At 60.6% G+C, this 57671-nt stretch carries 50 protein-coding genes and 2 pseudogenes (2 of these 52 cut by a window edge); 21 read left to right on the top strand and 31 right to left on the bottom strand.

Annotated elements, in window-relative coordinates; all coding sequences use genetic code 11:
- Together traF and traA are read right to left on the bottom strand one after the other, a co-directional pair.
- Window positions 1-55, bottom strand: the beginning of a protein-coding gene (traF, locus tag FBZ99_RS23375) for a conjugative transfer signal peptidase TraF (RefSeq protein WP_145635103.1). It extends 512 nt beyond the left edge of the window; 55 of the gene's 567 nt are visible here — the first part of the coding sequence; the start codon lies at window positions 53-55; its stop codon lies beyond the left edge, outside the window.
- Window positions 52-3375: a Ti-type conjugative transfer relaxase TraA gene (traA, locus tag FBZ99_RS23370; protein WP_145635101.1), complete on the bottom strand. Its 3324-nt coding sequence runs from the start codon at window positions 3373-3375 to the stop codon at window positions 52-54. The genes traF and traA overlap by 4 nt, the downstream gene beginning before the upstream one ends.
- A gap of 251 nt (window positions 3376-3626) precedes the next feature.
- Here traA and traC point away from each other — a divergent pair, with 251 nt between their 5' ends.
- From traC to traG, 3 genes are read left to right on the top strand one after another with little or no spacing between them, the layout of a single operon-like run.
- On the top strand, window positions 3627-3935 hold the full coding sequence (gene traC, locus FBZ99_RS23365) for a conjugal transfer protein TraC (RefSeq protein WP_145635099.1): 309 nt from the start codon (window positions 3627-3629) through the stop codon (window positions 3933-3935).
- Window positions 3936-3939: 4 nt separating this feature from the next.
- Entirely contained in the window at window positions 3940-4155 is a 216-nt protein-coding gene (gene traD / locus FBZ99_RS23360; protein ID WP_069610808.1) for a type IV conjugative transfer system coupling protein TraD, read from the top strand.
- Window positions 4142-6079: a Ti-type conjugative transfer system protein TraG gene (gene traG, locus FBZ99_RS23355; protein ID WP_173002566.1), complete on the top strand. Its 1938-nt coding sequence runs from the start codon at window positions 4142-4144 to the stop codon at window positions 6077-6079. Before traD ends, traG begins: the two co-directional genes overlap by 14 nt.
- A 397-nt stretch (window positions 6080-6476) precedes the next feature.
- On the opposite strand, the gene FBZ99_RS23350 is transcribed toward traG, so the two are convergent.
- From FBZ99_RS23350 to FBZ99_RS23330, 4 genes are all read right to left on the bottom strand, one after another.
- Window positions 6477-6821 (bottom strand): hypothetical protein, encoded by a 345-nt coding sequence (locus tag FBZ99_RS23350; RefSeq protein ID WP_113421294.1) that lies wholly within the window; start codon window positions 6819-6821, stop codon window positions 6477-6479.
- A 65-nt stretch (window positions 6822-6886) separates the two neighbouring features.
- Window positions 6887-7741, bottom strand: a complete 855-nt coding sequence (locus FBZ99_RS23345) for a DUF932 domain-containing protein (RefSeq protein ID WP_145635097.1) — start codon at window positions 7739-7741, stop codon at window positions 6887-6889.
- A 446-nt stretch (window positions 7742-8187) separates the two neighbouring features.
- Window positions 8188-8499: a DUF736 domain-containing protein gene (locus FBZ99_RS23340; protein WP_145635095.1), complete on the bottom strand. Its 312-nt coding sequence runs from the start codon at window positions 8497-8499 to the stop codon at window positions 8188-8190.
- A 967-nt stretch (window positions 8500-9466) separates the two neighbouring features.
- Window positions 9467-10054, bottom strand: a complete 588-nt coding sequence (locus tag FBZ99_RS23330) for a TetR/AcrR family transcriptional regulator (RefSeq protein ID WP_162748852.1) — start codon at window positions 10052-10054, stop codon at window positions 9467-9469.
- A 248-nt stretch (window positions 10055-10302) separates the two neighbouring features.
- Here FBZ99_RS23330 and FBZ99_RS23325 point away from each other — a divergent pair, with 248 nt between their 5' ends.
- From FBZ99_RS23325 to FBZ99_RS33230, 4 genes are all read left to right on the top strand, one after another.
- Complete coding sequence (locus FBZ99_RS23325) at window positions 10303-11565, top strand: HlyD family secretion protein (protein ID WP_113421297.1); 1263 nt, start codon at window positions 10303-10305, stop codon at window positions 11563-11565.
- Window positions 11562-13145 carry a DHA2 family efflux MFS transporter permease subunit gene (locus FBZ99_RS23320; RefSeq protein WP_233790123.1) on the top strand — a complete coding sequence of 528 codons (1584 nt, stop codon included), beginning with the start codon at window positions 11562-11564 and terminating at the stop codon, window positions 13143-13145. Before FBZ99_RS23325 ends, FBZ99_RS23320 begins: the two co-directional genes overlap by 4 nt.
- Window positions 13146-14279: 1134 nt before the next feature.
- Entirely contained in the window at window positions 14280-14786 is a 507-nt protein-coding gene (locus FBZ99_RS23315) for an HIT family protein (RefSeq protein WP_145635093.1), read from the top strand.
- Between the two features lie 619 nt (window positions 14787-15405).
- The gene (locus tag FBZ99_RS33230; protein WP_173004651.1) at window positions 15406-15576 is read left to right on the top strand and encodes a hypothetical protein; all 171 of its coding nucleotides are present in this window, start codon (window positions 15406-15408) and stop codon (window positions 15574-15576) included.
- 186 nt (window positions 15577-15762) lie between these two features.
- Here FBZ99_RS33230 and repC read toward each other — a convergent pair whose 3' ends face one another.
- The 3 genes from repC to repA all read right to left on the bottom strand — a co-directional run bounded on the left by repC (window position 15763) and on the right by repA (window position 19428).
- Window positions 15763-16986 (bottom strand): plasmid replication protein RepC, encoded by a 1224-nt coding sequence (gene repC, locus FBZ99_RS23310; RefSeq protein ID WP_145635091.1) that lies wholly within the window; start codon window positions 16984-16986, stop codon window positions 15763-15765.
- 187 nt (window positions 16987-17173) lie between these two features.
- Window positions 17174-18208 carry a plasmid partitioning protein RepB gene (repB, locus tag FBZ99_RS23305; RefSeq protein ID WP_113390869.1) on the bottom strand — a complete coding sequence of 345 codons (1035 nt, stop codon included), beginning with the start codon at window positions 18206-18208 and terminating at the stop codon, window positions 17174-17176.
- Window positions 18205-19428: a plasmid partitioning protein RepA gene (gene repA / locus FBZ99_RS23300; RefSeq protein WP_069614999.1), complete on the bottom strand. Its 1224-nt coding sequence runs from the start codon at window positions 19426-19428 to the stop codon at window positions 18205-18207. Before repA ends, repB begins: the two co-directional genes overlap by 4 nt.
- 355 nt (window positions 19429-19783) lie before the next feature.
- Here repA and FBZ99_RS33605 point away from each other — a divergent pair.
- A pseudogene (locus tag FBZ99_RS33605) lies at window positions 19784-19993 on the top strand (IS6 family transposase); the annotation flags it as partial.
- Between the two features lie 70 nt (window positions 19994-20063).
- On the opposite strand, the gene FBZ99_RS23290 reads toward FBZ99_RS33605, so the two are convergent.
- The 4 genes and pseudogenes from FBZ99_RS23290 to FBZ99_RS23275 all read right to left on the bottom strand — a co-directional run bounded on the left by FBZ99_RS23290 (window position 20064) and on the right by FBZ99_RS23275 (window position 22962).
- Window positions 20064-21248: a serine hydrolase domain-containing protein gene (locus FBZ99_RS23290; RefSeq protein WP_246661180.1), complete on the bottom strand. Its 1185-nt coding sequence runs from the start codon at window positions 21246-21248 to the stop codon at window positions 20064-20066.
- 57 nt (window positions 21249-21305) lie between these two features.
- Window positions 21306-21516, bottom strand: a pseudogene (locus FBZ99_RS33600) (integrase); the annotation flags it as partial.
- 275 nt (window positions 21517-21791) lie between these two features.
- Window positions 21792-21959 (bottom strand): hypothetical protein, encoded by a 168-nt coding sequence (locus FBZ99_RS33225; protein WP_156090777.1) that lies wholly within the window; start codon window positions 21957-21959, stop codon window positions 21792-21794.
- A gap of 106 nt (window positions 21960-22065) precedes the next feature.
- The gene (locus FBZ99_RS23275; protein ID WP_145635086.1) at window positions 22066-22962 is read right to left on the bottom strand and encodes a LysR family transcriptional regulator; all 897 of its coding nucleotides are present in this window, start codon (window positions 22960-22962) and stop codon (window positions 22066-22068) included.
- 90 nt (window positions 22963-23052) lie between these two features.
- On the opposite strand from FBZ99_RS23275, the gene FBZ99_RS23270 reads away from it, so the two are divergent.
- Entirely contained in the window at window positions 23053-24024 is a 972-nt protein-coding gene (locus FBZ99_RS23270; protein ID WP_145635084.1) for a nitrilase family protein, read from the top strand.
- A gap of 27 nt (window positions 24025-24051) precedes the next feature.
- On the opposite strand, the gene FBZ99_RS23265 is transcribed toward FBZ99_RS23270, so the two are convergent.
- Together FBZ99_RS23265 and FBZ99_RS23260 are read right to left on the bottom strand one after the other, a co-directional pair.
- Window positions 24052-24672 carry a class GN sortase gene (locus FBZ99_RS23265; protein WP_186450330.1) on the bottom strand — a complete coding sequence of 207 codons (621 nt, stop codon included), beginning with the start codon at window positions 24670-24672 and terminating at the stop codon, window positions 24052-24054.
- Window positions 24669-26927, bottom strand: a complete 2259-nt coding sequence (locus FBZ99_RS23260; RefSeq protein WP_145635082.1) for a marine proteobacterial sortase target protein — start codon at window positions 26925-26927, stop codon at window positions 24669-24671. Before FBZ99_RS23260 ends, FBZ99_RS23265 begins: the two co-directional genes overlap by 4 nt.
- Before the next feature lie 170 nt (window positions 26928-27097).
- Here FBZ99_RS23260 and FBZ99_RS23255 point away from each other — a divergent pair, with 170 nt between their 5' ends.
- Window positions 27098-27859: a helix-turn-helix domain-containing protein gene (locus FBZ99_RS23255; protein WP_145635080.1), complete on the top strand. Its 762-nt coding sequence runs from the start codon at window positions 27098-27100 to the stop codon at window positions 27857-27859.
- 8 nt (window positions 27860-27867) lie between these two features.
- Here FBZ99_RS23255 and FBZ99_RS23250 read toward each other — a convergent pair whose 3' ends face one another.
- Window positions 27868-28617 carry a 2OG-Fe(II) oxygenase gene (locus FBZ99_RS23250; protein WP_442966505.1) on the bottom strand — a complete coding sequence of 250 codons (750 nt, stop codon included), beginning with the start codon at window positions 28615-28617 and terminating at the stop codon, window positions 27868-27870.
- 234 nt (window positions 28618-28851) lie between these two features.
- On the opposite strand from FBZ99_RS23250, the gene FBZ99_RS23245 reads away from it, so the two are divergent.
- Entirely contained in the window at window positions 28852-29361 is a 510-nt protein-coding gene (locus tag FBZ99_RS23245) for a cytochrome P460 family protein (protein ID WP_145635077.1), read from the top strand.
- Window positions 29362-29517: 156 nt separating this feature from the next.
- Here FBZ99_RS23245 and FBZ99_RS33220 read toward each other — a convergent pair whose 3' ends face one another.
- A complete protein-coding gene (locus FBZ99_RS33220) occupies window positions 29518-29673 on the bottom strand; it encodes a hypothetical protein (RefSeq protein ID WP_173004652.1) in 156 nt (51 codons plus the stop codon).
- A gap of 125 nt (window positions 29674-29798) precedes the next feature.
- On the opposite strand from FBZ99_RS33220, the gene FBZ99_RS23240 reads away from it, so the two are divergent.
- On the top strand, window positions 29799-31082 hold the full coding sequence (locus FBZ99_RS23240) for an epoxide hydrolase family protein (RefSeq protein WP_145635075.1): 1284 nt from the start codon (window positions 29799-29801) through the stop codon (window positions 31080-31082).
- Window positions 31083-31239: 157 nt separating this feature from the next.
- On the opposite strand, the gene FBZ99_RS23235 is transcribed toward FBZ99_RS23240, so the two are convergent.
- Window positions 31240-32391 carry an MFS transporter gene (locus tag FBZ99_RS23235; RefSeq protein WP_145635073.1) on the bottom strand — a complete coding sequence of 384 codons (1152 nt, stop codon included), beginning with the start codon at window positions 32389-32391 and terminating at the stop codon, window positions 31240-31242.
- 262 nt (window positions 32392-32653) lie between these two features.
- Here FBZ99_RS23235 and FBZ99_RS23230 point away from each other — a divergent pair, with 262 nt between their 5' ends.
- A complete protein-coding gene (locus FBZ99_RS23230) occupies window positions 32654-33568 on the top strand; it encodes a hypothetical protein (protein WP_145635071.1) in 915 nt (304 codons plus the stop codon).
- Between the two features lie 115 nt (window positions 33569-33683).
- Here FBZ99_RS23230 and FBZ99_RS23225 read toward each other — a convergent pair whose 3' ends face one another.
- Both FBZ99_RS23225 and FBZ99_RS23220 read right to left on the bottom strand, forming a co-directional pair.
- Window positions 33684-34895 carry an MFS transporter gene (locus FBZ99_RS23225; RefSeq protein ID WP_145635069.1) on the bottom strand — a complete coding sequence of 404 codons (1212 nt, stop codon included), beginning with the start codon at window positions 34893-34895 and terminating at the stop codon, window positions 33684-33686.
- An 11-nt stretch (window positions 34896-34906) separates the two neighbouring features.
- On the bottom strand, window positions 34907-35731 hold the full coding sequence (locus FBZ99_RS23220) for an aldo/keto reductase (protein ID WP_145635067.1): 825 nt from the start codon (window positions 35729-35731) through the stop codon (window positions 34907-34909).
- A 168-nt stretch (window positions 35732-35899) separates the two neighbouring features.
- Between FBZ99_RS23220 and FBZ99_RS23215 the strand changes: the two genes are divergently transcribed.
- Window positions 35900-36808 (top strand): LysR family transcriptional regulator, encoded by a 909-nt coding sequence (locus tag FBZ99_RS23215; protein WP_145635065.1) that lies wholly within the window; start codon window positions 35900-35902, stop codon window positions 36806-36808.
- A 75-nt stretch (window positions 36809-36883) separates the two neighbouring features.
- Here FBZ99_RS23215 and cueR read toward each other — a convergent pair whose 3' ends face one another.
- Window positions 36884-37333: a Cu(I)-responsive transcriptional regulator gene (gene cueR, locus FBZ99_RS23210; protein WP_113355845.1), complete on the bottom strand. Its 450-nt coding sequence runs from the start codon at window positions 37331-37333 to the stop codon at window positions 36884-36886.
- A 399-nt stretch (window positions 37334-37732) separates the two neighbouring features.
- Between cueR and FBZ99_RS23205 the strand changes: the two genes are divergently transcribed.
- Window positions 37733-39208 carry a multicopper oxidase family protein gene (locus FBZ99_RS23205; RefSeq protein WP_145635062.1) on the top strand — a complete coding sequence of 492 codons (1476 nt, stop codon included), beginning with the start codon at window positions 37733-37735 and terminating at the stop codon, window positions 39206-39208.
- Window positions 39209-39472: 264 nt separating this feature from the next.
- Complete coding sequence (locus FBZ99_RS23200; protein WP_145635060.1) at window positions 39473-40807, top strand: acetyl-CoA hydrolase/transferase family protein; 1335 nt, start codon at window positions 39473-39475, stop codon at window positions 40805-40807.
- Window positions 40808-40962: 155 nt separating this feature from the next.
- Here FBZ99_RS23200 and FBZ99_RS23195 read toward each other — a convergent pair whose 3' ends face one another.
- The 4 genes from FBZ99_RS23195 to FBZ99_RS23180 form a co-directional block, all read right to left on the bottom strand.
- Window positions 40963-42054, bottom strand: coding sequence for a porin (locus FBZ99_RS23195; RefSeq protein WP_113396260.1), 1092 nt, complete (start codon window positions 42052-42054; stop codon window positions 40963-40965).
- 392 nt (window positions 42055-42446) lie between these two features.
- A complete protein-coding gene (locus tag FBZ99_RS23190; RefSeq protein ID WP_442966507.1) occupies window positions 42447-43634 on the bottom strand; it encodes an adenylate/guanylate cyclase domain-containing protein in 1188 nt (395 codons plus the stop codon).
- 48 nt (window positions 43635-43682) lie between these two features.
- A complete protein-coding gene (locus tag FBZ99_RS23185; RefSeq protein WP_145635056.1) occupies window positions 43683-45290 on the bottom strand; it encodes an MDR family MFS transporter in 1608 nt (535 codons plus the stop codon).
- A 77-nt stretch (window positions 45291-45367) separates the two neighbouring features.
- A complete protein-coding gene (locus FBZ99_RS23180; protein ID WP_113354630.1) occupies window positions 45368-46594 on the bottom strand; it encodes an HlyD family secretion protein in 1227 nt (408 codons plus the stop codon).
- Between the two features lie 136 nt (window positions 46595-46730).
- Here FBZ99_RS23180 and FBZ99_RS23175 point away from each other — a divergent pair, with 136 nt between their 5' ends.
- Together FBZ99_RS23175 and FBZ99_RS23170 are read left to right on the top strand one after the other, a co-directional pair.
- Window positions 46731-47633, top strand: coding sequence for a LysR family transcriptional regulator (locus FBZ99_RS23175; protein ID WP_113354631.1), 903 nt, complete (start codon window positions 46731-46733; stop codon window positions 47631-47633).
- A 125-nt stretch (window positions 47634-47758) separates the two neighbouring features.
- Complete coding sequence (locus FBZ99_RS23170) at window positions 47759-48202, top strand: hypothetical protein (protein ID WP_145635054.1); 444 nt, start codon at window positions 47759-47761, stop codon at window positions 48200-48202.
- Between the two features lie 72 nt (window positions 48203-48274).
- On the opposite strand, the gene FBZ99_RS23165 is transcribed toward FBZ99_RS23170, so the two are convergent.
- The 3 genes from FBZ99_RS23165 to FBZ99_RS23155 form a co-directional block, all read right to left on the bottom strand.
- Window positions 48275-49282, bottom strand: coding sequence for an ABC transporter permease (locus FBZ99_RS23165; RefSeq protein WP_145635052.1), 1008 nt, complete (start codon window positions 49280-49282; stop codon window positions 48275-48277).
- A 128-nt stretch (window positions 49283-49410) separates the two neighbouring features.
- Window positions 49411-50952, bottom strand: a complete 1542-nt coding sequence (locus FBZ99_RS23160; protein ID WP_145635049.1) for a sugar ABC transporter ATP-binding protein — start codon at window positions 50950-50952, stop codon at window positions 49411-49413.
- Between the two features lie 102 nt (window positions 50953-51054).
- Entirely contained in the window at window positions 51055-52011 is a 957-nt protein-coding gene (locus tag FBZ99_RS23155) for a sugar-binding protein (protein WP_113333353.1), read from the bottom strand.
- Window positions 52012-52381: 370 nt separating this feature from the next.
- Here FBZ99_RS23155 and FBZ99_RS23150 point away from each other — a divergent pair, with 370 nt between their 5' ends.
- Together FBZ99_RS23150 and FBZ99_RS23145 are read left to right on the top strand one after the other, a co-directional pair.
- A complete protein-coding gene (locus FBZ99_RS23150; RefSeq protein ID WP_246661179.1) occupies window positions 52382-53524 on the top strand; it encodes a LacI family DNA-binding transcriptional regulator in 1143 nt (380 codons plus the stop codon).
- Between the two features lie 57 nt (window positions 53525-53581).
- Window positions 53582-54913, top strand: coding sequence for a hypothetical protein (locus FBZ99_RS23145; protein ID WP_145635047.1), 1332 nt, complete (start codon window positions 53582-53584; stop codon window positions 54911-54913).
- Window positions 54914-54947: 34 nt separating this feature from the next.
- Here FBZ99_RS23145 and FBZ99_RS23140 read toward each other — a convergent pair whose 3' ends face one another.
- Genes FBZ99_RS23140 through FBZ99_RS23130 form a run of 3 tightly spaced genes read right to left on the bottom strand, consistent with a single transcriptional unit; the run spans window position 54948 to window position 56660 of the window.
- Entirely contained in the window at window positions 54948-55520 is a 573-nt protein-coding gene (locus tag FBZ99_RS23140; RefSeq protein WP_145635045.1) for a hypothetical protein, read from the bottom strand.
- On the bottom strand, window positions 55510-56073 hold the full coding sequence (locus tag FBZ99_RS23135) for a hypothetical protein (RefSeq protein ID WP_113421540.1): 564 nt from the start codon (window positions 56071-56073) through the stop codon (window positions 55510-55512). The genes FBZ99_RS23140 and FBZ99_RS23135 overlap by 11 nt, the downstream gene beginning before the upstream one ends.
- Complete coding sequence (locus FBZ99_RS23130; RefSeq protein ID WP_145635043.1) at window positions 56070-56660, bottom strand: hypothetical protein; 591 nt, start codon at window positions 56658-56660, stop codon at window positions 56070-56072. Before FBZ99_RS23130 ends, FBZ99_RS23135 begins: the two co-directional genes overlap by 4 nt.
- Window positions 56661-56862: 202 nt before the next feature.
- On the opposite strand from FBZ99_RS23130, the gene FBZ99_RS23125 reads away from it, so the two are divergent.
- Window positions 56863-57671: the 5' portion of a LacI family DNA-binding transcriptional regulator gene (locus tag FBZ99_RS23125; RefSeq protein ID WP_145635041.1), read on the top strand. Its footprint extends 196 nt past the window's final position; 809 of the gene's 1005 nt are visible here — the first part of the coding sequence; the start codon lies at window positions 56863-56865; the stop codon falls past the right edge of the window.

The following is a 57671-nucleotide window of genomic DNA, read 5'->3' as shown; positions in this document are numbered from 1 at the left end:
GGATGAGTTTGTTGTGTCGCCTTGCTGGCGCCATCTTCAAGACGGGCATGATCATGTCAGCGACATCCCCTGGGTCTTGCTCTGGCGAAGCGTCTCGGCCTGTTTGACTGCTTCGACCGTCCGCTCATGGGCGCTGAGTTGCTGCGCCGCGCGCATCAGGCTCCAGGCAGATTGGACTTCCTCCTTCTGAGCAGAGTTCATGCCCCCAGTGACCGTCTTGAAGGTTTCCCCGTTCGTATCCTTGGCGGCCAAGGGCAGGAAGGTCCGTTCGCCGAAGCGCTCCGTGACCGCCTTGGCAAATCCCTCCAGTTCCGCCTTCACCATTTTGTCGGCAAGCGCGAACTCGAGCGCCGACGGAAGATCGTTTCGATCAATGGCGTCGCGCACCCGTTCAAGCGTCTGGCGCGCACTTGGCGACAGCGCCGGAATGTCGATCGAGACCTTGCGACGAGCCGCCATTTCATCCGCCTGATAGCGCTGTTCTGCGTGGCTGCGCTGACGCATGTAATCGCTGAGACTCTGCGCCAGGGCTGGCACATTGCGCTCAGCCCGCTCACGGTCCTGCTTGTCGGCGCGGCTGGCGAGCAAGCCCGATTTCCCGTTGAGGGGGCCAAAACTATCCGGTTGGTTGGCGATCTTCGCAAGCGTCGTTTTTGCGATCGCTTCATCCTTCAGCAAGGCGTCCACATTGACTGATCTGAATGCGGCTTCCGGCTGCGCGTAGACCAGATGGAAGCGGGTCGACACGTCATCCCATTGCTTCTTCAAGCCGGGATCGGCTTCGACCTTTTCGGCAATCGCCTGCTCGACGGTTTTCGTGGATGTCGCGATGCCGGCAACCATAGGGCTGGCCTCCTTGCTGCTTTGGGAGTGGGTCGGTTTGGTGCTGGCACCAACGCCGAGTTTGGCGCCGACGGTGAGGAGCCGGTGGGCAAGATCGGCCAGTTTCTGTTTCTGGCGGATCGTCCATTCGAGCCGGTCGCGAACAACCGTTCTGGCGACGTTGACGATATGCAGGCCGCGTCCTTCGGCAAAACGCAGTGCTTGGCGATAGAGGCTGCCCTTCTCGTAATCGAGCGTGGCTTCCTTGGCTTGTCTGCGTGATAGGATCTCGACGAGGCCGCCGGCGAATGCGAAGGACCGGGTACCGTAATAAATGCGGAGATCCTCGCGATGACGCGTCATCGCTACATAGGTCAGATGCCGATCGAGGGAGAGTGACGCGAGCACCTTCACTCGGTCGACGGTGGCGCCCTGGCTCTTATGAATCGTCGTGGCATAGCCATGGTCGAGATTGCTGTAGAAGCGCTGTTCGACGGTAATCCGCCGGCGATGCTCACCTTCGCCGATCTCGGCGACAATGCGGTTTTGAGCGGCTTCGACAACCTTGCCGAGCATGCCGTTCTTGACACCGAGCGATCCTTCATTCTTCAGGAAGACGATCTGGTCGCCGCTCGCGAAGTTGCGGTGCCCATCCTCCGTCCGGAATGCAAAACCTTCGCCAAGGATGCCACGCTCGACGAGCTCGCCCCGTGCCATGCCGTTCAGTTTTCGCACATCACGCCGAAGGTGGGCGAGGATCAATGTCGTCTTCGTCGGGTCAAAGTCCCGACTCCAATCGGCGATAAGCCTATCGGCTGCCTCGTCCTTCAGCGTCAAACCGATCATTCGATCATGAGCGGTATAGGCAGCGATAGCCTTGCGGATATTGCCGCGAGCGAGATTGAGCGACGCATCGCGCATCCATTGCTCGCGCTGGCGGTAGATGGTCTCGAGCTCCGCATAACCGATACGGTCGGCGATCGCGCGAAACGCGGCTCCCGCTTCGATTGGCTGAAGCTGTTCGGGATCGCCGACCAGGACAAGCTTGGCGCCGGCCTTCGTCACCGTCTCGACCAGCTGCGCCATCTGCCGCGACGACACCATGCCGGCCTCGTCGAGAACGAAAACCGTCCTTGCGTCGAGTTGGTTTCGGCCTTGGCTCCAGCGAAGCTCCCAGGACGAAAGCGTGCGCGAGGCAATCCCAGCTTCCTTCTCCAGCCCTTCGGCGGCCTTGCCGGCAAGCGCGCCACCGACGACACGATAGCCGGCGGCTTCCCACGCCTCGCGCGCCGCCTTCATCATCGTCGTCTTGCCGGCGCCAGCACGGCCGATGACAGCTGTGATCCTCTCGGATCCAGCGACATGCTCGATCGCGGTCCTCTGCTCCTGCGACAGTCGGGAATGGTGCTTGAACGTCGCCGCCAACACGGCTTCCCGAACACCATGCGAGGATCGTGCCGACAGCCACATGGCACGGCTGGCCATCTCGGCTTCCAGCCGGATCAGTTCGCGCGTCGTGTATTTGGCCGGCACCCGGGCGCCGCTCGCAAACGCGATCCGCTCGCCTTCGAGACAGAGCGCTTCGGGGCTCTGCAGGACACGAACCATCAGATTCTGGAACAGAACGGCATCATCGATATAGCGATGCAGGATCTTCGCGACATCCTGGCTATCGAAGACGCTCCTTTCCCGGGTTATCAGCTCGAGGACGATCTCCGGCCGGCGCTGGATGCGTCTTGCGTTCTCACTTCGCCGCACCTCCTGCAGCTCGATCCGTTCGAGCTTTGGCGACAATGGCGATGATTGTGCTTTCGCCCGCTCCGCCTTCCGGTCAATGGCCGTCGCGCCGACGCCGACATGGATGGTCGGCTCCACTTCGACACTCTGTTTTTCGAAGGAACGGCCATCGACGCGAATGTCGAGGCCGGCCATCGCCAGATGCCGGTTCTGGCAGGCGAACCATCCGTCGCGAAAGGAATTGAAGTCATCGAGGCTTCCGGCCCAGAGTTCGTAGACGATCTTGCCAGAGTGGTTGCGGATCGGATTGCCGTCTGGCCCGGGAACCGCGACCTTCTTGGCACCGAACCCGTCTTCGGTCAGCGGCCTCAACGTCGTCATCAGATGTACGTGCGGGTTGCCCGGCGCATCATGATAGACCCAATCCGCCACCATTCCCTTGGCGGTGATGTGCCGTTCGACGAAATCGCGAACAAGCGCGATATTGCGCTCGGCCGTGAGTTCGATCGGCAGCGCGATCGTGACATCCTTGGCGAGCTGGGCATCGGAACGTTTCTCGAAATCCTCGACCTTGTTCCAGAAGGCTTCCGACGCGCCCGACACCGAGCGATCGGCGATCATCGACCGCAACCATTCCGGTGCGTCGGTTGGAATGACGAACTCCTCATGCAGGAGGCCCTGCTTGCGGGTATAGTCGATCGTCCGCGCTTCCCGCTCGTATTCCATTTTCGCGCAGTGGCGATAGGCCGCCGACAGCACCGCGCTGCGGCCGGAGCCGCGGGCGACGACGCTGACGGAGAAATGAGGCACGGCCACGACGGTCTGGGCTCCCGGTTGCGGACAAAACCAATGCTTGCGTCGGGAGCGGGCCTCGCCGGGGCGAAAAGCTAAGCGTCGCGACAGCGACGTATAATTGCGCCCTTGGAACCCGCTCCTTCGGAACGGCAGGGATCATTCACCAAAGCATCGCCCTTGGCGATTGTAGGATTCACAGTAGTGCCTTCGCTACTCGAGTTCCGGAAACTGGCCTTGAAAGACACGCTTTCTCAGCCAGGAGACGATCGCAAATGAAGAGACCTTCCTCGAAAATCCGCGACGAAATCGCCAGACTCCAGGAACAGCTCAAGGCCGCGGAAACCCGCGAAGCCGAGCGGATCGGCCGAATTGCCCTCAAGGCTGGTCTTGGAGAAACCGAGATCGATGAAGCGGAGCTACAGGCGGCCTTCGAGAATATCGCGCAACGTTTTCGCGCAGGCCAAGATGGCGGGAGTGGGGCCACGACCGGCGGCGAAAAAGGCGATGGAAAAGGCACCACGGGTACGCCGACCGCGATGGTCCCGCCTGGCGCGGCTCAGGGCGGCGGTCGCGAGGCTTGATCGGATGGCGAGAACGACGACATCCGATGCCCGCAAGAAGGACACACGCGAGAAAATCGAACTCGGCGGCCTGATCGTCAAGGCTGGCTTGCGATATGAGAAACGCGCGCTTCTGCTTGGAGCGTTGCTCGAACTGAACGCCCGGCTGAGGTCGGACGAAGGCGAGCGGGCGCGGCTGATCGCGATCGGTGTGAAAGCGTTCAGCGATGACGGCGAATAAACTTGCTCTCCTCGCCGCGCCGGTCGTGCTGATGATGCTCGCCGTCCTCGGCACGGCCGGTATCGAGGATTGGCTATCGGCCTTTGGAAGGACGGAGGCCGCGAGGTTGGCATTGGGTCGCGTGGGCATCGCGACGCCCTATGTCACCGCTTCGGCCATCGGCCTGACCTTCCTGTTCGCGAGCACGGGCGCGACCGGCATCAAGTTCGCGGGTTGGGGCGTTGCCGCCGGGAGCATGGTGACGATCCTGATCGCGGCGATACGCGAGACGACACGTCTCATCTCATTCGTCGGTCAGGTTCCGGCGGGTGGGTCCATCGCCGCGTATCTCGACCCCGCAACGATGATCGGCGCGGTGGCCGCATTGATGGTGGGAAGTTTCGCGCTGCGGGTGATGCTCATCGGCAACGCCGCCTTCGCCCGCGCCGAGCCGAGGCGTATCCGAGGGCGCAGGGCGCTGCATGGCGAGGCCGACTGGATGAACATGCGGGACGCGGCGAGGCTTTTTCCCGACACCGGCGGCATCGTCATCGGCGAACGCTACCGCGTCGACAAGGATAGCACCGCGGCGCGTCCCTTCCGCGCGGGCGACGCCGAGAGCTGGGGCGGCGGCGGCAAGGCATCGCTGTTGTGTTTCGACGGTTCGTTCGGATCGTCGCACGGTATCGTTTTCGCCGGTTCGGGCGGTTTCAAGACAACGTCCGTGACAATCCCGACGGCCCTTAAATGGGCCGGCGGCCTTGTCGTGCTGGACCCCTCGAACGAGGTCGCGCCAATGGTGCGCGGGCATCGCGAAGCCGCCGCGCGCTTCATCCGCCTTCTCGATCCAAAGGAACCCGAAACCGGGTTCAACGCGCTCGATTGGATCGGTCGGCATGGCGGAACCAAGGAAGAGGATATCGCCTCGGTCGCATCGTGGATCATGAGCGACAGCGGCGGCCCGCGCGGCGTCCGCGACGACTTCTTCCGCGCATCGGCGCTTCAGCTGTTGACCGCGCTGATCGCGGACGTCTGCCTATCCGGGCATACCGACACGGCGAACCAGACCTTGCGCCAGGTTCGTTCGAATCTGGCGGAACCAGAGCCGAAACTGCGCGAGCGACTGCAATCCATTTACGAGAATTCCAACTCGGATTTCGTCAGGGAGAATGTCGCCGCCTTCGTCAACATGACCGCGGAAACCTTTTCTGGCGTCTATGCCAACGCGGTCAAGGAAACGCACTGGCTGTCCTACGCCAACTATGCCGCGCTCGTGTCGGGTTCGACTTTCTCGACCGACGCGCTCGCGGATGGCAAGACCGATGTGTTCATCAACATTGATCTGAAGACGCTCGAGACGCATGCCGGCCTTGCGAGGGTGATCATCGGATCGTTCCTCAACGCGATCTACAATCGCGACGGCGCGCTGGAGGGCAGGGCGCTCTTTCTCCTCGATGAGGTTGCCAGCCTCGGCTACATGCGAATCCTGGAGACCGCTCGCGATGCCGGCCGCAAGTATGGCATCACGCTGACGATGATCTACCAGTCGATCGGGCAGATGCGCGAAACCTATGGCGGCCGCGACGCCGCGAGCAAGTGGTTCGAAAGCGCGAGCTGGATCTCCTTCGCGGCGATCAATGATCCCGAGACCGCCGACTATATCTCGAAACGCTGCGGCATGACCACGGTCGAGATCGATCAGGTCAGCCGCGGTTCCCAAGCGAAGGGTTCATCGCGAACGCGTTCGAAGCAGCTGGCCGCCCGGCCGCTGATCCAGGCGCATGAGGTTCTTCGCATGCGAGCGGACGAGCAGATTGTGTTCACGGCCGGGAACGCGCCACTTCGGTGCGGCCGTGCGATTTGGTTCCGGCGGGATGACATGAAGGCCCGCGTCGGCGCGAACAGGTTTCATCGCGACGGGAAGACGTTCGAAAGACCTGACTGATCGAACCGACGCGCGGTCCAAGAAGCAAGGCCGATCCCCAAAAAAATGAAGAGCATCGGAGAAATCAGCAGGGCGCCGGCCGCCGGCCGGGATTTCGGGAATTCTCGACGCGCGAGGAGCGGACAAAGGGCAGCCGTGGGAGCTTCAACATCGTGGCCCGAAGGGAAAGCGGGACCGACTGCCCCGCTCCTCGCGCTCCGCTTTTTCAGGGGCGGGCGGGGAGCATCGAGGGGTGGGGCGCGAGGGGCACCCCTCGACCTGTCGCGCTCGGCTTGGAGAGCGGCGCGGGACAGGCAAGCCGCCGACAAACCAATCTAGCCTCATCAATGTCGCCAAGGGCGCTGGCGCGATCTTCGCCGCTGCTCGCCTTCGATGCTAATCGGCGGAAAGAGGCGATTTAGCCCTGGTCGTTTTTCTTCGATGTCGCGACCGCCAGGGCCTCGTCTGCCTCCTTGGAGAGTGTAACGAGCTCGAGGATCGGGCGAGGGGCCGAACAAAACGCGAGGCGATCGCGCACGATGCAGGAAAAGCCGCTATCGGTCGAAACGCGAAACCCTTCCGGGATCTCCTCCTCAAACCATCGGTCACCCGCTTCGATGCAGTCGCGAATATCGTTCAAGGTGACGAAGGACGCGCCACCCCACGACGAGGGAACGCGCCCGTGAATTGCGTTGGCCAATGCCATGGGACGAACATGCCCGTTGATCTCCCGCGAATTGGAGATGGGATGAACAGTGTTCATTGGTATTTTCTCCGATAGAATGGACATGAATGTGAAGCGCCGCCAGGGCGGCGGCGCTCCCGCGATCACCGCGCGCTTTTCAAGGCCGCCATCCTTTCCCCGAGCAGCCAAAGCGCCTTGTTGAGCTTGATGTCCTGATCGATACCGTTCACGGCGCGGGATTTCACGCGACGGCGCCTGCCAAGATCGTCGCGGCCAACACCACGCAACCCGCCCTTGATGGCGTTTTCCTGCACGACGTTCCAGACTGTCCAAAGATCGTCGGCTCGGTCGTCATGACGGCGGGGGATAAGCAACTGTTCGGCCTTGATCGGCGTCGTGGTCTCGCCATCCTTGTCTCCAAAGCGCAGGACATGGGCGGCGTCCGCGAGAATATCCCTCTCATCACGGTTCAATCGCAGGGTTGACCAATCCTGTGGGGCGACAAGCGTGCGTTCGGCCTCGCCAAGCACGCGATAGGTCCCCTCGATAACCTTGTGCTGGACATCGCCGGAATGGCGAACCTTGATGGCATCGATGGTGCCGGTCCGCGTCACCAGGGAATTGAGGCAACGAACCCGAAACAGTCCCGCCATCAATTCATAGGCGCTGGTGCCGTCATTGGCATTCTTGAGGAGGATTTCGCAAACGGTATCGCCGACATTGTAAACCTTGCCGTCGTCGATGCGGCGCAAGCGGATCAGATGCTTGGTGAAGTCGGCTTTTCCCTCAATGCGACTGTGCGACTGCTTCGCCCCGACCGGCATGAAGCCTTCCCGGACGAGACCCCGCAGAATCTCGATGGTGGGAATAGGCCGGAAGCGTTCCGACCGGCTTTCATGGGCGGTCACCGCGAAAATGGAAGGGGCAATGCGGCGCATTTCGGCTTCAGTCAGCGCGCGGCCAGTGTCGAAACGCGCGGTCTCGGTATAGATGCTCATTGTCAGTCTCCATTGGTTAGGGTTGCCATCCGCAGGGTAAGCCCCTCGGGCGAAGCCTCCCCGGTCTTGCCTGGGGAATGGCCTCTGACATTCCCCGGGACAGAGAGGGGAGGGCGAAAGCCCGCCCCACGGCGGCGAACGGGACTGTCAAGCGGCGTGGCGCGGAAGCCGGGGTATCTTCACGGGTCCGCTTGCGGACTGGCGCGGAAGATGAACCGGCTTCACGGGCCGCTTGACCGGCCTGAGCGGCGATGTCAGGGGCGAGCAAATTGAAGCGGCCCGGCACGGGCCTCATCAACGGATGCGTCAGCGCTGCGTTCGATAAACGACCGTTATCGGCGGAAGAACCGGGTGGGTGCCATCAACATCGAACGCGCTCCTTCGCGGAATGCGCCTCGGCCAGCAAATTGAGAAAAGGCCCCGCCTGATTGGCGGGGCCCCGGATCTCAATCGCGGTTCGGGCGGGACCAGATGAGCTGGTAGCCATCCTCGCCTTCGACCTCCGTGAGCATCGCGTAGATCGGGGAGGGGAAGCTCGGATCGTCCAGCTTGACCGAGAGATAGTCACGGTCGCTCTCGTTGGAGCGCTTCTGCCAGGCGGCGCCGAGCTCAACCGGACCGGCGTAGACGCGGAAGTGCGGACCCTTGTCGGAGGGGCTTTTCACGCGGGTAATGCGTGCCTTTACGTTGAGGGCGAGGGTGCGGATTGAGCCGACGAAGCCGCTTTCAGTCGAAGTGAAGGTGCCGATGGTAGCCATTTTCCTATTCCTTTTGCTGTTTCGAGCCGCTCCATTGCGGCTCGATGGCAGTCACAAAGGCCGGGGACGATCAGACCGCACCCCGTGGGGCCGGAACACGGTGGAGGGCGGCGCGGAGAGACTTTCTTGTCTCGCGAGGAATGACGGCGAAGCCGGAAGGGGATGAAAGTCTCGTGGCACCGTTGCGGGAAGATGAGCGAGGCGCAGCCGTTCTCCGGTCAGACCTGCCCCATCGAGCCCGCATGTGGAGCCGCGGCGAATTGGCGAGGGAATATGACGTTGGCGATCAGCACGGGGAAATTTCCGACAGATGGCCATGTCCGGCTCAACTGGACCGCCAGACTGACATGAAGGCATGCGCATTCCCTCGCGTGACGTCCGGCGAGGGTCGCGCTCGCGGGGCAAACTCGCAGTCATGGAGTTGCCGCGCGATTGGTCGCTTGGAGGAAAACCGCTTTAGCGCACAAGACCGTTTGTCACCGAGTCCAAGCACTCCCGGAAGCGGAGACCCAACACTCCGGATCGGTCGATCTCGGGGGAAATTGGATCTCAGCACCACGGAAAGGCCACGTGACCCCGCGAGCCGGCGAGGAAACCGGCACCACCAAGAGCGGCGGCCGGCATTGACGCCCCATCCGGCATGAAGAGCATCAAGCCGCCTTCCAAGCGTCCGCCATGGGCCGCGGTCGGTGGAGGCACCCCCGCTGTCGAGCGCGCGGCCAGCCCATCGACATGTTCTCGCGCTATCGCGAGCGCTTGCGGGAGCGGCTTGGACAGCACCGGAGACGCTTCGGCCGGCACGCTCGGACCTGACTGAGGCTCACCGGCGGGCTCCGTTTCGCTGGGAGCTGCCTTGACGCCGCTGTCGCGCCCTGCTCACCCGCGCGGCGGGCCCCGCGAGGAACGATTTACAGGCAGCGCCGGAATATCTAGGCCTGTTGCCGCGATCTCGCGAAGGCCATGACCGTCAAACGCCGCTGTAGCCGCAGCCGCGTAGGAAAAAAGTGGCCGCCTCGCGTGCATGATCTTCCATTTGTGTCTTCACGGGCGTGAGATCGGCATGAAATAGCGAAGAGATCATCATCGGCAGCAACACCAGATCGATGAAGTATCGGGTCGTGGCTTCAAGGCTGGCCGGCGCGAAGGCGGGCAATGGCTTGAGTTCCTCGGCCTCCGCCAACTCCGCCACGAGTTTCATCGCGGTAGCCGTTCCGTGTGCTCGCATGGCGTAGTGGATCGTCGTCGCCAGATCCGGATGGCGGGTCGCTTCACCGATCACGCTGCGTATGAGCCCGATGGTCTCCGACCTTATGGCCCGCTGGAGGATCAGGACCCCCGCGGATTGGAAGCGTTCAAGAATGCTGCCCGATGTGGCGGAGGCGACCATCTCGCCGGATTTTTGCGCCCAACGGATGACGACTTCCCTGAACAAGGTCTCCTTGTTGATGAAGCGCGCATAGATGCTCGGCTTGCCGGCCCTCGCCACCTCGGCAATCTCGTCGATGCTGGCGCCCTCATAACCTCGAGCGATGAAGACCTGGAGCGCGGCCTGCAAAATTCTGTCCTCGACTTCCCCCGCCCTCTCCCTCGGGGGGCGCCCACGTCGCGTCGCATTTGTCTTCCCCGGTATAATCTGGGGTTTTGCCATCTCTCGCGGCATGACGGACCTCACTGTTTTTTGATTGGCTCGGACGCGGTTTAGCACCCTCCGCGGCTCTTGACTAACACTCCGATCAGTTCTACGTCAATATTTTAATTGAACGTTTCGTTTCAATTTAAGCCTAGTGACGGAAGAAGTAGAAGATGAGCACGCCTCAGGATGAGACCCTCGGAAAATTAATCGTACTGGAGCCGAAGAGCGCCGGTGCCAAGGTAAATCATGAGCAAGGCGGCCTGCCGGCCGAACAGGAAAGAGCGGAAGCACCACGACCCGGCGATAAAACCCTATCCCTCGACGAAAACGAGACGCCGGAGCCGGATGATCCCGGTCATGAGGATGCGACTGGCAGCCCCTCCCGGCGCCGGTGGGTGCTCCTGATCGGCGGAAGCGCACTTGCCGCGGCGGCGGTGGCGGCCTTTCTCTATTGGGACGACGCCTCTCATTATGAGAGCACCGACGATGCCTTCATCGCCGCGCGTCAATATGCCATCACCTCTCGGGTAGCCGGCTATATTTCTTCCGTCCCGGTCACCGACAACCAGCACGTAGCGAGTGGCGAGGTAATCGCCCGCATCGATGATCGCGACTACCAGACGGCTCTTGAGCAGGCCCAGGCGCAGGTCGCAGCGGCGAACGCCAATATCAAGAATACACAGGCGCAGAAGCGGGTTCAGCAAGCGAATGTGGAAGAAGCCGAGGCGCAGGTCGCACAGGCCGAGGCCAATCTCGTCTTCGCCCAGCAGCAGAACGACCGCTATCAGGGATTGGTGAAGAGCGGCTCCGGCACTCTTCAGGAAGCGCAGCAATATACCTCGCAACTGCACCAGCAGCAGGCCGCGCTCAACACCGATCAGGCTTCGCTGACCGCCGCGCGGCGTCAGCTGGATGCCTATGACTTCCAGATCGCCAACGTTGAGGCCACTCTCAAGCAGGATCAAGCCCAGCTCGACCAGGCCAAGCTCAATTTATCCTACACGACGATGGCGGCGGCTCAGCCTGGTCGAGTGGTGCAGTTGTCGGCCGGCGACGGCGAATATGTGCAAGCGGGCACGAATCTGGCGATGTTCGTGCCGGACAAGCTCTGGGTCACGGCCAACTTCAAGGAGACCCAGCTCGATCATATGCGTCCAGGCCAGCCGGTAACGCTGACGATCGACGCCTATGGGGGACGTACGATCCATGGCCATGTCGCGAGCGTGCAGCCGGGATCGGGAACGGCATTCTCATTGCTTCCCGCGGAAAACGCCACTGGCAACTATGTGAAGATCGTCCAGCGCGTTCCCGTGAAGATCGAGCTTGATGACGTGCCGAGCGATCTCGCGTTGGGCCCCGGCATGTCCGTCGTCCCGACGGTGCGCACCGATGCCAGCCCCTCTTTGTGGGAAAGCCTGAGGAACGTGTTGTGAGCACGAACGCTGCCGCCGGATCGGCGCCGAACCCTTGGATCATCGCGATCGTCGTCGCGCTTGCCAGCTTCATGGAAGTGCTTGACACAACCATCGCCAATGTCGCGCTGAACTATATTTCCGGCGGCCTTGGTGTCAGCCAGGACGAAGCGTCCTGGGTCGTCACCACCTACCTCGTTTCCAACGCCGTGATCGTGACGGCCACGAGTTATCTCGTGCGAATTCTCGGCCGTCGGACTTTCTTTCTCGGCTGCCTCGCACTCTTCACCATCAGCTCCGTTATGTGCGGCTTCGCGCCCAATCTGCAATTCCTCCTGCTTGCCCGCATCCTGCAGGGTATCGGTGGCGGCGGCATGGTGCCGGTCGCGCAATCCATTCTGGCCGACAGCTTTCCACCTGAAAAGCGGGGGCAGGGCTTCGCCCTGTTCGGCGTAGCCGTCGTCGTCGCCCCCGTGGTCGGGCCGACATTGGGCGGGTGGCTTTCGGATAACTTCTCATGGCACTGGTGCTTCCTGATCAACGGCCCCGTCGGCGTCTTGACGCTCGCCGCCGTTGCCATGCTGATCAAGGAGCCGGTGGGCGCCAAGCAAGAACGTGCCCAGAAACGCGGGCGGGAGCCTGGCTTCGATTGGATCGGCTTCGGGCTAGTCGCCACCTTCCTTGGAATGCTGGAGCTGATGCTCGACAGAGGACTGGAGGACGATTGGTTCGGCTCCAGCTTCATCGTCGTGGCGGCAGTGATCTGCGCGCTTGCCTTCCTGCTGATGATCCCCTGGGAACTGCGGCACCGAAATCCGGCCGTCGACATCAGGATGCTGGTCGGTCGTCAGTTCGGCACCTGCTTTCTGGTGATGATGGCAACCGGCGCGCTGCTGCTCGCCACGACGCAATATTTGCCCCAGCTGGTTCAGCAGAATCTCGGCTACACGGCCACATGGGCGGGGCTGATGCTGTCGCCCGGCGGCGTAGTCACCATGGTCATGATGTTCGTGGTCGGTTTCCTCTCATCGAAAATACAGCCGAAATATCTGATCGCGATCGGCGCCGGCTTCGTCGCCCTGTCGATGTATCAGGTAACCAGCGTCTATGGCGCCGTGGGTTTCTGGTATCTCGCCGCGGCCCGCATGCTGCAGGGGATTGGCCTGCCATTCATCTTCCTGCCGATCACCTCGGCTTCCTACGACGGAATTCCCGCTAGCAAGACCGACCAGGCCTCCGCGCTGCTGAACGCCGCCCGCAATACCGGCGGATCGATTGGCGTGTCGTTGATTTCCAACATTATCACCCATCGCGAACAGTTTCACCAAAGCCGCCTGGTGGAACACATCATCCCGTCGAACAGCGCCTACCAGGATACCTATGGTCAGTTGAGCAGCTATTTCATGGCGCAAGGAAGCTCACTTTCCACCTCCCATCAACAGGCACTCGCCTGGATCAATCAGCAAATTCAGAGCCAGGCTTCGTTTCTTTCCTATGTCGATGCTTTCTGGGTCCTGACGTTGATCTCGCTCGCGGCCATCCCTCTTGCCTTGACGCTGCGCAACGTGACGCTCGGCAAGAAGGCATCCATGGGACATTGACGCGCCGTCACTCCCGGCCGGAGTTTTCGAGGCGACGGGAGTTCCGACCGGGACGAGCCGGCCGCGCATACTGTGAGCGCAACCGTTCATCCGGCCATTGCGATGCATCGACGGTCTTCCGGAACAAAACCCTGACAGCTGTCAGGGTTTTGGCCCAAGCTCGCCGGAGGGGTGACGCGAAGTATATCGCCTCTGTGTCGGTCGCCGGGCGACGCGCACCTACCAAAGACCGCCCTTCTAATGGCCACTGTTTGAAAAACCCTGACAGCTGTCAGGGTTTTCGCGCGTCCACCAAAGCCAGACCACGCTCGCTCCAGCGAGAGAGAACTCCCAACTTCAAAGTTGAAGGTCGCCTCCAACCGCCCGTGATCATTACCTGCGAATATCGCCATTACCGCTACTCGCGCTCAGCGAAGTTCCAACACGTCCATCGAGCATACGCGGCTTTCCTCGTGGCGATCCTGGCGCATCCTGCCGCCAGGTCGCAATGCCGCGTTGATTACCGCGAATTCCATCACCCGTGGCCGCGAACTCGGACACCCTGGAACAGCCGCGGCAATGTTCGCAAGCCGCGCCGACCGACGTGCTCGGGATGAACGGCGCGCCTGCTCTAGCAGCCGAGTTCCTCGCATGGATACGATGGGCGGCAGCCCCATCTGGTCCATCGAGGCCTGTTCGCCTGGCGTTCATTCGCTCGCGATCCGACTTTCCGCGCGACTTTTTCATTCGCCCGTCCAATCCGGGAATCTTGCTGTTCCATGGAGCTTTCTTCCGGCAGCTCGTTTACGGCGGAAAGCAGTATCATTGCGCGCCCGGTGGTGCTTCCGACGACCTTTCCGGCCGTCGGCGTGCTCGGCCGCCGCAGGATGCTGCTTGCAGACAGGGATGGACATCTATTGGGGCGCACGGGAGAGCCCGCGATCGTCTTGCCGGAGCGGTCTCTTTCACCTCGACCGCCAGCCCGGCAGCAGCTACGCAACCTTCGCAATCAACGCGGGGCCTATATATTCGCCACTCAGCTTCGGCCATCGAAAAGCCAGGAAAACTTCAGCTTGCCGGTTCTGGCCAATGTTATTCACGCCTGGCCAGAAGCATAAATAGCTGACGAATAACAGCTGACACGAAGGAGAAGACATGACGACTGCTTCACGATTTGTGATCGGCGAGAGCGACGGATGGCTTGTGAGCCACCGCGCGAATTCGGCGCTCCCCGGCTATCTCATCGTCGCGTCCAAAGGATTGGCCAATGACCTCTTCGATTTACCCGATGGCGCGCTGCGCGAGATCGGCCCGCTGCTGGCGCTGTCTCAAGCGACCCTGAAACGAGAGCTGGGCGCTCCACGCGTCTATATCGGCCGATATGGCCACATTCCCGGACTTCCCTTTCATTTCCATGTCATCCCCATCTACGATTGGGTGGAGAAACTGTTCTGGCGAGATGGCCGATATCGGATCCTCGGACAATTGGCGGAGGGGGAGGGGGAGACCGGGACGGACGGGGCGGAACTGACCCTATTCGTCTGGCGGGAGTTCTGCGAACGCCGGCGGGCGCCTCCGATCGAGGGACCGAGCGTTTCTAAGACCATCGCTCTCCTGCGCGAGACGATGGGGTATCCCCTGCGGGCCATCGAGTCTGGCTAACCGACAATTTCCTTGACTAATCGGCCTGGTTAGCGTGCTATATTGCACGAAGCGGACGAAATGCTTCGCTTCTCCTGCCCAAATTCGGCACCGCCTAAATATCCGATTTTCAAACAGAATTTTTCCATCGAGAAGCTATCGCGGTATTAGCTTCCATCAGCCATACAGTGTCGACTGAAGCTTCTGACGCATGGAAACGCGTTGTTCCGCGAGCGGCAATCCCGCTCCCGGGACGGGGTAAAACAGCCCGCCGAAGGGCATTTCGGTCAGCTTCTTGGATGAATTCCGCCCAGATTCGCCAATTACCAGATAGCCCGGACCGATAAATCTCCTGGAAGTTCGTGCTCGCGCGCTACCAAGGCTCCAGTTGCGGCCGGCGAGTGGTAGGCCAGCGGCGAGAGATCGGGCGATAAATGCGATCGGCCGGGACCGAGTTTGGCCAATGTACCTCAAACCACGCTCCCTTCGCGTTCACCGCGGACGGCTCCTCGATCGGCGCGATGTCCAAATCGCCTTACAAAATTGTAAGGGTGCTATTCATTTTCGGTTAAGTCTCGATCGGTCATCAAGGTCATGCGTGAACACGCAGCATCAACCCCCAATGCTTACGAGGTTTAACATGAAAAGCCTGCTTCTCTCTTCCGTGATCGCCCTGGCATCCGTTGTCGCCGTCAGCGCTCCCTCTCAGGCAGCTCCATTCCATCGTCATCACCATGATTGCTTCGTGAAAACCGTGAAGCATAAGGTTCATGGCCACTGGGTCATTCGCAAGGAACGCGTCTGCCGGTAATCCACGGCCCGGATCCGAGCCGCCGGCAATCACCGACGGTCAATGGAACGGCCATGGCTGAAAGATTGGCTTTGGCCGTACCATTTGCTGAAAATGACATATCATGCCGCCCACTCGGTAACGCTCGGGCCCTGGTTCAAGGGCCTATTACAATCGTGGATATGCTGGAAGCCGAGCAACCATCCGTCATGAAACCCTCGATTTGGTAGCGCCGTCGCCGATATTTGCTCGAAGCAATGCCATGAGCGCGGGACCAAGTGAAAATTCACCCCGCGTCGCCTTGGAAGTAAGATCTCGCAGATACGCGCCAGCCGAATTGATATGCCCAGATCGCTCGAGGATGCACGCCATCGTCGCGGCGGCGTTTTCCGGCCCCATTATCTCGCAAGCATCCTGATAGGCCGAAGCACCGACGCCCAGCATCGATCGCACGACGACAGCCGCGGACATCAGGTCCCGCCAGTTGTTGATACCGCCCGTCGGTCCATAAGAGCTTATTTCTGGGCATGCCTTCAGCACGAGGCTTAACGGAAAGATCCGCATCGGTTCTTTCCGCGACCTGTCTCTTTCGATGGACCTCGTTTCCAGCTTTGTTCGAAAGCTTGGTTCAAGTTCATTAAGGGATTCGGGATTCGAACTCTGTATGTGCTGCTCATCCTGGGCATCATTGGTGCTATAATTTTCAATTTTTTGCTGCGTTTCCAAAAGGTTGATGATCTCGCGGCGAAGAAGCTCCATGTCTTCGAGAATGCAGACGATCTCGCGGATCGTCGGTGAACGAGGAATGCGGGCGACAATGGCGTTGTAGCTATCCTCGATCAGCGACCAGTCGCCACCGATGCCTTCCCCGCAGGCCGCCGCGATCAATTTGCGGACGTCGCGCCGGCAGATCGTCAGGCTTTCCTTGGCGCGGCGTAGCGCCATCCGTTCCGCCACGACCTGCTGGGCCATGATTGCGAGTTCCTCCGCGCGCGCCAGCAGCGGTGAGACATCGAAGCCGAATGCGTTTTCGATCTCGCCCGTCCTGCCTTTTCTCGCATAGCGCTTACCGTTGGCGCTATCCTTTCTGACGATCAGGCCAGCCTCGACGAGAAGCGCGAGGTGCCGGCGAAGCGTGGCGCCCGCGATGCCGTGAGCGCGCAAGGTCAGCTGCGCGTTGGATGGAAAGACAACAAGCTGGGCGTCCTGGCGCAGCTCGCTTTCCGGATGGAAGCTCAACAGGGCGTCAAGCACGGCAAGGCTGCGATCCTGCAATCCGAGTTTTTGCCGCGCTTCGGATACGTCTCGAAAGACTTTCCATTTATCGACCGACTTGCCGGGTTCGATCCTGTTCACGGCGATCTGTCGCCGAAGCAGGGCAAGCGTCATTGGCCGCCGCCCAAAAGGCGTCGTTACACTTCCATTCTGCATTTTCCTCACCTTCAAGAGGCAAAAGAAATACGATCACCAAAAACGGTGCCAAAGACTCTTGACTGGGATTCGAGGAAATGCGATTCTTCAGTTGCTACATTGAAGAGAAGGCTTCCACGACGGCAACGTTTGGGGGCCTTTTTTCTTTTGCTAGGTTTCCTTTCCAATCAGAAAACCCTGACAGCTGTCAGGGTTTGCGTTTGTCTCTCGAACGAGTGAAACGCTCGACAAGGTCGGGCAGCTCCTCCTCGACAAATCTTACGAATTCCGTACCCAATTTGCCCTCGGCGGAGATTCGAACCTCCCGGGGCGAGGTCATGAACACACCAAGCCTGGCTCCCGATCCATCGGAAATCGCGATCTGGGTGTTGCGCGCCTCGGGCGAAGGCTTGATCGCCTTCAATGCCACCTGAAATCGCTGGTCCGAGGTTTCATCGGCGTCATTGACGTCGGAGAGAGCGGCGCGCACCACCTCAAGGGCATTGGGGGCCGCGGATATTGTCTTGGCCAACTCCAGCCAACGCGGTCGACCAACCTTCGGAGCCCTGCCAATCGCTTCGATGATATCCGCCGGGATCGTGCGATAGACGCTCCGCATTCGCGCGAGCTCCGCGTCCTCGATGGAAAGAGCCGCGTAGATATGGCGTGCCTTGATGCCCGCATCGTCCATGCGCGAGGCGAACAAGGCGCGTTCAATCCATGTCAGATCTTGACGACTCGCGTTTTCAATACCCTGGGCCAGCACCAGGTCGAGATCGGATATCTCGACCTCTATGGCACGCACCGCGCGGCCGAGCTCGAGGGCGGCACGCCATCTGCGATGGCCATAGACAACCTGATACCGATCGCTCGAGGTGGGGTGCCGTCGAACCTGGATCGGAACCTTTTGGCCTTCCTCCTCGATGGAGCGTTTGAATCTCTCGAAATCACCCGGATCGTCGTCGGGCAGGCGATCCGGATAGGGCGAGGCATCGATCACATGTGGATCGAGATCCTGGATCCAGCCTTCGCCGGATTCGACAATGGCGCGCAGTCGATCGCGCTCCGCGCGGATATCGCCGATCGCGCGATGCGCCGCGCCGATCACCCCGGCACCGACGCGTACAGGCTGCGCGGGGACAGGGCTGGAAGGCGACGGTTCTGGCGTGCTCTCGCCGCTTTCCAATTCGGCCGAAAGCAGGCCGAAACTGGCGACGATGGATCGTCTCGGGCTCTTGCTCATTCACGCCCCCAACTTGCATTGATGAGATGAACGATGGCTTCGTTGACGGCGTCGACGGCCTCGCGGGCGCGCTTGTGCGTGTCTCGGCCGATCTGCCCCATCTCGAGTTCGTAGAGGGAACGCTTGGCGAGCCCCGCGGCCTCGACCGCGGTGCTCTCGATCGCCGTCGGCAAGAGAACATCGGTACCGAAGAGATGACGCAGCATCGCGACGACTTGCGATTGCGGCGCATCATTCGGGTCGTGGCGCGTGATCAGATAGCGGATGAAATCCTGGTCGAGCTGCGCGCCGCTTTCGTCGAGCACGCTGATCAGATCGCCCATCATGAGCAGGAACTGGCTCATCGATGCCACGTCCAGCATGGCCGGATGCACTGTGATGATCATGCTCGTGGCGGCGTAGATGGCGCTAAGGGTCAGAAATCCGAGCGACGGCGGCGTGTCGAGGATGACGATGTCGTAATCCTCCTCGACCTCGGCAAGCGCGAGCTTCAGGCGCTCGAAGAAGATGGCGCCGGAGCCGGACCTTTGGGCGAGAACCCGCGGCGTCTCGTGCTCGTACTCCATGACTTCCAGGTTGCCCGGAATGAGATCGATGCCGTCAAAATAGGTTTTGCGGATGATTTCGCGGATCGAGCGCCTCTCGGTCGCCTCGTATCTGAGCGCCGCATAGATGGTTTCGTTGGCGCCGACATCGATTTCCGGCTGGGCGCCGAACATGGCCGAAAGCGAGGCCTGCGGATCGAGGTCGAGCGCCAGCACGCGATAGCCATGCAGCGCGAGATAATGCGCGAGGTGAACGCAAGTGGTCGTCTTGGCGCTGCCACCCTTGAAGTTGGCGATCGCCATCACCTGCAGATGTTCGCCTGGCCGGCGCCGAGGCAGGAAGCGAAGGGCTTCCGCCGGCTTCTGCTTGGCGAACAGCTCCCGCAATTCGTTGATCTGGGCAAGCGTGTAGACGCGGTGATTGTTCTCCAACCTGCTCGGGGTGGGGCCTCGGCCCTCGCTCGACATCAGCTTCAGGGTCGAATCCGGGATCGAGGTCAGCTTGGATACTTCATTGGTCAGGAACTGGCGCAGCATCTTCTCGGATTTCGGCGGATACATCCGCGTTCTGAGCTGCTGGAGCTGACCAGACAGCACAGTCGCATGGCGCGCGATCTTGCTGCCTGCGTTTTCCTTTGAAGGAGCTATAGTCTCCGTGCGGTTCGCTATCGCCATTTGTCCCTCTTGGCGGCCTGTCGCCGGTTTGCCGACCTTTGCCCGCCAGAAGGTAGAACACGATTCTGTCAGGCCGTCCAGAGATTAACGGTTAATGACCGGTTAGCGTGTGACAGCCAAGACCTTGGCCTTTGCCATTTAATGCACTGCTTTTCTTCAATTTTCCGCGGTAAGTCGCCGAAGACGATCGCAGCGATGACTCACACCTTTTGATAGCAAGGCGCGGCTACCGTCGATCGTTCGACGCATATCCGGCTAAGATTAGCGACGAGAATCACTCTACCGGCGTGGGTGAGTCGCCCTCGTTGGCGCCGGCTTAACGACTTTGTCTTGAAGGAGCCGGTATTTGCTGCCCATGACCGAAGCCCAGCCTGCTCACTTCGAACGCCACCCTTTTCCCGCCGAGATCATCGCCCATGCGGGGTGGCTTTGTCACCGTTTTCTGTTTAGTTTTTCGCCATGTTGAAGACCTGCCGGCCGAGCGCGGTATCGACGTTTCGTTCCAGACCGTCACAGAATGGCGGCGAAGCTCGGTCTAGAATTCGTTCCGCAGCTGCCACGGCAAGACCGTAACGGTCAAGCTTCCGTCGAGCCGCTAGCTCTTGGAACCGATAGATGCTTTCGCGCCGGAAGCATTAAACGCCATAAATCGCCCGAACGATATCTCGTGGAAAGGCTCCCATGCAGCCTTCAACCGCCGTGTTGGACATGATCGCCGCCGAAATGCCTTCCAAGGGATCGATGAACCAACTGTGTCCATAAACGCCGCCCCAGCTTACCGATCCCTTCGCCATTGGAACCTCCGCCAAGATGGGATCCCGGATCACCGCACCCAAAAAAGAGAATCCTTCTCCTGGTTTGCCCGGGCGCGGGATGTCGCCAATCTGGTTGAGAAGCGCCGCCCTTGCGGTCTCCGCCTTCAAGATGGGCGCGCCGCCGCCGCGAATGGCTTCGAGGAAGGTGATTAGATCCGGCGCCGTGCCCACCATGCCCGCTCCGCCGGATTGGAAAGCCTTCGGATTGAACAGCCTCGTCGGCGCAAAGGTAAGCGGGTTGCCGCTATCATCCGGAACCAAATGGCGATCGCTCATTCTGACGGCCGTCGGAGCTGCATCGGCGTAGGGCGTGGCAAGTCGCTCAGGATCGCTCACCGAAAAACCGGTGTCGCTCATGCCCAGCGGTCCCGTTACATGAAGACGCACCGCCTCTTCCAGGCTGCAAGCCTCGATCCGCGCTATGACCGCTCCAAGAACGTCAATGGCGATCGAGTAAGACCAAAGTTTGCCCGGTGCGGCCAGCAGCGGAAAGGTCGACAGTCGAGTGAAGTTCTCCTCGAAGTCGAGATCCGTGTCGGCGAGGCCAGCGTTGAACATCCGCTCGGGCGGTGTTGTCTTGGGATCTGCTCCATAACCGAGACCTGCCGTGTGAGTGAGCAGGTGCTGGATGGTTATATCGGCGATCTCTCCATCTGGCTGCCGGGGCCGGAAATAGGGGAGATAATCTCGGGCTCGATCGCTAAGCGCCAGCCGGCCCTTGTCGACAAGAGCCAGGGCCGCCGCCGCCACGAGCGGCTTGGTCACGGAAGCGAGACGGAATATCGTCCGCGTATCGGTGGCTTTTTGGGTTTCTCGATCGGCATAACCAGCAGCGTGGCTATAGACGGTCTCTCCGTTTTGACGACGATCACGACAGTGCCGACGATCTTGCCGGACGTGATCGCCTTTTCGATAACCGCGTCGATCCCTGTCTTCATCGCAACCATCCTCCCCGTGCTCCCGAATAAGCGGTCGTAGAACCGCATATTCCAGCTTGGTTCGCAAGGCGGCGCGGCGCCGATAGCGTCGTGTCGAGCTACAAGCGAAGCCGGATACCGTGACCTAGACGATCAATCGAGCCGCCGGGCCGTTCTTCCGCACGGCATTGTTGTAATAGCTGGCGGCCTGCGCGACTGACTGACTTATGCAGGGACCGCTCCATAGCCTCCCGTTGGGGTATGCCTCGTTCGGCCGCCTCGGTCAGATAAGCCGAGCGCGGGCCGTGTGCCGGGAACGCCTCTGGATCGAGGCCCGCTTGGCTGTGACGCGTTCTTCATAAAAGCACATGTGATCCGCGGATCATCGCCAGTTTCGCTCCAAGGCCATCAATACCTGGCGGTAATCGCTTCGCCGATCAAGGCGTGAAATTCAGGGCGAACTACTATCGCGTCTCAAGCACGGTTAAGACGGCGCCACCTTTCGACACCGCCTCAGTGTAAACATCGCGCGAATATCCGTTGTGGACGAATCATCACCATCCCTTGTCGAAAGGCGGGTCGGCTCTACTTTGCGAATCATCAATGATTTGTGGGGGTTAGTGATTTTGAGTTATGATTGGAGCGGCGTCAGGACCCGGCGCATCAAGGCGATCAAAATGGCGGTTTCCGTGGGGATCGCCTTGGCGATTCTCGGCACTCCGACGATGCTTTGGCTGCATGGTTCGTTTTGACCACCAAGGCGCTTGAACCGTCCGCGGACGACGCCGAGCAGGTTCATGTCTAGCGCCTTTCAGACAATGGGGTTGGAATGCATAATCCCATTCTTGGCGATGAGAGCGGTCGCTTTCATCGCGCAATGCCGATGCGTTAGGCCTTTAACTCGATTACCAGTCGGCCTGCGAGCCGTGGAATTCCAGATTCTTCGATACATGATCGATGAAACGGGCCAACAGCGGGCTCGCATGTTCGCGATGCCAGCAGATCCCAACCGGCCATCTTGATTCCGGTCCGGAGAGAGACTGTTTGTGGCTGGACCCCGCCAATGCCTGCACGCCACGCCAGGGCAGGAATGCTGCGCCCAGGCCGGCGGAAACGATGGCGTGCACGGTTAGTATGTCGTCGGCATATTGGGCGATGCGAGGCTCGAAACGGGCAAGCGAACACCAGCGCCTGATCTGATCATCCAGTCCCGGTCCGCGCGATGGCGAAAGCGCCACGAAGCCAAGCTCGTTCAACTCCGCCAGCCGATCCTGGGCCGGTATTGTCACCCCGCTTGGAAGCACCAGGGCCAAGTGCTCTTCGATAATGGGCATGAAGGCCAGGCCGCTATCCTCCTCCGGCGCCCGGCAGAAGCCGATATCAAGCCTGCCGTCGAGCAGGCGCTGATGCTGTTCCCGCGACGGCAGATCGTTGAGCGTGATGCTGCAATCGGGTGTCGTCGCACGAAAGCCGGCGATCAGCCGCGGCGCCACGACAAGGGTCGATATTCCAAATCCGATATCGAGGTATCCGGTAAGGCCGGCCATGGCGCGATGCATCTTCCGGTCGACATCGTCGTTCAATTGAAGAAGCGGGCGTGCTTCGCGCCGCAGAAGTTCTCCGAGAGGTGTCAGTTTGGCGCCATGGCGGCCACGCTCGAACAATGCTCCGCCGATCGCGGCTTCCAAGGCTTGAATCTGCTTGGTCAAGGTCGATTGGGTGACGAACAGTTTCGCCGAAGCCTTGCCGTAGTGGCCGGTGTCGATCAATTGAACGAAGGATCGGAGGAGCTTTATTTCCATTCTGTCCAGGAATAATTTCAATCAATAAAGTCATTTTACGAAAGAAAAGCCGCATGGTCAAATTGCTTCATAGCGAAAGGAGCAATCGACATGGCGCTCAAGATTTCATCCGTGCAGTTTCAACATCGGGCCAATGACAAGGCCTTTAATCTCTCTCGCGTGGAGCATTTCACGGAAGAAGCCGTGCAGGCCGGCAATCAGCTTGTCGTCTTTCCCGAGATGTGCATCTGCGGATATTGGCATGTTCCGAAACTCGATAGCTCTGCGCTGCGGGCGCTGGCGGAGCCGCTCTCCGGTCCTTCGATCAGCCGGGTAGCCGCGCTCGCGCGTAAGAAGGGCATCGCGATCGGCGCCGGCTTCCTGGAATTGGGTGAAGACGGAAAGCTCTATAACAGCTACGCGGTCTGCATGCCGGCTGGCCCCATCCATTGCCATCGCAAGCTGCATGCCTGGGAGCATCGCCTCATTTCCAGCGGCGATGCCTTCACGGTCTTCGATACACCTTGGGGAATTCGGGCCGGCATCCTGATCTGCTGGGACAATAATCTGATCGAGAACGCGCGGGCGACCGCGCTGCTTGGCGCCGAGCTCTTGATCGCGCCGCATCAGGCTGGCGGCGGGCATTCGGTTAGTCCGCACGGGCTGAAGCGGATACCGGTCGAAAAATGGATCAATCGCCACGAAGATCCGGAGGCGATCGAGGCCGAATTTCGAGGACCAAACGGTCGGGAATGGTTCATGCGCTGGCTGCCGTCGCGCGCCCACGACAATGGAATGTTCCTCGTCTTCAGCAATGGCGTCGGACAGGATGAAGACGAAGTGCGCACCGGCAACGCCATGATCCTCGATCCCTATGGTCGGATCCTGGCCGAAACCTGGGCGGCCGCCGATGCGAGGGTGAGCGCTGAAATCGATCTGGCCTTGCTCGACAAGTGCACGGGCCAGCGCTGGATAAGAGGCCGCCGTCCGGAGCTCTATGGTATCCTGACGCAAACCAACGCCAACGGTCTCGCCCCAATGGATGCGCGTTACTCGGAAGCGTCTACCCGCACCGGCGGGTAGGGTTGATTTCCATATCCTGGCCGTCGTCTATTTACCCGTCGTTCCTTCGAGATCGGCATAGACCAGATAGCGCAGCGGTCCCGAGGTCACGGCGTCGAAGGGAAAGCAGGTCGCCAGCACGAGATGGACGCCGCGCGCGTTGGGGTCGATCTCTGCTTCATCCCAGCGGGCAACGGCCATGCGGGTCACGCGGAAAGTGAAGGTCCGACCATCGCTGCGTGTGATGCGGATACGGTCGTTCACACGGATATCTTTCAGGAAAGTGAAATGGGTATCGCGGTGCGCCGCATAGACGGCCGTACCCTCTTGGCCCGCTTGCGGGGTATTGTCGAGATGACCGGGGCCGAAGGCAAGCGCCTGTCCGCTCGCACCCTTGAGCGCGATGGCGGAAACGCCAAGGCGTGGAACTTCGATACGCGCCACCGGCCAGGTGTCGGCCCAGCTCCAGGGCTTGACCGGTGCGCCTGATATCACGCTCTCGGCGAATGCGCGCTCCAGCAGAAGCTGCGCCAAGGCCGCCTTGGCGTAGATCCAACCCCCCTGTGCGGCGAGGAAGAGACCGGCGGCGATGAGAATGCCGGCCGCGAAAGTCAGGAGGGAGCGCGCTGGCGCGCTCCCGATGGTCTGGATGCGAGTGGCGGCGATCATGCCCGGCTCCTTCGCGATGCGAGGACCAGCAGCGAAGCTCCACACAGAAGGGCAAGCAATCCCTGGAGAATGAGAAGCATTCCGGGCGTTGCGGTCTGCGGCAGCGAAACGCTGGCCGGAGCCGGCGCGGAGATGGGTTCAAGCTCCGCATCGCCATCCACACCCTGCGACTTATCAGCTGTCTGCTGATGTTTGTTGTCGGCTTTCGCATCCCGCGCCGCACCGATGCCGAGGAGCTTGTCGTAATCCCAGCCCGCGGGAAGCTGCAATGGAATGTCGGCCTGTGTCAGCGGCGCGTTTGCCGGGCGCAGACGCTTCGTATCGACAGCGACGAGACTTGTGAGGCGCGTGACCAGATGATGGTCGAGTGCCAATCGCAGGATACGCTTGTCGGCATCAGCCTGCGTGATCTTGCCGAGCGTGAGATTGACCTCGGCGTCATCGATCTGGCGGCGAGCCCAGATCTTCGAGATGCCCTTGGCATTGCTTGCCTGGTCGAGCGGCAGGGAGATCGTCCACGCGCGATCGCCGATCTCGCCGCTGACGGTCAGGGTTCCGGCTGCCTTTCCCATCCGGGCCGCCAGAACCAGCGGTTCGCCATGGTAGATGTCGGGCAGGAGATTGGGCGACAGGTTGACGTTCTTTTGCGAAAAGGCGGCCGCGACGTCGGTGACAGCCGGGTTCTCCAGCTTGTCGAAGAGGGCGCGCATGTGCTCGTTCACCTCGGCGACCGAACCGATGTGGGTGAAGCTGCCCTGGCCTAGTTCGGCGGCGCGGTTCATCAGGTACGTGTTCGGCGCCGAGCCGATGCCGACCATGAAAATACGAGAGCGTCCCCGCGATTTCGCGATCGCATCGAGAAGCTGCTGCTCGTTGCTGACCTCGCCGTCCGTCAGGAACACGACCTGGCGCAATCCGCTGGCCTGGTGGCTGTCGTCGAGCGCTGCTTGAAGCGGCGGCAGCATTTCCGTTCCGCCAGCAGCTTCCAGGCCGGTGACGAAGCGGCGGGCCGAGGCGATATTGTCGGCCGTTGCCATCACCGAATCGGAGAAGAATTTGGTCATCGTGTTGTCGAAGCGAATGACATTGAAGCGATCGTTCGGCTCGAGCCGGGACAGGGCATAATCGAGGCTCGCCCTTGCCTGTTCGATCGAGGTGCCGCCCATCGAACCGGAATTGTCGATGACGAAGACCACTTCGCGGCCGGCCTTTCGCGGCGTCGCCACCGCCGGCGGCATTACATAGGCAAGCACATAGTCATCCTGGCCGACATGTTCGCGGAAGAGGCCGACGCTTGGCATATTGCTCGCGACGGCGCTCCATTCGAGCACGAAGTCGCGATCGGCGGTCGCATCGCCATCAAGGACGATCCGGCGCTCGGCGTCGGTGACTTTGTCGATCTTGACCGCGTGATAGAGGCTTTTGACGTCATCGAGCGGGAAACCGGCGTTGAGATTGACCTTGAGGGTGACAGGGTTGGTGCGATCGCCGCCAGGAGCCATCAGGGGTGCCGAGATGGATTTGTCGCTGACCACACGCGATGGGCGCTGTTTGGACTGACCCCAGCCGGCCTTTAGATCTGCCTGCTGCGTGATGGGCGATGCGTCTTGCGGGCTGTAGCGCGGTGCGACGACGAGCGGCACCCTTAGGGAGAAGCGACCGTCCGCCAGGCGGACCGACTGCTGATATTCGATCTGCACGACGATCTTTTCATGCGGGCCAATATTCGCGACCGCATTGGCGAAGACATTCGGGCGCTGCTGTTCAACCAGGGACGCCTTCTTTCCTTCCTTGCGCGCTTTCTCGTATATGGCACGCGCGGCCTGCTTCTCCTTGATATCGGCGACAACGACCCGGTTGCCGACGATCATCTTCAGGGAATAGACCGCGCTGTCTTCCGGAAGTGGAAATACGTAGAGGGCTTCGACCCATTTGTCGGTCGTGTTCTCGAATGCTTGCGTGAGCACCGCGCGTGCCGTCGGTCCGTTGACGTCGAGATCGACATCGGTCGCGAGCCGGGGTGCCTCGATATATCTTCCCTCTTCCTTGGTCTGAAGAAGAAGGCTGCCCGCGCCCATTTCGTTTGGCGTGACGAAGGCTGCGGGTTGCGCGCGCGATTCCAGGGGATGCAGGAGCGCGAAAACGACGGCGAGTACCGGCAGCAGAATGGCATTGCTGAACCAGAGCAGCAGGCCGAATCCGATGAGGAAATTCTGCCGCTTCTGGTAGCGCGAGACGTGTGGTGAGGCTGACATGACAGGCTCCTTAATCGCTGGTGGAATGACTGAAGCCATTGTGAACAAAGGCTATTTTCTCGCCAGCGTAAGCTTTGCCCTCTTTCGTCCGCATCTTGCCGCAAACGGTCTTGCCGGTTACGGCCATGTGTGGAATTGTGAAGAAAATTACGTAATCAGGAAACGAGTGAATGGTCCAGGGCGACCCCTATTTGTCCGACAGCCAGAACAGCGCCGTGGCGGCGCGGGTTCGCGAAGAGATCGCCCGACGGCGCATTTCCAGGCAACGTCTTGCCAATGATGCGCGCATTAGCCTTTCGACCTTGGAGAAGGCTCTTTCGGGCCACCGGCCCTTCACGCTGGCGACCCTCATCCGGCTGGAGCAGGCGATGGGCGTCGTGCTGCGGGAACCGGCGGGAACACAAGCACCTGTCGTCAAGGACAGGCCCGGCCATGCCCCCGAGGAACTTGGTGCCTATTCCCGCGCCTCGGTTTCCTGGCTGGAAGGCACCTACCTGACGCTCCGTCCGTCCTTCGGCGATGCGAAGGCGATTTTCGCCTATTGCACCGAGATCGCCTGGGATGAAGACGGGACCTGCCTGAGCTTCCGCGAACGCGAGCGCAGCGACGCCTCGTTTTCACAGCAGGGCTCGGTGTCGGTGCCGCACTTGTCGGGGCATATCTATTTGGTCACGAATTCGTCGGGGCAGTATCGCATGGCGATATTGTCGAGACCCAGTATAACCGGCGAGATGTTCGGCTTGCTGACGACATTGCGCGCCGGGCAGGGCTCGCATCTCACACCCGTCTCGACGCCGCTCGCCCTCCTGCCGATGGCGGCATTCGCGCAACCGTCGCTGGGCCGCGTCCTGGCGGGCGATCAGAATCACCAGGCATATTCGGCCATCATGCATAGAATTACCGGAGAAAATTACGCCGGCTTCATCGGGTAGGGGCGCCCTTAGCGGGCGTCATGAAAGATGATGCCGACAGTGTGGCGCTTGCCTGAGCGGACCCGGCTTACCCCGTGCCTGAGATTGACACGGTAGTTCCCCTTGGTTCCCCGCACGGGCCGATTATGGACTGCGAAGGCGACGGCATCACCTTGTCGAAGCGGCACGACGTCCACGCGGCTTTGCATGCGCGGCCGCTGTTCGGTCAGGACAAACTCACCACCGGTGAAATCCCGCCCCGGCTCGGACAGCAGAATGGCCACCTGGATTGGGAAAGCGAGTTCGCCGTAGAGGTCCTGATGCAGGCAGTTGAAGTCTCCCGGCACGTATTGCAGCAGCAGCGGCGTCGGACGCCGCTGACCGGCCTCGTGGCATTGCCTCAGGAAGGCGGCATGCTCATCGGGATAGCGTTCCTCAAGGCCCATGCGTTCATTCCACCGGTTTGCGATATCGGCGAGACGAGGATAGAGCGCGGTGCGCAATCCACCGAGAAGCCCTGGCAGCGGATAGTTGAAATAGCGATATTCGCCTCTTCCGAAACCGTGGCGCGCCATGATGACGTGGCTGCGGAAATGACGCTCCTCGGGATAAAGGCCGGAGATTGCGTTGCATTCATCGGGTGCGAGAAGCTTCGGAAGGACGGCGCAGCCGAAGCCGTCAAGTTCTCCCGCCAGCGACGGCCAATCATAGGCGTCGACCCGGGCCACGATGGGGCTTTCCAAGGAACCCGGAGCAAAAGTAGAGATCGATACGTTCATGTTCATATCCTCGGTCTGGGCGGGCTTTCGAGGGCGTTCGAGGCCTGCGAATGCCGCGATAACCTGGAGCCTAGCGCCCGAACCGGAGCTGCCGCCACCCGATTTCCGATGAGCGGCTCACACGAATGGGCCTCGCCGGCTACATTGCGATACAATCGCGCCGTTTCCTGAAATCTCGCGGATACAATTCCAGGCGATCTTCCCGCGAGATCATCCATCAGGCAGGAGGCCAGAATGAAATTTGCGTTCCTCGGTGCATTTGCCGTCTCAAGCCTTGCCGTCGGCATCGCCGCTTCGCAATCGGCAGGTTCAGCAACGCCGCCGGAAAATGCCTCGCCGATCTATGGTGTGACCATACCGGAAGGCTATCGGGACTGGAAATTCATCGCGCCCGCGCAGGAAGCTCCGCCGCTCGATGAACTTCGCGCCGTGCTCGGTAACGATATCGCCATTGAGGCCTACAAGAAGGGCACGCTGCCTTTCCCGGATGGCTCGATCCTCGTCAAGCTGGCCTACAAGCGCAAGCAATCGACGGAGTTCGCGCCGGCAACGGTGCCGGGAGCGCCGACGACGGTTCAGGTCATGGTGAAGGATTCCAAGAAATATCCGGACAGCCACGGTTGGGGTTTCGGGCGGTTCGTCGATGGCAGGCCGGTCGATATCGCCCAACATGAAACTTGTCTCAGCTGCCATGTCGGTAACGTTAGGGATCACGATTACGTCTTCACGCGCTATGCGCCGTAAGGTGCGCTAACGCGATTAAGTGGAATTTGCCGGCCTGATCTCAACATAGGCGGCCGGCCGGCTATCCATGGTTCTCCTCCCGCCGGGATAGCCGCCTCTATTTGGCCGATGGGCGAGCGTTGCTCCGAGCAAGCAGCCATCGAACCGCTTCCATCTTCACGGAAGACAACTTTCAAAAACCCGCGCAATCTCCACGGTGCCGCCTCGGGAGAGGTCTCCAAATTCTTCTTCGCCGGCTAATTGGGCAGGTTCCGGAATTCCGGCCTGCATTTTGTCGGTGGCAAAGTCAAAGCGCGCAGTTCTGTATTCCATTGTAGCCTCGGTCGATCCGGACACGGAAGGATACAATTTGACTGGGTTGAGCACACAACCGGGATACACGCCGAAAGCAAAACTTCGCGGCATTCAACAAACCTCCCAACCTTTTGGAGATCCTGATGTCGCCTTTATCCTTCTCAATGAACAGACGTGCCTTTGTGACCGCCGCTGCCGTCGCTGGAGCAGCGTCGCTCCTGAAGCCTGCCATGTCCTTTGCCGCATCGGACGCCTTGCCTGATGGTGTGAAGCCGTTCAAGGTCCATGTTCCCGACAGCGCGATCGCCCAGTTGAAGCAAAGGCTTGCGACGGCACGCTGGCCGCTCAAGGAAAATGTCGCTGATGATTCTCAGGGCGTGCAGCTCGAGCGTCTGCGCGATCTCGTCGAATATTGGGCCGACGGTTATGATTGGCGAAAGGTGGAACAGAAGCTCAATTCCCTGCCGATGTTCGTGACCGAAATCGACGGGCTGGATATCCACTTCATTCACGTGCGCTCCCGGCACGAAAACGCGATGCCGCTGATCATGACCCATGGCTGGCCTGGCTCGATCCTGGAAATGCTCAAGGTGATCGATCCCTTGACGAATCCGACAGCGCATGGTGGCAGCGCCGAAGATGCCTTTCATCTCGTTGTGCCATCGATCCCCGGTTTCGGCTTCTCCGGTAAGCCGACGGCGAGGGGGTGGGGCTCGGACCATATCGGCCGCGCTTGGGGCACGCTGATGCATCGTCTTGGCTATGAGCGCTTCGTCTCGCAGGGCGGCGACTGCGGCTCCGTCATCTCCCAGCGCATGGCGCTTCAGAACGTACCGGGATTGCTCGGTATCCATCTCAATATGCCTGGGATCGTCCCCAAGGAGATTGCCCATATTCTGGCTGCTGGCGATCCCGCTCCGGCCGATCTGACGGATAAGGAGCGTGCCTGCTTCGACAAGTTGGCGGAGTTCTACCGCGATAGCTCGGGCTATGCCAACATGATGGTCACCCGTCCGCAGACCATTGGTTATTCGCTCGTCGACTCGCCGGTGGGTTTGGCTGCCTGGATCTACGACAAGTTCGCCACCTGGACTTATAGCAACAAGCAGCCGGAAAAGGTCCTGACCCGCGACGAGATGCTGGATGACATCTCCCTTTACTGGTTCACGGAAACCGGAACCTCCGCGGCCCAGATCTATTGGGAAGACCATTCCAACAATTTCAATGCCATCCAGATTCCGACCCTGCCGGTCGCGGTCAGTGTCTTCCCGGGCGAAATCTACCAGGCACCAAAGACCTGGACCGAGCGCTGCTATGGCAACCTGATCTACTTCAACGAAGCTGACAATGGCGGGCACTTCGCGGCCTGGGAGCAGCCGGCGATTTTCACCAACGAAGTCAGGGCGGCATTCCGCTCACTCCGTTAAGCGGACAAGGCGTCTGACGTGGTGAAGGCACCCGCAGGCAAGCGATGCCCCACGCTTGGCCGCGGAAGAGGGGGAAGCGCATAGCCTTCCCCCTCGCCAGCCGATAACGGATGCTGGCTGATTTGATCCAGCCGATTCTCGCTAGATCGCTGAGTCCTTACGCAAAGGCGCTTCGGCGTCCAGAAAGCGAACCCACACCCATCAGGCCGGCCAGGATAACCGGGATGCATACCAGATACGCCGTGCGAATGCCCGCGTGTTCGGCAATGAATCCAAGCAAGGGCGGCGCCAGGAAGAAGACGACAAAGGACATCTGGCCGAGGGCCGCGACGTTGACATGGGCCGGGCGGTCAGTGCGCTGGGCGGCGGCCGAGACCACAAGCGGATAGACCGCGCTGCAGCCGGCGCCCATGAAGGCAAATCCCAGAAGCGCGACGTTGGGGTGAGGTGCCAGCCAGACGGCGCAAAGCCCGGTTATCGCCAGGAGCATCAGGGAAAGCGCGACGCAGCGGGAGCCGTAGCGATCGACGAACCCGTCGGCGAACAATCGCGTCAGTGCCATGAAGAAGGTGAACAGCGTCAGGCCGAGGCCGCCGACGAAGGGCTCGACGTGAAAGACGTCGCGCATGTAGATCGCCGACCAGTCGATGCCAGCACCCTCGACCAGGAATGCCGCGATGCCGATGACGCAGAGCGGCAAAAGGCCGAGCGTCGGCAACGCGATGTGATGGGTCTCGACATGATCCTCGGTCGGGCGGGCCGGCGCGTTGCGCATGCCGGCAATGGTAATCGAGCCGACGATGAGGACGAAGATAAATGTCAGGCCGAGATGCACGTGCATCGGCACGCCCTCCTGCCGGATCACCGACGACACGAGTGCCGTCACAAAGAAACCGAGGCTCCAGAACCCGTGCGCCCGACTCATGACGCCGCGGCCGAGCTGGGCCTCGATGCGATCGATCTCGACGTTGAGATTGATCTCCAGCGCACCTGCCAGCAATCCCTCGCAGAAGAGGACAGCGAAGACCAGCGGAGCCCAGCCCATCCACGGCACGAGCGCGAGGGATGCGGAGGTTCCGAGCACGGTGATGAATGCCGTCTTGCGCGTGCCGAGGCGTGCGACGATCGGGGAGACGAAGGTGAGTGATATGAGCGCGCCGATCGCCGCACCGATCAGTGTCAGGCCGAGCTCGGATTTGTCGATGCGCAAGGCATCCTGCAGATCGGGAAGGCGCGAAAGCATCGCGCCCATCGAGACCGCGAAGAGGAAGAAGCAGACATAAATTCGCTGCTGCGGTTCAAGACGCATTACGGCGCTCCAGGGAATCTGAACACGAGGGATGGAAAGGGTCTATCTGAAAGCAACCTGCGCTGGCAATACGAAGGCTCTTAATTCATCAGACAAATTAGAAGCGTGGGCTAATTCGGCAAGTGCGCGCGACCGATCAGAAACAAAACCCGCGACTGGACAAAAAAATTCGCCGACCTAACTCAGCCGGCGGGACACGCATAAATCGCATCGCTCTCATTTTTCATCCTTCGTCAACAGATCAGGAAACGGCAGATCAGATATGGGATTAGCACCGCTCACCAGGCCGGCGGGCCAGACGTCGCAAACGGATTTGAACAGCTACAGGCTGATACCGCTCTCCAGTTGCCCGATTCTAGGCAGCAGTGCGGCATCGGGACTGCCGTCCGGCGTCGTTTTTTCCGGCCGGTCCTTCGAAGCGGCAACCGACAACCCCCTATCCTGCTGCGGCCGCTATAACCTGAGGAACAGTCTGCATCAGGGCGTAGCGGCGATTGGCGATGACGGACATCTGATCTTTGCCGTCAACAGCTGGGTGAGCGGGCAGCGCTGCACGGTCATGGGTGCCTTCGACCCCATGGGCAAGCCTGTCGCGCCGACCAGACCCCAGCAGGATTTGCTTGGAAAATATTTCCAGTCGCCCGAGCGTCCCATCGTTCTCGATTCAAAGGCGAAGAGCGACATCGGCTTCAAGACGAATGGGCTCAATCCGAACGTTGGCGTCTATGTCGGCAACAAGACGATCATCTTCGACGTCAAGGCACGGTCGTCGGATGGTAAGACCGAAGGCAGCGCCACGATCACGACCGATTTCAACGGCAAGGTTCAGGATCAACTCTACGAGCTGTCGACCAAGGGTAACAATTCGTCCCTGAGTGGCAGCTATGAACGCAGAGGCACCCAGACAGCGGAGAGCCTGAAAGCATCATGGGACAAATGGTCCTTGGAGGGCAAGCATTCCCGGGATGGCACAAGCAGGAACCGCGAGCTCAATCTTTCCTATCGCGCCACGGATAAGATAACGATCAAGGCCTCCTGGAGGCCGGACGTGAAGCCGCCATCCACGCCTCCGCGCATAAGCGACTATTCGATCTTCTCGGCCACCAACCCCAACCCGCCGCCGGCTCCTCCGAACTATAGCAACTACATGATCACGCTCGAAATCAAACTGCCCTGAGCAAGGCTGTTTCAATTGAGTTAGGCCGTCCGCGGCGAAAGACCGTGGACGGCTTGATTTTAGCGGGCAGGGCATCGAGAAATTTTGATGCTTGATACGGCGGCCAGTGGATTGATCATGCGCCACAATTTGCCGGCAGCGACGACGGCTTGCGTGTGCCGATCAACACCAGTGCCAGGCCGGCGGCGGCCAGCAGACCGCCGGCGATCGAGACCGCCGCATAGCCAAAACCAAGGCTGATGACGGCGGCACCCGTTGCGGCTCCAAGGGCGTTACCAAGATTGAAGGCTCCGACATTGATGGAGGAGGCAAGGCCTGGCGCTTCCGCCGCCGCTTCCATGACGCGCATCTGCACGGGCGGAACGATCGCGAACGCCGCGCCACCCCAGAGAAGCAGGCCAATGGCGGCTCCTGCGTGGGTGATCATTGCCAATGGCAGCGCGAACATGATGGTCGCGAGCAAGGCCAGGAAGATCTTGGTCGCGCCGTCGAGCGACCAGTCGGCCAGTCGTCCGCCAAGCCAGTTGCCGATCGTGAAACCGATGCCGATCAGCACCAGTCCGAGGGTCACGAAGCTATTGGAAGCGCCGGTGAGTTCGGTAAGCGTGGGAGCGACATAGGTGTATAGCGAGAACATCGCGCCCGCGCCCATGACGGTGGTCGCCATGGCGATGAGAACCGTAGGATGGGTGAGCACGGCCAGTTCCCGCCTGATATCAGGCATGGCACCGCGCTCGCCTTTCGGAAGAGCGATCCAAAGCGCGGCGATGGCGGCGACACCGATCAAGGCGGTTCCAGCGAAGGCCATGCGCCAGCCGATCGCCTGACCGACCCAAGTCGCGGCCGGCACGCCGCCGATATTGGCGATCGTCAACCCCATGAACATGGCGGCGACCGCGCTTGCCTGTTTTTCCTTCGTTACCACGCTTGCCGCCACGACGGCACCCAGGCCAAAGAAGGCGCCGTGGTTGAGGCTGGTGACGAGCCGGGCAAGCAGCAACGTGAAGTAGCCCGGCGCCATCGCCGACATGAGATTGCCGATCGTGAAGATGCTCATCAGCAGCATCAACGCCGTGCGCTTGCCGAAGCGACTGAAGGCGAGCGTCATGAAGGGGGCGCCTACCATGACGCCGATCGCATAGGCACTGATGAGGAGGCCTGCCGTCGGGATCGAGACATCGACCCCCTTGGCGATGACCGGGAGAAGTCCCATCGGCGAAAACTCTGTCGTGCCGATGCCGAAGGCGCCGATCGCAAGCGCGAGAAGAGCCCATCGGGCGTGAGAGGGTGTTTGGGCCTTTTCGGCCGTCGAAATCTTGGCGTCCATGTTGAAACTCCTTAGGCGTCCCATTGGGGCGCGAGGCCGGGTGGGCTGACAATACGGCCATCGGGGCGGGCGAGAGCGGCGATGGCGATCATATCGGCCTCGTCGAGATTGAAGTCGAAGATCGCGATGTTCTCCTTGACGCGCTCGGGATTGGCGGTCTTGGACAGTGCGATATGGCCCTGCTGGATCAGCCAGCGCAGCCCGACCTGCGCGGCGCTCTTGCCGTATCTGGCGCCGACCCGCTGCAATACTGGCTCTTTCGGCACGGCACCGTCGGCCATGCCGTAATAGGCGGTGATTGCGACATCGTTCGCTTTCGCCGCCGCGATAAGGGCCTGTTGAGGCAGATAGGGATGGATCTCGACCTGATTGGTCACGATCGGCGTGCTGGAAAGTCTGGCCGATTCCCGCATCTGCGCGATATTCTGGTTGCTGACGCCGACGAAGCGGGTCTTGCCGGCGGCCTTGACGGCGTTCAGCATTTCGATCTGGTCGGCGACCGGCACCTTGTCGCCCGGCCAGTGCAGCAGCAGGAGATCGACACGGTCGGTCTTGAGCTTGTCGAGGCTCTCGTCAACCGAAGCGGCGAACTTCTCCTTGCTGTAATTGTCGACCCAGACCTTGGTGGTCAGGAAGAGGTCGTCCCGTCTTGCGCCAGCCGTTTGCAAGGCCCTGCCGAGCGCTGCCTCGTTCTGATAGATCTGCGCCGTATCGAAATGACGGAAGCCGGCTTCGAGCGCGGCCGGGATGACACGCTCCACTTCCGCATCCGACATGCGGAAGACGCCGAAGCCGAGCGCGGGAATTGCAGCGCCGTGGGCGGTAACGGTGAGCATCGAAAACTCCTTTTTGAAAATCTCGACGGCCTTGGCCGCCTTGAATGGATGCCGCGCCGGATTTGAAGGCGCGATTTCTTCGGCCTATGAAATAGAGAGAGCATCCGCGCTTGATAATTGGGCAGCTTTTCACATTATTTGTGAAACCAAATCAAAAATAGGTGCTCCATGGACAATCGCGTCGGGGAGATGCAGGTATTTCTTCGGGTGGTGGAAGCAGGCAGTTTTTCCGAAGCGGCGCGCCTGCTGCGCATGACACCGTCCACCGTCAGCAAACTGATCTCACGCATCGAATCCCGGCTCGGCGTTCGGCTTGTCGAACGCTCGACGCGACGGCTATCGCTGACCCTGGAGGGGCGGATCTACTATGAGCGCAGCCAAGCCCTGCTGCATGATCTCGACGAGGTCGAGCAGGAACTGGCGCAGGGCGCGACGTCGACGGGCGGCGCTGTACGGGTCAACATTTCCGTTGCCTTGGGCGTGCTCGGACTTGAACCGCTCTTGCCGGAATTCTGGCAGAGTTATCCCAATGTCGTCGTCGATCTCTCGCTGTCGGATGAAATCGTCGATCTTTATCTCGACCGTACCGACGTCGCTTTTCGGGTCGGGGCCTTGCCGGCGTCAGGCATGATCGCGCGCCGCATCGGCATTGCCCGCCGCAAGATCGTCGCCGCGCCCAGCTATCTCGATCGCCATGGAATACCGCTGACCGTCGATGATCTCTCGCGGCACAATTGTCTGGGGTTCAATTTCCGCCGTCTCGCGCCCGTCTGGCCGGTAAGGGAAAGCGGCCGCATCGTCGATCGCGCCATGACGAGTTCGCTGCTCGCCAATAATGGCGAAACCGTGCGGCGCATGGCGCTGGCGGGTGTGGGGCTTGCCCGCATGGGGGACTATCACGTCCGCGCCGACATCGCGGCCGGCCGTCTCATCGAGGTACTCGCCGATGTCGTCGAGCCGGATGAGGAGCAGATCCATGCGGTCTTTCTCGGCGGCGCGCGCATGCCGCAGCGCGTGCGCGTCTTCCTCGATTTCGTCGTGCCTCGCCTCCGGCAATTCCTTGAAGGGGAAGCCTGAGCGGCCTTGGTGGGGATTTAATCCCGGCCATGTCCTGTGCCGGCAGTCCGCCACCGGGACGTTGGCAGGCAGGGATCACTGCAAGGGCCGGGGTATCGCGCCGGTTCGAGGCTCGATCGACAGATTTTCGTCCTCCTGATCGGTCTCGAGCCGCTGCAGGATCGGGCAATGCGGACGATGGTCGCCCTGGCAGGAATTAACGAGCATGGTGAGTGTGTGCTCCATGTCCTGCAGGTCGGCGATCTTTTTTTTCAGCGCTTCGATATGGCCCTGAGCCAGGCGCTTGACCTCGGCGCTCTGCCGGGTTTCGTCTCGCCAGAGTTCCAGAAGCTCGCTGATTTCAGCGACGGCGAAGCCGAGATCGCGTGCCCGGCGGATGAAGCGCAGCATGTGCACGTCGTTATCCGAATAGTCGCGATAGCCCGATGCCGTCCTGCCGGCGGCCGGAATGAGGCCGGTTTCTTCGTAGTAGCGGATCATCTTGGCCGAAACGCCGGATGCCTTTGCCGCTTGTCCGATATTCATGAAGCTTCTCCAATGACAGGCACCGCCTGATTGTCGCCGATGGCAGGTGGCCCTTCCAACCATGGGAAGGTCAATAGCATATTTTTCGCCAGGGGGCACTTGACCTTACCACGGTTGGAACCTCCACCTTGAGCACCATGAGATCAAAACCCATGAGAATTCTCGATGGGCCCACGGTCAAGGTCGAGACGACCGCCATTCAACCGCTACCCGGACACGTGGTCGAACAAGCGGGCTGGCAGGCGGTCGCGAACTGGGCAACCAAGGTCATGAAAAGCTCTCCACGATCACCATCGACGCAGAGCCGGTTGAAGGCGCCTTCGGTTCAAGGACCAAGGAGCGCGAGGCTGCGGTGAGCGGCCTAATGGGGACATTGCCGTGAGTAAGAGGAAGCAATCGATGCACCGACGTCGTTTTCTAACAGGGCTGGCGGGCCTGGCGATTTCCGGGCCGGCCGCGGCCCAGATGATGCATGACATGCGACATATCGGGGCAAACGGCGCTCATGACATGCCGATGAGCGGCGGCAAACCTGTCTTGCCGGAAGGGCGGCCCTTGCGTGAGTTGCCGCGCTTGATGAACGAGGCTGGCGAAGCGGGTCTGTTCAAGGCAAGGCTTGCCGCCGAACCGGGCTCGGTTCGTTTCGCCGAGGGGCTCGACACGTCCGCGCTCCTCTATAACGGCGGAAATCCGGTGATCGAGGCGCATGAGGGCGACAGGGTCGAGATCAGTTTCAGGAACGGCATTCCCGATGAGCCGACGACGGTTCATTGGCATGGGATGCCGGTGCCGGCTGATCAGGATGGCAGTCCTATGGAGCCCGTCGCCTCGGGCAGCGAGCGCCTCTATGCTTTCGATCTGCCTCTAGGCAGCGCCGCATCCTATTGGTTCCATCCCCATCCGCATGGCCTTACCGCCACGCAGGTCTATCGCGGACTCGCGGGCGTCTTCCTGGTCAAACCCAAGGATGACCCGATCCCCGCCGAATATGGCGATACGATCCTGATGTTCACCGATCTCCGGATCGGCGAAGATGGAAGCATGCCGGCGAGCAACATGATCGATCTGATGAATGGGCGCGTCGGCGATCATATCCTAGTCAATGGCCAGAGGAATCCGGTCCTGGCCGTCGCGAAAGGGGAAAAGCGTCGCCTGCGCCTCTTCAACGTGACAAATGCGCGGTTCCTGCGGCTGACATTCGAGAATGCCGCCATGGTGCTCGTTGGAACGGATGGCGGCCTTATCGAAGCTCCCGTCGGCATAGACGATTTGTTGCTCGCTCCCGCCGAGCGCGTCGAGCTCATCATCTCCTTCGACAGACCTGGAGCGGCGAAGCTTGTCACGCTCGACTACGAGCGTGGGTGGATGGGGCCGGGCAAGCCCGAAGAGGCCGGCATGACCTTGCTGACGGCAAATGTCTCGGAGGAAGCCGCGCCTGTCGCGCCGCCGCTTCCCGCGAAGCTGCGCACCATTGACCGCCTCGCAGAGCCGGCAGTCACGCGTCGCTTTGTATTGACGGAATCCATGGAAGGCATGGAGATGAAGTTCCTTATCAACGGCGCCAGTTTCGATATGAAGCGCATTGACGAAGTCTCGAAGGTTGGACAGGTCGAATTGTGGGAAATCGTCAATCAGGCGGACATGGACCATCCGTTTCATGTGCATGGGGCGCAGTTCCAGCTTGTCGAACGCGAAAGAGATGGCGCGGTCACCAAGCCGTCCTACCACGCCTGGAAAGACACTGTGAACGTTGCCGCCGGTGAGACGGTACGCATCCTGCTACGACAGGATTTGCCGGGACGGCGCATGTATCATTGTCACATCCTCGAACATGAAGATCTCGGCATGATGGGCACAGTCGACGTTAAGGCCTGACAAGCTCGGTCATCAATCGAAGCGAAGAGGGAAGATTGTCGTTCCCCTCATCCTTGGCCTCGAACCTAGATCAGGTTGAGGCCGAGTTCGCTTTTGTCGGTGTGGATGTGCTGTTCGGGTCTTGCGCGAACAGCGGGTTCGGCGCTTTTATGTAAGCGCGTCCTACTGCAGCGAAGTGTTCGCGGCGACCTTGGAGGAGGGTCGATCGCGATCCCGCAGTGGATGCCAAATTGTGCTGACGGTGGCATTCAAGGGGAGGACTCGATGGCCGCTAATCATCAGACGCAATACCGCGAACGCGTGCGCTCTGCCCATGAGGCCGTTGCCTTGATACCATCGGGCGCGAAGATCGCCATGCCGATCGCTGCCGGCCAGCCGCCGGCCATTCTCGCGGCATTGGCCGAGCGCGCGCGGGCCGGCGCGGTGGACAATGTCCGGCTCTACTACCTGCTTTGTACAGGCGTCGCCGGCTCGAGCGTGCTCGACTTCGACCTGCGTGACAGCATCATTCCCATGAGTTATTTTCATGGAGCGGTGGATCGCGCCCTGGATAAGCGGCGAATGGCCGAGATGCTGCCGGCCGCCGAAATCGTGCCGTGCCATTTCAGCCAGGTGCCGCGCTCCCTGGTGGAGCATGTGGGCGTCGATACGTTGATTGCCACCGTCTCGCCCATGGATGCGGACGGGAATTTCAGTCTCGGCGCCAGCACGGATTATGCCCTGGCGGTCGCCCGCAAGCCCGGTGCCCGGCTGATCCTCGAGGTCAATCCCAGCATGCCCTATGTGCGGGGCAATTGCATGATCCCGGTCTCAAGCGTCACCGCGCTTGTCGAGAACGACGCAAGCCTGCCGGCGCTCTCTGCCGCACCTCGCTCGGAAGTCGATGATGCGATCGGCGCCATCGTCGCGGGACTCGTGGACGACGGCGATTGCCTGCAGATGGGCATCGGTGCGTTGCCGGACGCTGTTTGCGCCGGTCTATCCCAGCACCGCCACTTGGGCATCCACACCGAAATGATGACATCGGGACTTGCCGCTCTGGTCAGGGCCGGCGTGGTCGATAATAGCCGCAAGCAGATACATGTCGGGCGAACCATCTTCACCTTTGCGCTGGGAGACAAGCCGCTTTACGACTTCCTGAACGATAATCCCGATGTCGAAGCACATCCCGTGGATTATGTGAACAATCCCTTCGTCATCGCCCAGAATGACCGCATGGTGTCGGTCAATGCCACGCTGCAGATCGATCTCAATGGCGCGTGCAATTCCGAATTCGTTAATGGGCGGCAGTTCAGCGGCACGGGCGGGCAGGTGGATTTCGTCCGAGGCGCCTATGGCTCACGCGGCGGCCGCTCGATCATCGCCTGTCATGCGACGGCGGCCAAGGGAACGCTTTCGCGTATTGTTCCAACGCTGACAGGTCCAGTAACGACGTCGCGCAACGATATCCATATCGTTGTCACGGAATATGGCTGGGTGAACCTCAAGGGAAAATCGGTGGCGGAGCGGGCGAGGGCGATGATCGCGCTTGCCCATCCCGATTTCCGGGAGGAGCTGGATCGGGCTGCCCACCAGGCGGGGTTCTACGCGCCGGATTGACGTCATCAGCGTTGATCTTGCATGGGGATAAGAAGAACCCGGGGGGAAATCGGATCCTTCCGGCTTTGATCGGACGTCAACCGATCGATGGAAGAAGCCTGACGGATTGGAACCTCAGGCTTCTCATACCCGGCGCTAAGCCGGGTAATTCCATATTAGAAGCTACGCTGGAAGCGCAGGATACCAGCCCACTGATCCTGGTTCACGGAATCGAAGTTGGTGTAGGAGACTTCCGGCTCGATGAGCAGGTTCTTGACCGGGTTCCACTTGACGTTCGTGGTAGCGGCAAAGATCTTCGAGTCGGTGTAGGCGAGCTGGAGGTTCCACTTCAGCTTTTCGTTGATCGGAACGCCAACGCCGCCCCAGACAGCCCAGTCACCCCAGCCGCACTTCGATGCATCGTTAGCCGGGCAAGAAGAGCGAGCCAGGTTGGTGCCCGCGTACTTGTTCAGGTTGTCGCCGTCCGTGTTCCAGCCGCCCATCAAGAAGGCCGAGAAGACGCCGAAGTCAGCATCGACGCGAGCCTTGATGGCGCCTTCCGACTTAATGGAGTCGTAACCGCCGACAACCTTGAAGCCCCATGCGCCGGACTTGAAGCCGGCACCGGCAACGACGTCGGGAGCGTAGTGGTTGGCCTTGTCGTCGCTTGCCCAGCTCGCGCCATAACCAGCGCCCGAGCCGCTGGAGTTCGAGTCTTCAACCGAGACGACAGCCGTGAAGCCGTTGCCGGCATCATAGGTGTAGGTCAACTGGTTGAGTTCGTACGGGCCGTCATAAATCACGTCGTCGTTGATGACGTCGCCGGCATAGCCGATGTAATAGTTGAACTGCGAATCGGCCTTACCGACCAGGAAACCGCCGAGGCTGATGTTGGCGAACAGCAGCTTGGTGGAGGTCGAGTTGCCTTCCTGCCAATCCCAACGGATGACCGTGTTGGTCTTCAGCGGGCCGTATTCGGTGTCGGTCGCGGTGTCGAGGCTCAGCTGAGCGCGGGTATGCCAGAGAGTGCCGTTGTGGCTGTTGGCATTGTAGGCATCGTACCACTTGCCTTCGGTACGGACCATGCCGCCGACCTTGAGGCAGGTTTCGGTACCGGGAATGAAGAAGTAGCCAGCACCATATGCGTCGCAGATGCGAACGTATTCCAGCGGCTCCGGCTCAGCGGCGACGATCGCGTCAGCAGCATGAGCACCGGATACTGCCGCCAGAGCGGCAGCGGAGCCGAGAAGAAGGCTCTTGATGTTCATTGTAAACTCCTTGTCGTAATTATTTCTACGCAATCCAAGGAGCGAGCATAATAGGCTGCCATGGAAGTGCTCCCCGCAAACAGGAAGCCAAACCAGGCGCTGCATCTGCAATAGACCGCCGGTACTATCCCCACCCCGATGGGACCTCGTTAGCTGGCGGCTGAAACAACAACCCCACCAGATCGCAAGCTAATTAGGTCCTGACGACAGAGCTATATACATTCAGATTGTTTGTAAATCCGACCCGGAGCCATTCGAAAACGGAAAAACTGGTTGTTGATTTAATGCAACACATGCTTGGCGGGAAAATTCGGATAGGAAACCCCATCCAAGCAATCGACGGATCGGCCGAATGCTCGGATGGCCCAACCTCTCTCCTCTCATCGGCGGCGTCAGCATGCGATCGCAAACAGCTCCATCGCATTGGCGAAGCCCTTCAGCGGCTGCCGCCCGATCGAGATCGCATCGGTGATGTCAGCGTTTTGCTGGAATGGGCCTGATATCAGGAGCGCTTGGCCGCTCTCGCTGCAGACGTTCTGGATACGGCTGACGATATTGACGTCAGGGCCGATCAAGGTGAAGTCCAGGCGGTTGCCGGAGCCGACATTGCCGTAGCTCACCTCGCCATAGTGCAGCGCGATACCGACCTTGACACGGATGCCTTCATATTCGAAGACGCTTATTTCATCGAGAATTGTCTTCGCCGCGGTCAGCGCCGCATCGCAGGCTCCGGTCGCATCGACGCCTGGAAAGAATGCCAGAACCGCATCGCCCATGAATTTCAGCACCTCTCCACCTTCGCGGGTGATCGCCGGTATCACCTTGTCGAAATAGGCGTTCAAGAGCCCGAGCACGGTGCCGCCTGCCAGCCGATTGGAAAGCTCGGTGAAGCCGCGTAGGTCGCACAGCAGAAGTGCGGCCTCCATGGATTCGATTTCTCCGCGACGAATGTGTCCTGCGAGGATGCGGCTCGCCGTCATCGGGCCGATATAGGTGTCGAGAAGGCTGAGTTCGCATTGTCTGAGGACGCGAAGTTCGCACGTGTTGCGCAATGCCGGCAGGATGCGTTCGATCAGAACATGCTCGCCCGATGTGAAGCCACCTGGCCGCCGCGTGGCGAAGACGGCGCAACTGATCGGTCCGTCGGCGTTGCAAAGCGGCGCCACGATCAATTGCACGAGCCCCCGGCCGGAAAATATGTCGATGTGTTGCCAGCGCCCATGCGGACTCTCGCCCGGACCGACGACGAGCGGTTCGCGCATCTCCTGTGCCTTCATGAGCGGCGTGTTGGCAAGCGCGAGACGCGAGCCATGTTCGCGATCATGGATCTCGACCGGCTCGCCGGGCGCCCAGGCGAAGGTGCGGCCGATGAATTCGGGATGCAGCGTCGTCAGGTGCAGCGTCAACCGATCGATGGGAAGGCCGAGGGCCCGCAGGCGGCGACCGAGCCCGGCGACGAGGCCGGCCTCGTCGAGGGCGTGGCATTCATCGCCTGTCAGCCATTCGATCAGGCTGAGGGTAGCCGCAGTATTGACGCCAATATGGCCCGTCCTGGAATTGATGATCGAGGTCTTGGGCATGTCGTGCAGCAGGGTCATGGCTATCTCCTCCTCTTTGAGATGCGGCGCTCAGTGTGCCGCACCGCCGGAAAGGTGGCCGGGTTTCTTCAGAAGCAGGCTCGCGACGAGGGCGATGACCAGCGCAACGCCGAGCAGGAAGAACGTGTCGCTGAAAGCCATGATGTTGGCCTGCTTGCGAAGACTGGCGGCGATGGCGACGATCGCCTTGTGCGTGGCAAGCGCCTGGTCGCTGACACCATGGTTCATGAAGTAATTCGTCAGATTGACAACGCGGGCACGGGTCGCCTCTTCGAATGCCGAGACCGAATTCGTGAGAATGTTGGAATGAAACTGCTCGCGCTTGGTGAGAAAGGTCTGCAGCGCGGCAATGCCGACCGCGCCACCGAGATTGCGCATCATGTTGAAGAGCGCCGAGGCGGAACCGGCATTTTCCTGCTCGATTCCGGCGGTGGCGATCGCTGTCAGCGGCGTGAAGGCGAGCGCCTGGCCGACGGCGCGCACGATATTCGGCCAGAAGAGCTGATCGCTGGCATAGTTGCCGGTCATGTGAACATTCATGAAATTCGAGGCGGCAAAGAGCGCGAAGCCAACGATGATCAGCAGGCGGGCATCGACACGTTTCATCAGCCGTGGCACCAGCGGGATCAGGATCAGCTGCGGAATGCCGGTCCAGGCAAGCACCATGCCGATCTGCTCGGAATTGTACCCCTGAATACGCGTCAGGTAGATCGGCAGGATGAAGACCGAGCCATAGAGGGCGACACCCATCAGGAAATTGGCGACGATGCCGAAGCCGAAATTGCGGCGCGCCAGCAGGCGCAGGTTGAGGAGCGGATGGGCGGCGCGAAGCTCGATGATGAGAAAGAGCGTCAAGGAGACCGCGGCGATGACAGAGAGGCGGACTATGAAAGGGGAACCGAACCAGTCGTCCTTGTTGCCTTCCTCAAGCACGGTCTGCAGCGCGGCAAGGCCAACCGCCATGGTGATGATGCCGGGCCAGTCGCCCTTGGCGAGCAGCGAAAGGTTCATCGGCGCGCGATCGAGCGAGGCCCAGAGCATGCCGATCATGAGAATGCCGGGCACAAGATTGACGTAGAAGATATATTCCCAGCCCCAGTTTTCCGTGAGGTAGCCGCCGATGGTCGGCCCGATCGCCGGCGCGAAGGTCGCCGAAAGGGCGAAGAGCGCGAGGCCGATCGGCTGCTTGGGCTTGGGGAGCAAGGTGATGATGATCGTGAAGGCCATCGGGATCAGCACTCCGCCGGAGAAGCCCTGTATGGCGCGCAGCACGATCATCTGCTGCAGATTGGCGGCAAAGGCGCAGCCGACCGAGAAAAGCAGGAAAAGGAGGGCGTTGGTCAGCAGATAGATGCGCACGGAAAAGACGCGGGCGAGCCAGGCGCTAAGGGGAATGACCACGATTTCGGCGATCAGATAGGAGGTTGAGATCCAGCCGCCATCGTCTGTTCCAGCGCCGATCGCGCCCTGGATGTCGGCAAGCGAGGCATTGACGATCTGGATGTTGAGAACGGCCATGAAGGCGCCAAGTGTCGAACCAACGACGGCGGTCCACATGCGCAGCGGGCTCACGGCGGGCCGTGCAACCGGAGCGGATACGGCTGAATTGTTGTTTGCGGCGATCTGAAGGGTAGCCACGGCGCGTCTCCTTCCGGCTCATGCCGGAATAATCTCATGACGATACAGAGGTGATAATCGATGAAGATTGGGAAGGATCATCCAGCGTGGCTGGATAATCCTTGTGCGTCCGTCGTCGATGTCTGGATGGCCTTGGTGTCGATTTCCGGCTCCACCGACATGCCTGAGCGCAGCAAACCGACGAGGTTATCGTCATCGATGACGATCTTCACCGGTATGCGCTGGACGATCTTGGTGAAATTGCCTGTCGCATTGTCCGGTGGCAGCAGCGAGAATTCGAGCCCGCTTGCCGGCGAGAGGCTGTCGACGTGGCCCTTGATGGTGACGTCCGGGAAGCTGTCGACCTTGATTTCGACCGACTGTCCGGGACGTACATAGGTGAGCTGCGTCTCCTTGAAGTTCGCTACGACATAGACCGAGTGCAGCGGCACCACCGCCATCAGCTGCGTTCCCGATGTCACATACTGCCCGACGCGAATCGAGCGGGCGCCGACCGTGCCGTCGACGGCGGCGACGATGTTGGTATAGGAAAGATTGAGCTCGGCCTGCTGAACGGCCGCAGCGGCCCGATCGCGCTGGGCGGCTGCCTGATCTCGCTGGGTCTGAAGCACCGGCACCTTGTTCTGAGCAGCGACGAGCGCGGCCTGATCGCGCTCGACGGCGGCGGCTGCCTGCTTTCTGGCCGATGCCGTCTCTTCGGCGCGCGACTGTGTGCCGACGCCGTTGGTGATCAGCCGAGCCGAACGCGCTGCATCCGATATCGCATAATCCAGGGAGGCTTGCGACGCGTCGACCGTCGCCTTGGCCTGCCCGATCAGCGATTGCTGCAGCTGGATCTGCGCATCGATGTTGGAAATCGCCGCATCCGCGGCCTTCAGATCCGCCTTCGCCTGGGAAAGTGCGGCCTGGAAATCGCGGTCGTCTATGCGGGCGAGCACCTGGCCGACCTTGACCTTATCATTGTCGTTGACAAGCACATCCTTGATATAGCCGGCGACCTTCGGCGCGATCGTGGTGTAATCGGCCTTCACGTAGGCGTCGTCCGTGGATTCGATGAAGCGCCCGACCGTCCAGTAGCGATAGCCGAAATCCGCCGCGATCGCGACGCCAGCCAGCAGCGCGGCGATCAGCACGCCGCGCTTGATGAGCTTTCCGCCTGTCTTGGGCGTGGCCGAAGCGACAGGCGCTTCGACGGTCACACCCCGCGGGGCTTCGCTCGTGGGAGACCTTGCGACCTCGTTGGCCGGAGCAGCGTCGGCTTGGCTCGCGTTCTTGAACGCTTCGTTGCGGGGGAGTTCCACCATCGTCCGTTTCCTTCAATGCGCCACCCCTTTGCCCGGGGTCATTTTGATGCGATGAAGATGCATCCGAACCGTCCTTCTGATAATCTCCTCAAATCGGGAAGGATCATCAAGTCACAGTGGATAATCCGAGGACAATATGGATCGGTTGACCAGCCTCACAGTCTTTGGCCGGGTGGTGGAATGTGGCGGCTTTTCCGCCGCCGCCCGCCGGCTCAACATGTCCGTCACCATGGTGGGCAATCACGTGCAATCGTTGGAAGACCGCTTGGGTGCGCGGCTTCTGAATCGGACGACGCGCCGGATCAGTTTGACGGAAACCGGCAAATATTATTATGAGCGTTCCTCACAGATACTGGCCGATCTCGAGGAGGCCGATCGGGCCGCCGGCGCGCTTAGTACCATGCCGCGAGGCACGCTTAAGCTCTATACCAGCGGCGCAATAGTCCGCTTCCTGCTTCCCGTCGTCAACGAATTCATGACGCAATATCCCGCGATCTCGCTCGATTTCAACGTCGGCGAACGGTCGATCGACATGGTCGAGGAGGGTTACGACCTGATGATCCGAACCCTCCCCGCATCCGACTCGACACTCGTCGCGCGCAAGCTCGCGCCCTGGCGGCACATGCTCGTTTGCTCGCCCGAATATCGTGACACACATCCGATGCCGAAGGTTCCGGCCGACCTCGCGGAGCATAATTGCCTGCAATATACCTATTACCCCTATGGCGACGAATGGCGTTTCGAGGATGCTGATGGCAAGCAGGTGGGCGTCAAGATTTCTGGCAATGTCGTCTCCAACAGCGCGGAGACACTGCGCTTTCTCCTGGCGAGCGGGCAGGGCATCTTTCTCGCTCCGAGTTTCATCGTCTTCGAAGAGGTCGCCGCTGGCCGTCTCGTGCGTGTCATGCCCGACTATCGCGCCGTGGAATTCACGATCAGCGCGATCTATCCGAACCGTAGCCATCTGCCGACGAAAGTGCGATTGTTCATCGACCTTTTGGCGGAGCGTTTCGTCGAGCACCGCAAGTGGATGACCTGAGCACAACAAGGCCGAGTCCTTTCCGTCGGTGACGCAGCAGTGAATGGAGCCATCTCAAAGCCATGGCGAACCGAATAACATGCGAGGCTCGTCCGGAGCTGCCTGCGATTCAGATGCAGAACGGATTGACCGACGTCTTCGTGGAAGTTCTCGCCATTGCTGCTTCGGTGTTGGCGCGAACGAGGTCGGAGCAAGCGTTTGCATCCTGGATCGCATCGCGAGATCAGGCGGTCTTGGGACTTGGGGCGGTGGGATTCGACATCGCCGAAATGCCCTGGCACGTCGCGACATTTGCCGCGGATCGGAATTTTGTAATTCGGGCGATCACCGCCGCGGAATCGAAAGTCGGTTGGGAAAAGCTGGGCTACGAGCCGAAGGAAGACTGGCTGATGCCGCGCCTGATGCGTTTGCGAATGCTGGTGTCGGCATTCGGACCACACAATATCAGGGCAAGCGGCGCGGCGATCCATTCGACCTTTTCCGAGAGCGACCTCAGGCGCTGCGAAACGCATGGGATCATCATGCATGCTTACGGATGCCTCGTCTGCAACAGGTCGGGGCCTTCCTGAAATTCACGGGCATGTGGCATGGCCTTACCGATCGTACAGGACGTCCTCGGGTCCATCCGGCCGGTGGCGGCATCATGACTGCGGTTGTTCGGCGGGCTGGCGCGTTTCCGCCTGGCGTGCGGCCGACGCGAGGCGCCGTTGCGCCCGGATGGCGCTCCATTGTTGATCGATCAAGACGCCGATCAGGATGACGCCGCCCATGACGGCGAAGTTGAGCGAGGAGGGGATACCCAAAAGGTTGACGAGGTTCTGCAATTCCTGCAGCAGGATCGTGCCCAGCACCACGCCGATCAGCGATCCTTCACCGCCACGCAGCGAAAAGCCGCCAAGCACCGCCGCGGCGATCGCGTAGAGCTCATAGAATTGCCCATGGCTCGCCGGCGAAATGGAGCGGGTGTACATGGCGAAATAGATCGCTGAAAGCGCCGTCAGCACGCCGCATATGATGTAGGCGACCGTTATCATCTTCCTGGTGCGGATGCCGGAATATTTCGCCGCCTCCTCATTCTTGCCGATGGCGTAGAGATAGCGGCCGTAGACGGAGCGATGCAGAACGATCCACATGACGGCGGCGATGATCACGAGCGCGATGAAGGTGTTCGGCACGCCATAGAAGCGGCCGGCGGTCAGGAATTCGAGGGTGGGAAAGTTCTGGCCGAAGGCGAAGCCGGCCGTGCCGTCCGCTGTGTAGAAGCGCGCCGCGCCACGATAGATCAGGAGGCCGCAAAGAGTGACGACGAAAGGCTGGAGGTTGAGCCGGGTAATCAGCCAGCCATGGATCGCTCCCAGAATGCCGCCAAGGATCAGGATCAGCGGCAGGGCGATCGCCCAGGGCATGTTCTGGACGGCGATGAAATCGATGAACAGGACGCCGAGCAAGGCAACCAGCGAGCCGACGGACAATTCGATGCCGCCGGTGATGATGACGAAAGCCTGGCCGATCGACAGGATTCCAAACAAGCCAATGAGGTTCGACGTATTGGCGAGGTTGATCGGCAACAGGAAGCGCGGATTGATGATCGTCACGACAATGCCGACAACGATAATCAACAAAAGCAGGCCCAGATCTTTCTTACTCATCGATATCAATTCCCATTGGCCGCGGCCGTTAGAGCAATTCCAAGCGAAGTGCGAAGCATCTTTCGCGGGAAATTGCGCAAAAACAATGAGATAGAGCGGTTCAGGTTTCCTTGGATAGCTGAACCACTCTAGTGTAGCGTTTTGCCGACGGCCAGCAAAAGCACGTTTTCCTGACTGAACTGATCCTTTTCGAGGATGCCGGAGATCCGACCCTCATGCATGACGGCGATGCGGTCGGAGACGCCGATCACCTCTTCCATGTCGCTTGAGATCATCAGGATCGCCACACCGGCATCGGCAAGCTTGCGCATCAGGCTGTAGATTTCGCTCTTCGCGCCAATATCGATGCCGCGCGTGGGCTCGTCGAAGATCAGCACCTTCGGGTGCATCGCCAGCCATTTGGCAAGCACGACCTTCTGCTGGTTGCCGCCCGAAAGCGTGCCGGTGCGGGTCGCGATCGATGGCGTCTTGATGGCGAGCTGCCTGCGCTGCGTTTCGGCCATGGCATTTTCCCGCTCCGGCGAAACCATGGAGCGGCGCGCAAAGGCCGGAAGGTTGGGCAACGATATGTTCTGCGAGATCGGCATATCGAGCAGGATGCCATTCAGCTTGCGATCTTCAGGCACGAGAAAAATGCCGTTGGCGACAGCGTCCCTGGCGGATCGCAATTTCAGGTCCCGTCCACTGAGGGCGATGGTGCCGCCATAGCTATGGTCGACCCCGAACAGGACGCGGGCAAGTTCCGTCCGGCCTGAGCCGACGAGACCGGCAAGGCCCAGGATTTCACCGTAACGGATATCCAGGTTGACGGGCTGCGCCGGATAGGCGGCTGTGCGGACCGCCGCGATCTTCAGGGCGATATCGCCCGGCGGACGGGCCGCTTCCACGGAGCGCGCGGCCAATGCCCGCCCGATCATCAGCTTCACCATGCGATCATGGTCGATGGCGTCTTTCGCCAATGTGCCGACAAGCGTCCCGTCGCGCAGAACGATGACGCGATCGGCGACACGTTCGACCTCATGCAGGCGGTGCGAAATGAAGATGACGCTGATGCCTTCGGCTTTCAGCGAGGATATGACGGCCAGCAGCTTTTCCGTCTCGGCAAGCGGCAGGCTCGAGGTCGGCTCGTCGAGAATGACGAGACGGGCATTGATGGACAACGCCTTGGCGATCTCGACCATCTGCTGCTGGGCAAGCGATAGTGACGCCACCGGCGTATCCGGCGAGAAATTGGCGCCGACGCGCTTCAGAAGAGGGGCGACCATCTCGCGCAGGCGGGCGCGGTCGATCAGTTTCAGGGCGCCGCCGCGCAATGGTTCGCGGCCAAGGAAAATATTGGCCGCGACATCGAGATTTTCAAAAAGGTTTAGCTCTTGATGGACGAAGGCAATCCCGGAGGCGATGCTGCTTTCGACCGTGAAGGCCCCGTGCTCGGCTCCATCGAGCCGAATACTGCCATGATCCGGCCTGACGACGCCGCCAAGGATCTTCATGAGCGTCGATTTGCCGGCGCCGTTCTCGCCGACAAGACCGATCACCTCGCCGGCGCTGACGTCCATCGAGAAATTATCGAGCGCGACCACGCCCGGATAGGTCTTGCCGATTCCCGAAAGGCTGAGAAAGGGCATTGTGGTTTCAGCCGATGCCAAGTTATCCGAGCGCTGGTTCATAACGAATATCATGCCTGTGCGATATGGCCTGGAGAGCCGCGACGACGCGAGCAACTGCATTCGAGCAGCGCCGGTCCTCGCAACCGGCGCTGCTGGTTGGCCTTAATTGCCAGCCATGGCCTTCAGATTGGCCGCATAGGCATCGACGTCGTCCTTGCCGATGATTTTCGTCGGGATGATGATCAGCTTGTTGGCGGGAATGCCCGATTTGTCGCCCTTCAGGTAGGCGGCCATCAGCTTCATGCCCTGATAGGCCCAGAGATAGGGCTGCTGCACCACTGTCGCGGCGATCGTTCCTTCCTTGACGCCGCCGAGCGTGATCGGATCATCATCGAAGCCGACGACGGTGATCTGGCCGAGCTTGCCGGCTTCGCGCAGTGCTTCATAGATGCGGGGCGTGTTGTAGGAGTAGAAGCCGACCATGCAGGTGACGTCAGGGCTCGCGACGAGCGCGTCTTCGACATTCTTCTTCGCTCTCGTCTGGTCGATGTCGTCGCCGCGCACGTCGGTCAATTCGATCTTCGTGCCCGCCAGGCCATCCTTCATGCCCTGAATGCGCTCCTTGGCATTGTCGGCGCCGAGAAGTCCCACGAAGCCGATGCATTTGCCCCCGTTCGGCATGGCTTTCTTGGCGATCTCGGCGGCCTGCTTGCCGGCATCGACGTTCGATGAGCCGATATAGGCGACGCGGTTCGTATCCGGTGCATCGCTATCGGTGGTGAACAGCGCCGTTTCCGAGCCGATCTTGTTCAGCCCCTCCGTTGATGTCTTGGGATCGACGGCCGAAACCATGATGCCCTTGACGCCGGCCGCCACGAGGTCTTCCATCAATCGCTGCTGGATCGCGACCGATGATTGTTCAGGATACTTCAATTCCATGTTGAAGTCCGGCAATTCGGCCTGAGCCTTCTTGACGCCGGCTTCGGCCGCCTTCCAGAAGTCGGACGCGCCGTTGACCACAAATGCGAGAGTGGGCTTGTCCGCGGCATAGGTCGCCGTCGCATAGCTCAGCAGCAACCCTGCCGCGAAGGCGGCAGCGCCCCGTGTTACGTATTTCATGATCGTCCTCCCATAGATCCGCCTGCGGGATCTGGTTGCAACTCGCGGCAGGCCGGTCCTGAGCCCCCTCCCAGGGTTTTCTCGCCAAGCGAGATAAGGCACGTCCCACCACGACACCGACGGTATACGACTAATTTCAATTAGTAAATAGTATTAGTAATACAGTTGCCTGCGCGCGAAGCGGCGGACTCTCGAAAATCTAGCTATTTGGTTCAATTGCCAGCGATCTCGCGCCTGAAGATGTGGATGGCTATTGCATGCCTATCCGCACCGGTTGCCGAGATCGTGCAATTGATGATAATAAAAATTAGCGCATGAAGGCGGCCGTGGGGATCGTAGGCCGTTTTCGCTTCAGGGGAGATGAGACGCAGTGAAGAAGATATCGGCCGCGAACGGCGATCGCACGGCCACCGACAACAGGGCAACGAAGCGAAGCGGCCGTCGTTCCGGTACGAGGGTCACGATGACCGATATCGCCAAGGCGGCTGGATGTTCGCAAAGCGCAGTATCCTTCGTCCTCAACAATACGCCGGGCATGCGGCTATCGCAGCAGACCCGTGAGAGGGTCATCGAGGCAGCCCGCCAGCTTGGCTATGTCGCGCCGGTGCTTGCCGCGCCGCCGGCGCTGCTGTCTCCGTCGAGGCTCGATGGCGTCATCGGCTTTGCCGTCGACCAACTTGCAACCAGTCCGGAGGCGGTTGTCGCGATTGAAGGAGCGCGCCAGGCCTGCTGGAATGCCGGAAACGTTCTGCTCGTCGCACAGACCATGAGTGATCCTGTCATGGAGCCGAGAGCGATCAAGGCGCTCACCAACAGCGGCATCTCGGCGCTCATCTACATGACGATCTTCACCCGCGAGGTGGAGGTGCCGGATTATCTTTATGATCTCAATATCCCGATCATTCTTCTGAATTGCTATACGTCCGATTATGCCTTTCCGTCCGTCGTTCCGAGCGAAATCGCCGGCGGGCAGACCGCGACCCGGCATCTGATCTCACATGGGCATCATCGCATCGCGACGATCACGGGCGAACCGTGGATGCAGGCCGCCCAGGATCGATTGACCGGTTATCGTCGCGCCCTGGCGACGGCCGACATTCCATTCGATCCGGAGCTTGTCATAGAGGGTGACTGGTCGGCGAGCGCCGGCTATGCCGGCACCATGAAACTACTTGCGCTCCGCGAGCGCCCGACGGCGATTTTCTGCCAGAACGACCGCACCGCCATTGGCTGCTACGAAGCGCTGAAGGAGGCTGGCCTCCACATTCCGGAGGACATGTCGGTCATGGGTTATGACGACGAGGACATCTGCCGTCATCTCGTGCCGCCCTTGACGACCTCGGTCCTTCCTCACACGGCAATGGGCCAATGGGCGATCGAGCATCTGGAAACGGCCGTCTTGCCGCGAGAGCGCCGCTACCAGATCACCAAGCTCGAATGCTCGCTTGTCAAACGTGCGTCGGTTGCCGCACCGGCTGGCATCAGAACCGGGCGCAGGGTGCGAAAGGTTTGATCGGATTCGCCGGCAGGCGCGGGGCGATCCGTTCGCCTGGCAACCTGTAGAGGCGTCTTGGCGACTGACGGTTCGATTGCTACGATGCGCGTCATGACGGTTCTCTCTCCGGATACCCGCCCGCCGCTCCGGCTTTCGTTCCGGCTGCCGTCGCTCACCCTGCGACTGCTGTGGCGCTTCTGGCCGCAGCTGATGGCGCTGTGGCTGCTCGGTCTGATCGGAAATTCGCTTCTCAACGAACTGGCGGTCATGATCGGCCGGCTGAATGCGCTGGCCGGGCTGTCTACCCTGGCCCTTGTCGTTCTCCTGAAGCTTGTCATTATCGTCGCGCTGTTCGAGACCGTGCGACCCGGGTTGGCCTCGCTTGACGCCGCCTCGCGCGCTGCGGCTGCCTCGCCGGAAACCGATACCGGCGACGGCGCCGCGACGCCCAGCTTTACCTCGATACTCGCGCTGACCCTCGTGCCATTCTTCGCCTACTATGCCGCCTGGGGATTTCTCGGCGACACGGTGAGGGAATATTCCAGGCTATCGCTCGACCTGATGCCGTTCGGGGAGGATTATAATCCTCTGAAATTCGGCAGCAGTGCCTGGCTCCTCGTGTCGGTTGCCATCGCCTGGGCGGTCAGGCGCTTTGCCAAATTCATGCATTCGCGTTCGAAAGCGCCTGTCTGGGCTGTCATCATCGTTGTTTGTGAGGCGAACTGGGCCTTCATCGGTCTCTTTGTCATTTCGACCTGGGAAGACGACATCCGTTCCTGGGTCGCCAAGCTTCCCGAAACGATCGGGCATTTTTTCGGCTTTCTCAATCCAGTTGGCGATGCCGCGGCGGCCACCATCTTTCCGCCGACGGCGGAGGACGCGTCGCTTTCCTTTTCCAGGCAAATGCGCGCCCTGTTCCTTTATGCTCTTTATCCCGTCGTCTGGCTGACGCTCGCAGCCTTGGTCTATGGCTACGACATCAATGGCGAGCGCCCGCTGACGGAGGGTCGGTTGGCGCGCGCGGTTTCGCGCTGGCGGTCGCTGCCAAAGGCGATCCGTGATTTCATTTCGCATTTCATCGCGGGCACGGCAAAACGCTATCGTGCCTTGGCCGAGGGTGTCGGGCTGACCCTCGGCTCCGGTCTCGGGCTGATGCTATCAGTCATTCTGCTTTACCGGCTGCTGGATTGGAGCTCGGCCTGGGCCTGGTACGGCCTCTCCAGGCTGATCGGTCCGCACGATCTGCCTTTGTGGCAGATGATCGCGCAGGCCATTTCGCTCGTCTTCGGCAGTCCCAGCGCGCCGGGTGACGGCGTCCTCATCATGCCGATAAAGATCTGCCTGCTTGCCGCGGCTCTGGAAATCGGTTTCGCGCAGGGGCGGGAATGGCGCCGCGGCGGAAGCTGAAGCACGCAGCGGTTCAGCCTCTCGTGGCTCTGCTTTAATTCAGCCGCAGCGGAAAGGATATGGCGTCCGGTCTCGTCGAAGCGAAGCTCAGCTGTGCCGACAAGGAGGGGATTGCGTCGGCCGGCACGACGAATTTTTCCTCCATGAGCGTATTTGCGCTTTTGGCGGGCGGCTGGCGCGATACGGTATCGCAGCCATCGATGGGAGTGGCCTGTGGATCGAGGTCGCGGCTGAGATCCTCGGAGAGAATGAAATTGAGGGGCTGCCAGCGACGGCCCTTCGGGTCCGTCAGGGTCAGGCTGCATTGAGCCCAGGACTGTCCGATATCGTCTTCGGCTCTCGCGGCCAGCCTTACGATCACCAGGCGCATCTGGCCGGGGAAGGTCATTTTCCCGTCACGTCCGTCGCCGATCACCCTTGCCTGGTCGAGTGTCCAGGAGGCCTTGGCATAGGTCTGCCCGCCGATATTGCCGCTTACGCGCAGCTCGCTTCGCTTGATGTAATCCTCGGCGTTGCGCCATGCGTTGATGGCATAATAGCCGGCGAGCAAGAAGGGCAGGCTAAGCAGAGATGCCAACCAAAGCCGTCGTTCTCGTCTAGACGCCATTATTACCGATCTCCGCGCGGTCGCGCGTCTCGACGCTTCCACCGTCGAGCTTGACGCGAATTTCCGAATCCAGCTGAGGTGATGGCTGCCTGGAAAGCACCAGTGTCATATTGCTCGTTTCGTCTTCCGGCAGTTCGAAGATGAAGATGCCTGAAGTCGGCAGGCCCGGCTGCAAGTCCTTGGATGGCAGAAGGCGAGGGGCACCATCGGCTCGATGGGTCTGCCGGTAGGAGCGGCCGGAAGCTCCTTCAATCGCCGCGGCCTGGATGGTCATCGTGTCATATTTCGACTGCAGCTCGACACTGACGATCAGCCAGACGCCGTCGGTCTGTCGCTCGACCGGCTTGCCGTAAGAGGTGAATGCGATCGTTTTCGCGCGCAGGAGCTTGGCGACCTTGACGCTGAACGTCTTGCTCGACACGGTGTCCTTCTGCGGTCCCGACGTTTCGATGGGACCGGTTAGGACGGCGTAGCTCGGTGTCGTCGATTGCAGGAAAGCCAGGAGCAGGGCGGTCACGCCGACGAGCAACACGGAAAGCAAGAGACGTGTCAAGGATTTGCTCCTTGCCCCGCCGAAAGCGGCAAGCCGACGCGCGCCACGTCGTTCGGATTGAACCAGCCCGGCGCGGCATAGAGATTGTCCTTCGGCTTGTAAGTGGTTCCCACGATCGCGACATTCAGCACTTTGGGAAGCGCCTGCGTCGCGGGCAATTGCCAGACGACCTTGACCTTTTCCGGAATCATCGGCTGAAGGTCCCAAAGCAAATCATTGTCCCGGACGAGATAGAATTGCGGGACCGGCGGATTTTCGAGATTTTCGAGCTTCAGCGTATCCCGATAGGAATTCGAGCTTTCCGCCGTCATGTTCTCAAGGGTCAGATCGAGTGTCAGCGCTTTCTTGCCATCGGGAAGGTGTCGGCCATCCGGCGTTTCGGCGGCGACGCCGCCGGAATTAAGCGTCACCATCCATTGGCCGGCATCGACGGGTTTGCCAGGCGCCACCTGTGCCACTTCCGCTTCTTCGCGGGTTTGGTAGATCGAATACCCAAGCGAGAGTGCGCCCGCCAGAAGGCCGCCGATACCGGCGATGATCCGTGTATGGAGCGCCTTGTTCGCTTTGCTGATGGCGGACTGATTCATTGCCTGATGCGATCGGGTGGTGACTTTCGCGGCCTGCATCCGAAGAGCGGGCGGCAATCTCTATTTGGTTCAGCCGGTCGATACGGCAAGGGTGGGTGGTGCCGGAGCGCTGGAATATGTGCTGATATCACCGGATAGGCACTTGGTAAATCGATTTGCAAAAGCATTTGCAAATCGATTTACAATGCCGTAGCCTGCGCGCATGACCACAATCGCCAAAGTTGCCAAACGTGCCGGAGTGTCGCCGACCACAGTGTCGCATGTGCTCAATCATGCCGACCGTGTCTCGGCGGATTTGCGCAAGCGCGTTCAAGAGGCAATCGCGGAGCTTGGTTATGTGCCGAACCCGCTCGCCCAAAGCCTCAGGACCGGCCGCACCAATCTCGTTGCCATGCTGATCCCGGATATCCGCAACCCCTTCTATCCGGAGATGGTGCAGGCGGCGCAATCCGATCTCGAGGCGATCGGGGTCGATCTCCTGATCTTCAATACCGATGTTCCCGGAGGCCATTCACAGGAGCACGGCGAGCACTATCTCCGCCAGATCCGTAGCCGGCGCATTGACGGTCTTATCGTCGGCGATTTCGCGCTGCACGGCATGCATGACGCGCTGCTTGAAATCGATCTGCCGACCGTGTTCATCGGCGACCTGCCAAACAAGGCGGTCGACAGTGTCAAGATCGACGATTTCGGCGGCGGCCATCAGATGGGAACCTATCTGGCGAAGAAGGGCCATCGTCGCATAGCGCATCTGACCGGCCCGTCCTTCTTCGCCGAGGCCATGGCGCGCGCCGCCGGATTCGAGCAGGGCTTGCGTGACAACGGCGTCGAGCCGATCGCCGAACTGCGGCGGGAAGGAAGTTATCTTGGTCCGTCAGGGCAAGAGGCGGTCGATTGGCTTCTGGCAAGCCATGGCGACAACCTGCCGTCGGTGATCTTCTTCGGAAACTACCTGATGGCAGCGGGAGCGCTCGCCGCCTTCTTCGATCGTGGCATCAGCGTGCCGAAGGA

It is taken from the genome of Rhizobium sp. ERR 1071, assembly GCF_007828675.1.
Lineage (GTDB): Bacteria > Pseudomonadota > Alphaproteobacteria > Rhizobiales > Rhizobiaceae > Rhizobium > Rhizobium dioscoreae.
The sequence above is the reverse complement of the archived record's forward strand: the minus strand, read 5'-3'. Positions and strand labels throughout refer to the sequence as shown.

Coding starts and splice junctions, on each gene's coding strand:
- FBZ99_RS23315 (WP_145635093.1), top strand. CDS start 14,280: ATGACGACTGCTTCACGATTTGTGATCGGCGAGAGCGACGGATGGCTT.
- FBZ99_RS23275 (WP_145635086.1), bottom strand. CDS start 22,962: ATGGAAATAAAGCTCCTCCGATCCTTCGTTCAATTGATCGACACCGGC.
- FBZ99_RS23175 (WP_113354631.1), top strand. CDS start 46,731: ATGGATCGGTTGACCAGCCTCACAGTCTTTGGCCGGGTGGTGGAATGT.
- FBZ99_RS23225 (WP_145635069.1), bottom strand. CDS start 34,895: ATGGACGCCAAGATTTCGACGGCCGAAAAGGCCCAAACACCCTCTCAC.
- FBZ99_RS33220 (WP_173004652.1), bottom strand. CDS start 29,673: ATGGAATACAGAACTGCGCGCTTTGACTTTGCCACCGACAAAATGCAG.
- FBZ99_RS23235 (WP_145635073.1), bottom strand. CDS start 32,391: ATGCGTCTTGAACCGCAGCAGCGAATTTATGTCTGCTTCTTCCTCTTC.
- FBZ99_RS23240 (WP_145635075.1), top strand. CDS start 29,799: ATGTCGCCTTTATCCTTCTCAATGAACAGACGTGCCTTTGTGACCGCC.
- FBZ99_RS23340 (WP_145635095.1), bottom strand. CDS start 8,499: ATGGCTACCATCGGCACCTTCACTTCGACTGAAAGCGGCTTCGTCGGC.
- repB (WP_113390869.1), bottom strand. CDS start 18,208: ATGAGCAAGAGCCCGAGACGATCCATCGTCGCCAGTTTCGGCCTGCTT.
- FBZ99_RS23155 (WP_113333353.1), bottom strand. CDS start 52,011: ATGAAATACGTAACACGGGGCGCTGCCGCCTTCGCGGCAGGGTTGCTG.
- traC (WP_145635099.1), top strand. CDS start 3,627: ATGAAGAGACCTTCCTCGAAAATCCGCGACGAAATCGCCAGACTCCAG.
- repA (WP_069614999.1), bottom strand. CDS start 19,428: ATGGCGATAGCGAACCGCACGGAGACTATAGCTCCTTCAAAGGAAAAC.
- FBZ99_RS23200 (WP_145635060.1), top strand. CDS start 39,473: ATGGCCGCTAATCATCAGACGCAATACCGCGAACGCGTGCGCTCTGCC.
- FBZ99_RS23165 (WP_145635052.1), bottom strand. CDS start 49,282: ATGAGTAAGAAAGATCTGGGCCTGCTTTTGTTGATTATCGTTGTCGGC.
- cueR (WP_113355845.1), bottom strand. CDS start 37,333: ATGAATATCGGACAAGCGGCAAAGGCATCCGGCGTTTCGGCCAAGATG.
- FBZ99_RS23220 (WP_145635067.1), bottom strand. CDS start 35,731: ATGCTCACCGTTACCGCCCACGGCGCTGCAATTCCCGCGCTCGGCTTC.
- FBZ99_RS23345 (WP_145635097.1), bottom strand. CDS start 7,741: ATGAGCATCTATACCGAGACCGCGCGTTTCGACACTGGCCGCGCGCTG.
- FBZ99_RS23140 (WP_145635045.1), bottom strand. CDS start 55,520: ATGGCGTCTAGACGAGAACGACGGCTTTGGTTGGCATCTCTGCTTAGC.
- FBZ99_RS23325 (WP_113421297.1), top strand. CDS start 10,303: ATGAGCACGCCTCAGGATGAGACCCTCGGAAAATTAATCGTACTGGAG.
- FBZ99_RS23250 (WP_442966505.1), bottom strand. CDS start 28,617: ATGAACGTATCGATCTCTACTTTTGCTCCGGGTTCCTTGGAAAGCCCC.
- FBZ99_RS23190 (WP_442966507.1), bottom strand. CDS start 43,634: ATGCCCAAGACCTCGATCATCAATTCCAGGACGGGCCATATTGGCGTC.
- FBZ99_RS23195 (WP_113396260.1), bottom strand. CDS start 42,054: ATGAACATCAAGAGCCTTCTTCTCGGCTCCGCTGCCGCTCTGGCGGCA.
- FBZ99_RS23265 (WP_186450330.1), bottom strand. CDS start 24,672: ATGATCGCCGCCACTCGCATCCAGACCATCGGGAGCGCGCCAGCGCGC.
- FBZ99_RS23230 (WP_145635071.1), top strand. CDS start 32,654: ATGGGATTAGCACCGCTCACCAGGCCGGCGGGCCAGACGTCGCAAACG.
- FBZ99_RS23160 (WP_145635049.1), bottom strand. CDS start 50,952: ATGAACCAGCGCTCGGATAACTTGGCATCGGCTGAAACCACAATGCCC.
- FBZ99_RS23270 (WP_145635084.1), top strand. CDS start 23,053: ATGGCGCTCAAGATTTCATCCGTGCAGTTTCAACATCGGGCCAATGAC.
- FBZ99_RS23255 (WP_145635080.1), top strand. CDS start 27,098: ATGGTCCAGGGCGACCCCTATTTGTCCGACAGCCAGAACAGCGCCGTG.
- FBZ99_RS23130 (WP_145635043.1), bottom strand. CDS start 56,660: ATGAATCAGTCCGCCATCAGCAAAGCGAACAAGGCGCTCCATACACGG.
- repC (WP_145635091.1), bottom strand. CDS start 16,986: ATGCAGAATGGAAGTGTAACGACGCCTTTTGGGCGGCGGCCAATGACG.
- FBZ99_RS23260 (WP_145635082.1), bottom strand. CDS start 26,927: ATGTCAGCCTCACCACACGTCTCGCGCTACCAGAAGCGGCAGAATTTC.
- traG (WP_173002566.1), top strand. CDS start 4,142: ATGACGGCGAATAAACTTGCTCTCCTCGCCGCGCCGGTCGTGCTGATG.
- FBZ99_RS23205 (WP_145635062.1), top strand. CDS start 37,733: ATGCACCGACGTCGTTTTCTAACAGGGCTGGCGGGCCTGGCGATTTCC.
- FBZ99_RS23245 (WP_145635077.1), top strand. CDS start 28,852: ATGAAATTTGCGTTCCTCGGTGCATTTGCCGTCTCAAGCCTTGCCGTC.
- traD (WP_069610808.1), top strand. CDS start 3,940: ATGGCGAGAACGACGACATCCGATGCCCGCAAGAAGGACACACGCGAG.
- FBZ99_RS23215 (WP_145635065.1), top strand. CDS start 35,900: ATGGACAATCGCGTCGGGGAGATGCAGGTATTTCTTCGGGTGGTGGAA.
- FBZ99_RS23350 (WP_113421294.1), bottom strand. CDS start 6,821: ATGAACACTGTTCATCCCATCTCCAATTCGCGGGAGATCAACGGGCAT.
- FBZ99_RS33230 (WP_173004651.1), top strand. CDS start 15,406: ATGAAAAGCCTGCTTCTCTCTTCCGTGATCGCCCTGGCATCCGTTGTC.
- FBZ99_RS23180 (WP_113354630.1), bottom strand. CDS start 46,594: ATGGTGGAACTCCCCCGCAACGAAGCGTTCAAGAACGCGAGCCAAGCC.
- FBZ99_RS33225 (WP_156090777.1), bottom strand. CDS start 21,959: ATGAACCTGCTCGGCGTCGTCCGCGGACGGTTCAAGCGCCTTGGTGGT.